Here is a 54,967-nt window from a genome sequence, read left to right on the forward strand (position 1 = left end):
CTTTGCAGCTCACCCATGCGCGTGGGCGAGGCAACGCCCTCCTCCATGATGAAGCGCACCGCGTTGGCGTGCCACTGCGTGTCCCAGCCCTGCACGATGTTTTCCATCTTGTGCGGAACGTTGTCCTGCAGCTCCAGCATCTTCGCGATGAGCATCCACGCGCCCGCCGTCACACCGGCAGCTGGGAGCACCCACGACGGATCCAGGATGCTTCTCCGCCGCCAATCTCCGGGCCACAAAGCACGCAGCCACGTTTCGGCGCCGTCACGCTTGGCTTTCCGCGCGAACATGAAACGCCACACGCCGGCGAGCACCAGCACGAGCACAAGGAAGAAGATGAACGACGGCCACCCGAAACGGATCCCCAGCGCGCCCAGCAGCCAGCTACCGAACCCGATCAGCCCGAAGGTTGCCGGCAAACTCGCCGCAGCCGCCGCTGGCAGCTTCGCTCCCGCAACCCAGGCCACGATGAGTCCAGGCAGAGTGAACACCGCAATGACGAGCCAAACAGCTCCGACTACATCCATGCGGCCCTACTTTCTTCCCTGTTCCATCAGAGCAGTCTATTCCACATCCTTCGCTTTACGACGATCCCTAGTCACCAACACCCTCTCCCCCAGATGAGCGGCCTCTGGGTAGTCCACGCGAATGAGGGTAAGCCCGTTCGCCGGCGCTAGTTTGACCAATGGATCCCTCTCATGTGCGGCGAGCAACGTCTTTGCCCACGAGACATCACGAGCACCTGAGCCGACGTCCAAACACGTAGCGACGAGGGCCCGAACCATGTGCCAGCAAAACGCATCAGCGGTGATCGTGGCTTCGTAGAGCTCCGGTTCCTCCGGCGTGGAGACATCCGCCCACGTGAAAGAGTGAATGTCGCGGATCGTGGTGGCGTGAGGCCGGGGCTTGCAGAACGCCGCATAGTCATTCAGCCCGACCAAGGCCGTTGCCGTCTCCTGCACGGCGTGAAGGTCAATCTTCTTGCTCCACGCCGCGGTGTCCGTGCGCCTGAGCGGGTTCGGACCAGCAGTATTGGTGGTCACCCGGTAGCGGTAGGTGCGCGTCAGCGCAGAGAAACGGGCATCGAAATCTCGTGGTGCCTCGGTGACAGCGGTGACCCGGAGGTCCGGTTCCAGCAGCCGAGCGAGGCGGCGGGTGAGCTTCTCCGGCTCCCCGACGATCGACCGCTGGTCGAGCGCGTGTTTGGGCACATCCGCGTGCGCGACCTGGCCTATAGCATGCACCCCGGCATCCGTGCGCCCCGCAACGGTGAGCTCCACGGGATGACGCAAGATGAGGCTGAGCGCATCTTCCAGTTCCCCCTGCACCGTCCGTACTGGGGTCTCCTCCCCCGGGGCAGCCGCCTGGCGGGCCCAGCCGTGGAACCGAGTGCCGTCATACGCGATGTCGAGGCGGAGGCGGACAATGCCCGCTTGCTCTTCATCTAAACCAGGGTTGGATGCTTGATGTTTCATCGGGGCTTACCGTACCAATCTGCGGTCTAACCCCGATATGACAACACCGCCCGAAAGCGAACCTTCGGGCGGTGCGATGTATATGCGAGGAGCTCGTCCTGCGCTCGGGTTTCATACTACATCTTGGGGGATGCAATCTATCTGCTAGAAGCTCTTCTGGAACGGCGATTTCGAACTTACCTCAATGCGGCGCAGCGGTTGGGGGGCGCGGGGGTTCCAGAACTACGGCTTGGGACTAGAAGAGCGCTACTCAAATAAACCTTAAAAAAGAAAACCGCCCGTCGAGAAGGCATCTCCTCAACAGGCGGTTTTCACGAACGGGCCTATAGCCCTACATGACGGGCTTACTTGTCGCCCTCAGCCTCAGCTTCTTCCTCGACGACCTCGGTCGCGTCAGCCTGAGTCTCAACCTCGTTAATGTTCACAACAGTCTCTTCGCTCTCCGGAGCGACGACAGTGGTCGTGTTCTCAGACTCAGCTGCGGCGGTAGCGTCAGCCTCGGTAGCCTCGTTGACCTCGGTCACCTCAGCCTCAGCCGGTGCGGCTGCATCCTGGCCAGCGGCTGCTTCCTGGGCAGCCTTCTCGCGGGACGCTGCTGCGCGGGTAGCGCGGGTCGCCTCAGCAGAGACAGTCTCCTCGAGAACGAGGGAGATCTGGGACATTGGGGCGTTGTCGCCCTTGCGGTTCTCCAGCTTGATGGTGCGGGTGTAACCACCGGGGCGGTTCTCGAACCTCGGAGCAAGCTCGTTGAACAGGTACGTAACGACGTCCTTGTTCGGGATCTCGGCAGCCACGGCGCGACGGTCGTTGACCGTGCCGGACTTTGCCTTGGTGATCAGCTTCTCCGCGTACGGGCGCAGAACCTTCGCCTTGGCGTCGGTGGTGGTGATGGCGCCGTGCTCGAACAGCTGGCTAGCCAGGTTGGCCAGAATGTGCTTCTGGTGCCCAGCCGAGCCGCCGAGACGCGGGCCCTTCTTCGGGGTAGGCATTGTTGTACTCCTCGTGGATTAAAAAGTGTGTGCGCGTGCGGCGCTCAGTTCTTTACTCAGCGTCGTCCAAGCCGCCGTCAACGTAATCGCCGGTTTCCGCGTCGTAGCCCTCAATCTGGGTCGGATCGAAGTCTTCCGGAGCATCCTTGAGCGTCAGGCCCAGGGAAGCCAGCTTGATCTTGACCTCGTTGATGGACTTCTGGCCGAAGTTACGGATATCCAGCAGGTCGGACTCGGTGCATTCAGCGAGCTCACCGACAGTGTGGATCTCCTGGCGCTTCAGGCAGTTGTAGGAGCGGACGGAGAAGTTCAGGTCTTCGATCGGCATGTTGTATGCAGCGATGTACTCGGTCTCCTGCGGAGACGGGCCGATCTCGATGCCCTCGGCGGCAGTGTTCAGCTCGCGTGCGAGACCGAACAACTCGACCAGGGTGGAGCCAGCGGACGCCAGGGCGTCGCGGGCGCTCATGGAGTTCTTGGTCTCCACGTCGATGATCAGCTTGTCAAAGTCAGTGCGCTGCTCAACACGGGTTGCCTCAACCTTGTAGGACACCTTCAGCACAGGCGAGTAGATCTGGTCGACCGGGATACGGCCGATCTCGCCGCCGGAGTTGGTCATCGCCGGGACGTAACCGCGGCCACGCTCGACAACGAGCTCCATGTCCAGGCGTGCGCTCTCGTTCAGAGAAGCGATGTGCAGGTCCGGGTTGTGCACGGTGACGTCGGCAGGCAGATCAATATCTGCGGCGGTGACGTCGGCCGGGCCCTGTGCGGACAGGTACATGACCACCGGTTCATCGGAATCGGAGGACAGCACCAGGTTCTTGATGTTGAGGATGATCTCAGAGACGTTCTCTTTGACGCCGTTGATCGTGGTGAACTCGTGGAGCACACCCTCGATCTTGATGGACGTCACTGCAGCGCCCGGGATGGACGACAGCAGCGTACGGCGCAGAGAGTTACCGAGGGTGTAGCCGAAACCGGGCTCGAGCGGTTCGATGACGAACTTCGAACGGTTGGTGTCGATGTATTCCTCGGTGAGTTGAGGACGCTGTGAGATGAGCATGAACTTCTCCTTTTTCGGCGACCGCTATATGACGCCGGTAGGGGGTTACTTCGAGTAAAGCTCGACGATGAGCTGCTCTTGCAGCGGAACGTCAATCTGAGCGCGCTCGGGCAGCTGGTGCACGAGGATGCGCAGGGTCTCCGGAACGACCTGCAGCCAGGCCGGGACAACGGAGTCGACCAGGTTGTCCTGGGCGTCTTCGAACCAGAGCATGTTACGGGACTTTTCGCGGACGTCGATGATGTCGTACTGGGTCACCTGGTAGGACGGCACATTGGTCTTCACACCGTTGACGGTGAAGTGGCCGTGGGAAACCAGCTGACGTGCCTGGCGGCGGGTGCGCGCCAGACCAGCACGGTACACAACGTTGTCCAGACGGGATTCCAGGAGCACCAGCAGGTTGTCGCCGGTCTTGCCCGGGAGGCGGTTAGCCTCCTCGTAGTAGCGGCGGAATTGCTTCTCCATGACACCGTAGGTGAAGCGTGCCTTCTGCTTCTCCTGCAGCTGGAGCAGGTACTCGGACTCCTTGATGCGGGCGCGGCCAGCCTGCCCCGGAGGGTAGGGGCGACGCTCGAAGGACATGTCGCCGCCGACGAGGTCGACGCGGAGGCGACGGGACTTACGGGTAGCAGGGCCGGTGTAACGAGCCATGTGTAGTTACCTCTTTTCCTTTCAGCCTGTTAAACGCGACGACGCTTCGGCGGACGGCAGCCGTTGAACGGCTGCGGCGTCACGTCGGAGATCGAGGACACCTCCAGGCCGGCGGCCTGGATGGAACGGATTGCGGTCTCGCGGCCGGAGCCCGGGCCCTTGACGAAAACGTCGACCTTCTTCATGCCGTGGTCCATTGCCTTGCGGGCCGCGGACTCTGCGGCCATCTGTGCGGCGAACGGCGTGGACTTACGGGAGCCCTTGAAACCGACGTGGCCGGAGGAGGCCCAGGAGATGACAGCACCGTTCGGGTCCGTGATGGACACGATGGTGTTGTTGAAGGTGGACTTGATGTACGCGTGGCCTGCGGCCACATTCTTCTTGGCTACGCGGCGACCAGAGCGACGCGTAGTGGAACGAGTCTTCGGAGGCATGTATTACTTCTTCTTTCCTGCGATGGTCTTCTTCGGTCCCTTGCGGGTACGCGCGTTGGTCTTGGTGCGCTGGCCACGGACGGGAAGTCCACGGCGGTGGCGCAGGCCCTGGTAGGAGCCAATCTCAATCTTGCGGCGGATGTCAGCCTGAACTTCGCGGCGGAGGTCACCCTCAACCTTCCACGAGTTCTCAATGACATCACGAAGAGCTGCGACCTGATCGTCGGTCAGGTTGTCGGTGCGCAGGTCGGGAGAAATGCCGGTCTTTTCGAGCAGTTCCTTGGAACGGGCAGGCCCGATTCCGTAAATGTAGGTCAGTGCGACCTCCATGCGCTTGTTGCGCGGAAGGTCCACACCAGCGAGACGTGCCATGTTGGACGTGCCTTTCAGGTTGTTTCGGTGGTTTTCTCCCTATTCGTCCACGTCAGTCGACGCTTGGGTCCGGTCCGGCCGGACACTTGGGTCGTGGTTCACGCGGCTCCAGCCACCGCAGCCGGAGGTGAGAAAACATGCCCACCTTGGGGCATGCCGTGAATAAGGAGGCTTCTCGTTTTACTTGTAGCGGTAGGTGATGCGCCCGCGTTCCAGGTCGTAGGGAGACAGCTCCACAACGACACGGTCCTCGGGGAGGATGCGGATGTAGTGCTGGCGCATCTTGCCGCTGATGTGGGCGAGAACTTCGTGCCCGTTGTCCAGTTCGACACGGAACATTGCGTTCTTCAAGGGCTCGATAATGCGGCCCTCGACCTCGATTGCGCCTTCTTTAGCCATACACTCCGCTTTCCTGGTGACAGTGAAAATATGCTGGTCACCTGACGTTTCGACCATTACTACATAGTGCGGTGGCAATCATGCCCCACACCATCGCACAACTTTAGCCTTCTACCTGCATAAAAGCAAAATCCCCAACCGTATGGTTGGGGAGCAAGCTCGTGGGTGCGGGTACGCGTTTAGAAAACGTGGACCTGGTCACCGATCTGCAGGGAGTTGAAGTATTGCTCCGCGTCCTGGCGGTGCATTCGGACACAACCATGGGACTTGATGGACGGGTCGCCCTGGTGGAACGCGATGCCGTTGAAAGTGAAGTAGGTAGCAAACGGCATCGGGGCGTTGTTGAACTCCCAAGAGATTTCGTCCTTGACCTTGCGGTTGACGTAGAAGAATCCCTTCGGAGTCTCATGGCCCGGCTTGCCGGAGCCCATGCGGACCGGACCGTAGCTGACCTTACCGCCGCGCTGCAGCCACGTGCGCTGGTTCTTCAGGTCAACGCACGCGCGTGCCGACGGCGCACACCCACCCGGCTGCGGAGCCGGGGCCGGGCGCGGCGCCGGAGCCGGCTTCGGTGCGGGAGCCGGGGCAGGTTTTGGCTTCGGGGTCTTCTCGGCGATCAGCCCCGGGGCGATGGCATCGACGAGGCGGTCAATGCCGTCGTGAAGCTTCTTTTCCTGTGCCCTGTTGCCACCGGAGACTGTGGTGGCCGCGCTACGCAACGCATTGCGAGTGTCCCACACCGCGTTGCGGGCATCACGGTTGATCTGCATGGCTGCTGCCTGGAGAGCCGTTTCCGCATTCTGCAGGAACGGAGAGCTGGACACGTTGACCTGCGGGAGGGCGGGCTGAGCCTGCGCCGGAACGGGAGCCGCGACTAGAGCAGCCGTTACACCTACACCGGCCACGAGAGCCCGCACGGAACGGAAAGTTGGTTTGTGCATGCGGAAAGTATAACCCGAAACTATTAGTTGGGTGAAGTGCTGCGCACAATTGCTTGTCCGAGAACCGCAGAAAAGCTGTGAATAGCTTGGTCAGCTACCACTGAAACTCGAAAATCGGCTTACCGCCACGTTCTTCAGGTGTTGTCGGGAGGCTAGGCTCAGGCTGAGTCGTCTCTGTCGTCTCTGGGAGTTCTTTCGCCTGCTCCTCGAGCAAGCCCGGTGCGATCCTCCCGACAATGTTGTCGATCGCCCCGTGCAGCAGCCCCTCTACCGCAGGGTTGCCGGAGGCAATGGCGGAAGCCTGATCACGCGCAAACTCTCGAGCAGCCCCCAAGATTTCAACGGCATCGAGGTTGCTGGAAGAACCTTCGCGGCCGATCGATGCGCTTATCTGGGCCCCAGAGCTCTGAGCTGACGCGGCATCCGCCTCGGCAACGGCGGGTGCCGCAGACACGGCTACGGCAGTACTGACAGCAATGACGAAAGTGCGATGTTTACGGGAAGAAGTGAACATGCTAAAAGCTTAACGCCTAGACATACTAAACGCATACATAAACGCGAAATTGTATTCACGTTGAATAACTTTGCTGGTTCTACCCTGTCCGCGGCGTCAAAATTCGCGGTCCGTTTTCAGTCGCAGCGACAGTGTGCTCCCAGTGAGCAGCCGGTGAGCCATCAGCGGTAACGACCGTCCAGTCATCCTCCAGGACGACCGAATCGGTCTCACCCCCCAGAATGAGCATCGGTTCAATCGCCAGCACCGACCCTGCCTGAATCAGCGGGCCACGGCCAGGCCGGCCTTCATTCTCCAGGTACGGGTCTTCGTGCATCGCGCGGCCAATACCGTGGCCGCCGTAACCGGCGAGAATTCCCAATTCAACACCGAATGCCTGTTCAGCGCGACGGGTGGCTTGCTCGAGCGCGTGGGAGACGTCGGTAAGCCTGTTACCCGGCACCATCGCCTGCAGGCCTTCTTCAAGTACCTGCTCGGTTGCGCGATTGAGCTTATCGACGTCCGCAGACAGCTCCCCCACCCCGAAGCTCCACGCCGAGTCACCGACCCAGCCGTCGAATGTCGCGCCGCAGTCAATGGATACTAGATCGCCGTCAGCCAGAACGATGTTCTTCCCCGGGATGCCGTGGACGACGACATCGTTCACGGACGCGCAGATCGATCCAGGAAAACCGTTGTATCCCTTGAACGTCGGAATGGCACCGTGGTCGCGGATGACCTGCTCCGCCACAGTGTCTAGATCCAGCGTGGTAGAGCCTGCGACTGCCGCCTTGCGCACTTCTTGCAGCGCGATGCCGACGATCTTGCCGGCCTCCTCCATCGCATCGAGCTCACCCGGCGTTTTCGCCGGGATCGCCCGCTTCCGGCCGAACAGCATTTACTGGCCCAGACGCTCCATAGTGCGGGCGTTGACCTCTTCAACCTCACCGTCCGCATCAATGTTGATCAAGGCGTCACCGTAGTGATCGATCAGCGGAGAGGTCTCATCGCGGTAGACCTGCAGACGGGTGCGAATGGTCTCCTCGTTGTCATCGGCGCGCCCGCGGGCGAGCATGCGCTCAACGACAACATCCTCGTCCACCTGGTAATTGATCACACCGTCGAGCTTTTGGCCCTGACGGTCAAGTAGCTCCGCGAGGATCTCGGCTTGCTCGACGGTGCGCGGGAAGCCGTCGAGAAGCCATCCGTTTTCCGCGTCCTGCTCGGCCAAACGTTCTTCGACCATGCGCGCGGTGACCTCAGTGGGCACCAGCTTGCCCGCATCGATGTACTCCTTCGCCTCCACGCCAAGCGGAGTGCCTTCGCCGATGTTCGCGCGGAACAGATCGCCCGTGGAGATGTGGGGGATGTTCAGCTTCTCGGAGAGAATTGCTGCTTGGGTACCTTTGCCGGCACCGGGAGGGCCAAGGAGAACGAGACGCATTATTTCAACAGTCCTTCGTAGTTGGATTGCAGTAGCTGGGATTCAATTTGCTTCACCGTGGTCAGTGCCACGGACACCATAATCAGGATAGCCGTACCACCGAACGCGGACATGCCCATGTTGCCGCTACCGCCGACACCCAGATCCAAAGCGATGTTCGGAAGAATGGCGATCAGGCCGAGGTAGATGGCGCCAACGAAGAGCAGACGGTTCATCACAAATGCCAGGTACTCCGCAGTCGGGCGGCCCGGACGAATGCCCGGGATGAAGCCGCCGTACTTCTTCATGTTGTCGGCCTGCTCGTTCGGGTCATACTGGATAGACACGTAGAAGTAGGCGAAGAAGATGATCAGGGTGAAGTAGATCAGGATGTACTGCCAGGATCCCGGGTTCTGCAACCACGCCATAACGTTGGACATCCACCAGTTGTCCGGCGGAACCGGCTTGTCGGAGTTGACAATCTGGGTGATCAGAACCGGGACATACATCAGCGAGGAGGCGAAGATCACCGGGATCACACCGGCCTGGTTGACCTTCAGCGGCAGGTAGGTGGAAGTGCCACCGTACTGGCGGCGGCCCACCATGCGCTTTGCGTACTGCACCGGAATACGACGCTGGCCCTGCTCGATGAACACGATGCCGACCACGAGAAGAATCACAGCCGCGACAACCACCGCGAACACGACCGGTCCGGATTGGCTGTAGATGGACGCACCGTCCGTGGGAAGGCGGGTGGCGATACCAGCGAAGATGAGCAGCGACATACCGTTGCCCACACCCTTTTCAGTGATGATCTCACCGAGCCACATGATCAGGATCGCACCGGAGGTCATCACAATGACCATCATGATCAGCGTCCAAATGGTGCGATCCTCCACCAGCACCGGAACGCCGCTACCCAAGAGCTGCTCACGGTCCGCAAGCGCCACGATGCCGGCAGACTGCAACAGTGCGAGCGCCACCGTGAGGTAACGCGTGTACTGCGTCATCTTGGTCTGGCCGGCCTGGCCTTCCTTCTTCAGCTCCTCGAAGCGCGGAATGACCACTGTCAGCAGCTGGGTGATGATCGACGACGTAATGTACGGCATAATGCCGATGGCGAAGATGGATAGCTGCAGCAGCGCGCCCCCCGAGAACAAGCTGATCACGGAGAAGATGTTCGACTCGCCGCTCTCCGTCAGAGCGGAGAGACGCTCCGCGATGATCGCGTAGTCGACTCCCGGGGTGGGGATCTGCGCACCGATGCGGTACAGAACAATCAGCGCAATGGTGATCAGGATCTTCTTGCGTAGATCGGCGTCCTTGAACGCTTGAACAATGGCTGACACGTGGCCTCCTGGCTTCTCTGGCCGTGGCAGCACCAGAGAAGATTGCGGACAGTTACGTACGGTTCGCACCCGGCACACACCGGGGCATATTTGACTCGTCCACCCTAGCAGGTGCGCCGGACAAACCATGAAACGGCAACTAGTACAAGGCGTTTTCCGTGGGCTTCTCGCCGCGACCGTGGCACTCCCCTGCCTGCGAACCATGCGATAAGACCCCGGCGCCACAATGACCCCGCGGCATGAAAAATCCCCGCGAGGGCGGAAATGAATCCGTCATCGCGGGGATGGACGTGGAGCTTTTGAGGGTTTAGTTCTCCTCGTCAGCCTCGTCTGCTGCCGGCCTTGTCATGGAGGCCGTGCCCGTCAACGGGTCAGACTCCTTGACGCCCTGAGCGTCGGCGGCATCAGCCGCGGCGTCCGTCTGGACAGCCGTGGCGCGGGACACTGCCTCGGTGGTGGTGCCACCAGCGGCGGTGATCTTCTCCGACGCGGACTTGGAGAACTTCTCGGCGGTGATGTTCAGCTTGACGCTGATCTCACCGTCACCGAGCACCTTCACCGGTTGGTTCTTGCGAACCAGGCCAGCGTCAGCAATGTCAGCGGTGGTGATGGTGCCGCCCTCCGGGAAGGCCTTTGCCAGGTCGGAAACGTTGACAACCTGGTAGATGACCTTGTTCGGGTTCTTGAAGCCCTTCAGCTTCGGCAGGCGCATGTGAAGCGGCATCTGGCCACCTTCGAATGCTGCCGACACCTGCTTGCGGGCCTTGGTGCCCTTGGTACCGCGGCCAGCGGTCTTACCCTTGGACGCCTCACCGCGGCCGACGCGGGTCTTCGCCTTGTTTGCACCCTCAGCCGGGCGCAGATCATGGAGCTTGATTACTTCAGCCATGTTTACTCCCCTGCTACTTCTTCGACGGTGACCAGGTGGCGCACCTTGAGGATCATGCCGCGAGTAGCGTCATTGTCCTTCTTGACCACGGAGTGGCCAATCTTGCGCAGACCCAGAGCCTCAATGTTCTTGCGGGTCGTCGGCTTCTCACCGACGAGACCGTGGTTCAAAGTGATCTTCAGTGCCATGGTGGGTTACGCCTCCTGTCCTGCGCGTGCACGCAGCATACGGGCCGGAGCGACCTCCTCGATGGACTTGCCGCGGCGTGCAGCAACTTCCTCGGGGCGGACGAGTTCCTTCAGGCCGGCAACGGTGGCCTGAACCACGTTGAGGGCGTTGTCGGAACCGAGGGACTTGGCCAGGATGTCCTGGACACCAGCGCACTCGAGCACCGGGCGGGCAGCGCCGCCGGCGATGACACCGGTACCGGGAGCTGCCGGGCGGAGCATCACGATGCCCGCTGCGGCCTCGCCCTGGACCGGGTGAGGGATGGTGCCGCCGATCATCGGGACGCGGAAGAAGTTCTTGCGAGCCTCTTCAGCACCCTTCTGAATTGCGGCCGGAACTTCCTTGGCCTTGCCGTAGCCGACACCGACCATGCCCTGGCCGTCGCCGACGACCACGAGTGCGGTGAAGGACATGTTGCGGCCACCCTTAACGGTCTTGGCCACACGGTTGATGGTCACGACGCGCTCGATGTACTTGTCGCGCTCGTCGTCGCGGCCACCGCGATCGTTGCGGCGGTCGTCACGGCGGCCGCGGCCACCGCGGTCGCCTCGGTCATTACGGTCACCGCGGCCGTTACGGTCGCCGCGACCGCGGTTGTCGTTGTTGTCCGTTGCAGCGTTGTCTGCTGCAGCGTTCTGGTTCTGGTCCTCGGCGGATGCTCCGCCTTCACGCTGTTCACGCTCGGCCATTACGCGATCCTTCCGTTGATGTTTGCGAGCTTTGCTGCGGTGATCATTAGAACTTCAAACCACCTTCGCGGGCTGCGTCTGCAAGCGCTGCGACGCGGCCGTGGTACTTGTAACCGGCGCGGTCGAAAACGACCTCGTCGATGCCAGCTGCCTTGGCACGCTCGGCGATCAGCTCGCCGACCTTCGCTGCCTTGGCCTTCTTGTCGCCCTCAACGCCGCGCACGTCCTCTTCCATGGAGGAAGCGGAGACCAGGGTGTGGCCTGCCAGGTCGTCGATGACCTGGACGTGCATGTGGCGGGAGCTGCGGTGCACGACGAGACGCGGGGTCTCCGGGGTGCCACGCAGGGTCTTGCGGATGCGGTTGTGGCGGCGGACGCGTGCTTCGCGGCGGCGGGTAGCAATGTCCCGGCCGACCGGGGTGCGCTTCTGAGTGTTTGCTTCAGTGCTCATTGTTTACTTACCCGTCTTTCCGACCTTGCGGCGAATCTGCTCACCCTCGTAGCGGATGCCCTTACCCTTGTACGGGTCATCCTTACGGAGGCGGCGGATGTTCGCGGCAATCTGGCCAACCTGCTGCTTGTTGATGCCTTCGATGGAGAACTTGGTGTTGCCGTCGACAGCGAAGGTGACGCCTTCCGGTGCCTGAATCAGAATCGGGTGCGAGTAGCCGAGGGAGAACTCAAGGTCCTTGCCCTTCTGCTGCACGCGGTAACCGACGCCGAAGATCTCCATGTTGATCTTGTAGCCCTCGGTCACGCCGACAACGCAGTTGTTGATCAGCGAGCGGGACAGACCGTGGAGGGAGCGGTTGGTGCGGTGGTCGTCCGGACGGGAGACCACGATCTGGTTGTCTTCAACAGCAGCGGTGATCGGCTCCGGAACGTCCACGGACAGGGTGCCCTTCGGGCCCTTGACCTCGACGTGCTGGCCGTCGATCTTGGTTTCGACGCCGCTGGGGATAGCGATGGGTGCGTTACCTACACGAGACATGTTTTAACAAACCTCCCTTACCAGACGTAGGCGAGGACTTCCCCACCTACACCCTTCTCCTGGGCCTGGCGGTCCGTCAGCAGACCCTGGGACGTGGAGATGATGGCCACGCCCAGGCCGCCGAGAACCTGCGGCAGGTCGCCGGACTTCGCGTAGACGCGCAGACCAGGCTTGGACACACGGCGCAGGCCAGCGATGGAAGACTCGCGGGACGGGCCGTACTTCAGGTCGAGGGACAGGGTCTTGCCGACCTTTTCTTCCTCAACCGTGTAGTCAGCGATGTAGCCCTCCTGCTTGAGGATCTCCGCGATGTTGACCTTCAACTTCGAGGAGGGCATGGACACGGTCTCGTGGTGCGCGTTGTTAGCGTTGCGCACGCGAGACAGCATGTCCGCAATAGGATCTGTCATGGTCATGGTTGACCGTTTACCTTTCTCGTTGCGGTTCCCGTGACCCACCTGCGTTATCCGCGTGTTTTGTCGGGGGCTACTACAGCTACTTGGGGGCGCTCCTTGCCGCTTAGTAACGGAAGGTGCTCGCCGCCACCCTTCATACGGTCCGCATTATGGCGGGGGGCCTGCAACAATGTCGGATTGTCACGTTCAAAAACGGCTCTGAGGCGCATTCGTGCGTCGCGCTCAGGTCCGTCGGTCAACCATACAGGTCAGCGCCTGAAAAGCACAAATCGCTTATTCGATGAGGATGCGCTGGCCCGCTACACCGAAGAGTACCGCGACCTTCTCTCTTGGGGCATCAAGCCGTTGGTCACTCTCCACCACTTCGGCCAGCCACTGTGGCCTGCATTATCGGAGCAGTCCTGGCGCTAACCATTCGCTCCTCCCGCTAACCGGCCGCGGCCGTGATGAGTTAGCTTTCCCACACAGCACGCCGGAGCTGGGAAGACTAGGCTCGGAAATATGACCGAGTCATCCGAGACACCTAGGAAGCAACTCAGGGGCGACGCGATGCGCTCGCTGCTGCCCATGGTGAAATACACCTCGCAAAATGTGCCGGAAGACTACCGCCACCTCGTCTCATTGCGTGCCTCGGTCTTGAATGATTGCCGCGCGTGCATCGCCACCCACCGCCGCGACGCACGCAAAGACGGCTGGTCCGAGGAGCACATCCTCGAAGCAGAGCGGTGGACCAACAACATCGATGCGTTCAGTGAGGACAAGCAACTGGTCCTTTCGCTTACCGACGCGATAACCCACATCGACGGCGACGAATCGGTTCCGGATGACCTGTGGGATGCTGCCGTCGAAAAGCTCGGTGAAGAAGAGACACTAAACCTGCTGGTCAGCATTGTGGCCATCAACTCTTTCAACCGAGTCAGCATCGCTACCCGCACAGATCCGAAACGGATCGAAGGAACCACTGAGTTTGACCTGTCCCGTGACTAACCACCCCGAAGGAGCACCCATGACCCACCCGCACGAAAACCGCGAGATCACCAACAGCCCGACTGCCGGAAACAAAGTCGTCCTCATCGGCGCCGGTGACGTCGGCATCGCCTACGCATACGCGCTGGTCAACCAGGGCCTGTGCGACCACCTGGCCATCATCGACCTCAACGAGGAAAAGACGTGGGGCCACGTCCAGGACCTCAACCACGCCGTTCCGTGGTCCGGGCACAACACCCGCGTGACCGTGGGCACCTACGAGGACTGCCGCGACGCTGCGCTCGTGGTCAACTGCGCCGGTGTCGCTCAGCGCGACGGTGAAACCCGCCTCGACCTTGTGGCACGCAACCTGAAGATTTTCGAATCCATCGTCGGCGAGGTCATGAAGCATGGCTTCAACGGCATCTTCCTCGTGGCTACCAACCCTGTCGATGTTCTGGCCTACGCCACCTGGAAGTTCTCCGGCCTGCCGTCGCGCCAGGTGATCGGCTCCGGCACCATCCTGGACACCGCCCGTTACCGTCACTCTCTCGGTGAGTACTTCGGGATTTCCTCCAACTCCGTCCACGCCTACGTCATCGGCGAGCACGGCGACACCGAACTGCCCGTCATCTCCGCTGGCTCCGCGGCAGGTGTCTCCCTGCGCGAGCGCCTGCGCCGCCTGGCTGAGGAAGACGACAATGCCTCCAACGAGATGGACACCATCTTCGAGGAGACTCGCGACGCCGCCTACAACATCATCCGCGCCAAGGGTTCCACCAGCTTCGGTATCGGTGGCGGCCTCGCTCGCATCACCAAGGCGGTCTTCCACAACGAGGACGTAGTTCTGCCGGTCAGCGTCCTGCTCGAAGGTGAGTACGGTGAGAACGACATCTACATCGGCACCCCCGCCGTGATCAACCGCACCGGCATCCGCGATGTTGTGGAACTGCACCTCGACGAGACCGAAACCCAGCAGTTCCAGCACTCCGCTAACACTCTGCGCGACGTCATGAACAGCTCTGGGCTGACCTCGTAAGCGTTTTCCCCGCATGAGCGAACCCGCACGCACCTTCGATGTGGTCGTTGAGCTGTTCAGCTATGTTTTCATGGTGATCGGCAACCTCCACATCGAAGAGGACGCGGAGCTCGATTTCTCCCGCTATCCAACGGTGGGATTCTGCCCAGGATCAATCTGCATTGGTGGGCCGTCCCCCGAAGACAGTGAAACGATCAAAGCCACCTTCACCATCGCTGACAGCTATAGCGAATGGGATGATGCCTTTGTCACTCACACCATCCACGTCGACGAAGAGGGCATCACGATTGTCGATGCGGTGGAAACGTCCATCGATGGGCCCCAAGACCACGTGGATTACATCTACCGTCTGCCCTGGACAGGCTGGACAACGCTGCAGTTTCGCGCCCCGGACGGGTTCTACACCTACGAAGAGAACCTTAAAACACCGCGTTCAGTTGAGGTCCTCGTCACTCCTGCGCCGGACCACAAGCCTTCCGTCGTGAAGCTATAAGCGGGCGACAGCCAAACCGAAACGAGACGAGACATGGGAAACACCGACCTGATCATCCACAAGCCCAACGCGCCCCTGGCCATGCCTAACCAAGAGATGATCGAGGCTGTTGTGGCCGCGTCCGACGGACCACTTGCCGCAGACAAACAATTGGAACAGCTGCGCGATCAAGTCCTGGAGCAGAACCGTGACCTGATTGACCACGGACGCCTCTACCCAGATGGCACCGGACTTCGAGGCGACCGCTGCCTCGTTGTGGACGTGCACGACGTGGTGGTCAGCTTGGTGGCCCACCGCCTGTCACAGATCGCCGCGGACATGGGGTTGGTCGTCGTCTTCGAGTTAGGCGACCTTGTGTTGGCCTACGGCGACGACACTCCAGACATGTTCATCCGCACATACAACTGGGACATTGCCTGGGCTTCTCCTCGTGCATTGTCTCAGTGGTTGACCAGCGTGACCAATGAAATGATCTACTTCCACGACCATGGGCGCGAGGACGTGGACTTCCTCATCGTCGGAGAAACGCATGACGGCGATCAGTACATCCAGACCATGTACCAGCCCGCCGAGGGGGCGTACCTAGTGGAAGTCCGCGACGGTGGCCCCGACGCCCACTACCGGGCAATGATCGCCAGCTACGACGAGACCCTTGCAGCCTTCGAGACGTGGATGGCCACGCGCGAACGCCTACCGCAGGTTGACTGGACACTTATCGACATGTAGCCAGAAGCATCGTGCTCACGCGTCTGTGTGGCGAACTTCCTTGCCGTCGGGCGGGATCGGTGACCTGCTCACCCCCGCCAAGGTCAGACTCCCCCACCCCGGAGTTGCGCGCTCGGCCCATTGCGGAGCGGTCCGATCGTGGGGATGGCCAAGATGAGGAAAAGCAATAACCACGCCCCGAGCATGCCAAGCGACATCATCTTAAACGGCCACTCGACAACCGGTGGTCCATTGAGAGCAGTCGCGGTTGCGAAGGCACAGACCACGCCACCCACAACCACTGGGACAGCTGCGACCAATGTCGCTGCAAGCGACATCGCGAAACTCTCCGCCCCGATCAGCGCGATCACCTGCCGCGGAGACATTCCGGCAGATTGTAGGAGAGCAACTTCATGCCCGCGTCCGCGCGCGGACAGTGCGACAACGGCGGCGCTGGTAGCGAACATCGACACAATCACAACGGCGATAATGATCCAAGTATCGGTCATGTTGGTTTCCGCCCCCGGTTCGAGAATCTGGACGACTGCTCCAACCGAACCCAATGCGCACAACAGCAGCCCGACGCCGCCAAGACCTGCAGCCAACGGCGCGATTGTGGTCACGTTCATGCGCGACCGTGCTGCTGCTGCACGGGTACCCAGTGCCGAAACGACCAGGTCAGTAACATCAAAAACTTTGTGCAGAACTCGAAAGAGGAATCCCACTATCTCTGGGCACATCAGGTAAACGCCGATCAAGGCGCTGGCACCTGCGTTGAAGGCGAGGTTGATGATTGGGGCTAGCCCCGCAGAAGCGAGCTGCTGGTCCAGTTTCGAGGCCGCGACGAGCGCTACAGCAATCAGGAGAAAGAACGAACCGCTGACGATCCGCAGCACCGACGATGTGGATTTGTGGTCCGGTTGCTGGACCGTACGCAATGCGACACCGGGTTGGATGCGGGACGCCCGGTACGCAGGCACCACACCACCCACGATGGCCGTAGCGACACTGATGATGACGACCACGAGCGGAGCCCACAGCGCGACAGTGAACCGCGGCATGTCTACGGCTGGGGACACCGCGCCATCGAATGCAGGGAGCACCCAGAAACCTAAAAATGTTGAGGCGATCGCCCCCATCATGGCTCCGCAGAAACTCACGATCAGCAAAATGTACAGCGTGGACAGAAACACTGCGCGCGGTGATGCCCCAAGCAAAAGCCACAGCGCGTGGGTATGCCGGGAAGCGTGAACGCTTGCTTTCCCCACAACTGTCAGAGCGACCCACGACACCAACGCGATCACGACGTAAATGGTGATGGAAAGGATTTGATACTCGGCTAGTGGGGCGCCTGCGGCAGCCACCGCGTCACGGAACTGCGGGGTCATAGTCCAGGCGTACTGGTGCACGCACAGCCCAATCATCGTGGAGATCACGCCGACCACGGCCATGGCTGGCGTCCATTCACGCCATCCGTCGGCAAACATCTTCAGAACATAGCGCTGCATCTGGTTACTCCCCGAGGCTCGAGATGATAGTCAGTAGCTCCTGGCTGGTCGTCCTCCCAACTGCCCCGGCCACCTGACCGTCGTGCATGACAATGACGTTGTCTGCCATTGCCGCAGCCTCCAGATCGTGGGTGACCATGACGATCATCTGCCCCTCGTCCGCCATGCGTCGGAGGGTGTTCAGCACGATTCCAGTGCTCTGCGAATCCAACGCGCCTGTCGGCTCATCCGCGAACACGATGTCTGGCCGTCGCGCTAGCGCCCGGCACAGCGCGGTCCTTTGTTGCTCGCCGCCGGACAACGTCCGGGCCGGCGCGTCGCGCCGCGCGCCTAGATGGAATGCCTCTATCAAGCCGTTGACTACGCGGCGGGGAACGTTCTCCCGGTTCAGGCGAAAAGGAAGCGTGATGTTCTCTTCAACGGAGAGAAAGGGAACGAGATTGTACTGCTGGAAGACGAACCCGATGCTCGTACGCAGCATCCGGGCCCGGTCGCTCGCGGACTGGCGGTAAATGTCCTGCCCGTTAATACTGACAAAGCCTGACGATGGTTCGTCGAGACCGCTCAGGCACATCAGCAACGACGATTTTCCGGATCCCGAGTGCCCAACTATCGCGGTGAGGCCGCCGCCATGCAGTTCAAGATTGCATCCGCGCAGTATTTCAGTAGTTGTCGGCCCCGATTGAACATCTCGTCGAACGTCGCTGGCGGTGAGTGTCGCGGTCATCAAAGTCTCCCTGGCAAGTACACATCTGTCGTGCGGGGCACATCCCCTATCAAGAGTCCACCGGTGTTCTCATCGAACCGGCATACAGACTCAGCCATTCTTACTGAAACGTGCCCTGCCCGGTAGTGATCGGGTTGAGATCTTACTCCACATTCGATGTGAGTTCCGTGCATGCCGGGCATGACGCGGGAGAGCACAGCTTGCCCCACTTTGCTCGCACAGGCACCGTGGAAGCACGTGTTAGCGCACGGCAAGCAGGTGCATCAGCGTCGACTGGGAATCGTTGAAGTTGTCGTCAGTGACGACCACCATCGAGCGGCCACCGTTCGCAGCCGCGTTCTTCGGCCCCCAGGCGAGGCCCTCGACGTTGTCGGGGTGGGGCTTTTGGTTGTCAAAGTCGAAAACGAGGGTCTTGGACGCGGTCTTCTCCAAGCCGGTGAGTGCTTCGGTGCCCAGCACATCATCCGCGCCCTCAAGGTCCAGCGTGTAGATCTGCGCCATGTTCGTCTTGGTGGCTTCGTTGAATCCGCGCTCGAGCATGAACAGGTTGCCGTTGTCGTCGGCAAGCAAAGACGTCACCCCGCGGCCCGGGCTCACACGAACTGCGTGCTCTTTGACGGCTTTACCGGAGTTCAGATCGTACACCGTGATGCGGGCAAGGGAGCTGTGGGTCTCAGAGTTCTCCGGTCCATCTTGAGCGAGAGCATCCTCGTTAATGGTGATCATCGTCTTCCCATCAGCGAGAACCGCCATCGCCTCTGGACCCTTGTTGTTGTACACACCCTTTGTTCCCTTTTCATCGGGAGCGTGGTGCGCTGGAGCGTCGATGCGCCGGACTTCCTTCCCATCCGGCGTGGACTCAATGATCTGTGGGGCGATGAACGTGCCCTTGTCGGCTGAGCCTTCGGTGGTCCACAGGTAGTTTCCGTTCGGCAGCAAGCGGATTTCCTCGGGGTCGAGGTAATCGGAATACTCGCTCCCGTCCGCCTGCGTGAACCTGACCTCTCCGTCTTGCGTGAAGGTCTTTCCACCATCAGTCGTCTTGAAGTAGTACGCGCGAATCGGACCGTGCTCCTTCTTGTCGTCCGAGATAGCAATGTAGCGGTCCTGGTCGACGAGCTCGATGCCGCTGAGCCCGCCGATTGCCTTCTCATTGTTCCCTTCGCTGAAGTCGAAGCGATTCAGGTACTCAGCGTGAGGCTTCTCATCCCCCGGTTTGCGGGAAGAACCACCGGGTGCAGACCCGCCCTTCTGCCCCGCTGCCGCATTGATGATTGCCTGCACGATGAACGCACTCAGCCCACCGAGGGCCGCAGCGATTCCGGCGACAGCGAGCAGCGCCGCTGGCATAGGCACTTTCACGCCATTAATAGCGACGTCCTGCTGTGGCAGGGCGCCGATCTCCAGCGGTGCGGGTGCCGCTTCAGCGGGCTGGACAGTTGCGGTAGTTAAAGACAGGGCGGTGGCGGCTGCGATAACCGCACGGGCTGGACGACGGGACATGCGAGCGCTCCTCGGGCAGACGGCAGAGTTGGCAGAACCAGCCCCCACCCTAATTCGAGATGCCGGCCACGGCACGGGGAACAGCTGCCCGCATGACAAAATCCCCGTGACCACGGTGTGAAACCGGGGCCACGGGGGCGTCGACAAGCGAATGCGTTATGCGCTTACGGGCGCTGCATCTTGCCGTCCTTGTCCTTGAACGGGAAGCCGAAGTGGCGCAGCAGCGCACGGCCTTCCTCGTCGTTGATCGCGGAGGTCACCACGGTGATGTCCATACCGCGCGGACGGTCAACCTTGTCCACGTCGATCTCGTAGAACATGGTCTGCTCGGCGAGGCCGAAGGTGTAGTTGCCGTTGCCGTCGAACTGGGTGTCCGACAGGCCGCGGAAGTCACGAATACGCGGGAGAGCAACCGTCAGCAGACGGTCGAGGAACTCCCACATGCGGTCGCCGCGCAGGGTGACCTTCGCACCGATCGGCATGCCTTCACGCAGCTTGAAGTTAGCGATGGACTTCTTCGCGCGACGCAGCTGCGGCTTCTGGCCGGTGATCGCGGTGAGATCCTCGAGCGCACCGTTGATCATCTTCGAGTCGCGGGCAGCGTCGCCCACACCCATGTTCACGACGATTTTGGTGATGCCCGGGATCTGCATGACGTTGTCGTAACCGAACTGGTCAGCGAGCTTGCCGCGGATCTCGTCCTGGTAACGCGTCTTCAGGCGTGGAGTGTAGTTCTGAATCTCAGTCATTAGATGTCCTCCCCGTTCGACTTGGCCACGCGGACCTTCTTGCCGTCCTCGTCGAAGCGGTAGCCAACGCGGGTCGGGGCGCCCTCGGAGTCAAGGATCATCACGTTGGACACGTGGATCGGAGCCTCCTGGGTGACAATGCCGCCGGACTCAGCGCCGCGCTCGTTGTACGAGTTAGCAACGTGCTTCTTCACACGGTTCACGCCCTCGACCAGGACACGCTCACGCTTCGGGTATGCCTCAATGACGCGGCCCTGAGCGCCCTTGTCCTTACCGGCGATGACCTGGACCATATCGCCCTTCTTGATCTTCAACTAGATCACCTCCGGTGCGAGAGAAACGATCTTCATGAACTTCTTGTCGCGCAGCTCACGAGCAACCGGGCCGAAGATGCGGGTACCGCGCGGCTCGGTGTCGTTCTTGATCAGAACAGCTGCGTTCTCGTCGAACGAGATGTAGGAGCCGTCCGGGCGACGGGTCTCCTTCTTGGCGCGCACGACGACGGCGCGGACAATCTCGCCCTCTTTCACGTTGCCGCCGGGGGCGGCTTCCTTCACGGTGGCGACAATCGTGTCGCCGATACCGGCGAAGCGTCGAACAGAACCGCCGAGGACACGGACGCACAGAATCTCACGTGCACCAGTGTTGTCGGCGACCTTCAGACGCGATTCCTGCTGAATCACTTTTGGTCTCCTGACCTGGATCAATGTGCGCCAGATTTCCGTCCTGAACGCACGTGGTCAATTGCTTTTTGCGCCTTCGCTTATCGACGGACCTCGTCCACTACAACGAGGCCGAAGGGTCTCGGCCATTCCGCTCGGAAACGCGCGTCGTGGCCGACCAGCTCCAGGCAACTGATGTATTAAAGCACGTCAACAGGTGTTGGACCAAATCATCCCAGCATGGTTAGGCTGTCGCTGCCTACGCCCCGCAAGAAGGGGGCCGAGATCACACTAAGACGTTGATCAAACCGCAGCTCAAACGTATTAAATACCGCTAATGTTGAGGGCATGAACTTCCACAAAACAGCACCAGGCATCATCGGCAGAAAACTGGACCTGTTCTCCACTGAACCGTCCCGGTTCGCAGTACGCGCGATCATGGCTGGCGTCTACCTCGGAATCATGACGTCCTTCGCCGCGGCGACCGGAACGATCATGGAAAGCTACGCCCCGGGCTGGGGCGGCTATGTCTTCGCGGCCATCTTCGCAACGACGCTGTACATCATCATCGTCTTGCAAGGCGAGCTCGCCACCGGCGACATGATGTTCATGACCTACGGGGCGGTGACCAAGCACGTGTCCGTCCTACGCGGGTTGGCGCTGATCCTGTTCGTCACACTCTTCAACTTGGTCGGTGCCGTGGTGGTGTGTTGGCTGATCTCCCATACGGTGTTCATGGGCAACATCGACCCCGAAACCCGCCTGCTGCACACCGTGCTGGAAAACAAACTCGCGAAGCCCACAGGGGGTTTGTTCGTCGAGGCGATTCTGGCGAACATGGTGGTCAACATCGCGTTCATGATGTCCACGCAGGCTGGCCAAGATTTCTCCGCCAAATTGCTCGGCATCATCGTGGTCATTCCGGCGTTCGCCGCGATGAGCTACGAGCACTCGATCGCGAACTTCGTGATGGTCCAACTCGGCGGCTTCGTTTACGGGCCCGAGACGATCGACGGGTTCACCATTGCCAATATTCTGCGCAACTGGTCCGTGGTGTGGCTGGGCAACATGGTGGGCGGCGGCCTGATTATGGGCGGCGTATACGGCTGGCTGAATCTGACCAAGACTGAGTACAAGGATTAACTTTTTGCAACAATGGGCTGGTGACTAGCCCCCAAACCACCACCCCGCCGAGCGACCCGTTAAGCGCGGTCAAGCAGCTGCGCGACTCGTTGGCCGCGACCACGCTGCCCGCCGACGCCGCCGATGAAGCCCGCGCGGTGGTCAACCAGCTCGACGACTACATACTCCCCCGCCTGGCCAACCTCGACGCGCCGCTATTGGCCGTGATCGGCGGGTCCACCGGATCCGGCAAGTCCACGTTGGTCAACGCCTTGTTGCAGGAGCATGTGTCGAACCCTGGGGTCATCCGCCCCACCACCCGACAGCCGGTGTTGGTGGCTAATCCGGGCGACGCAGAATGGTTCAACTCGCCGCAGGTCCTGCCCGGCCTTGCTCGTTCCCACGGCGCGGGCAACGAGCAGTCCACGACGCTGCGAGTGGTGGAAACACCCAGCATTCCTGAGGGTCTTTCGCTTCTCGATGCCCCGGATTTCGACTCCACCGATGACCGCAACCGCGCCCTTGCCAGCCAGCTGCTCGCCGCAGCGGACTTGTGGATCTTCGTCACCACCCCCGCGCGCTACGCCGATCAGCTGGTGTGGAACTTTCTGCATGACGCCGCCGGTCGCGGCATCGAAGTCGTGGTCGTGCTCAACCGCCTCGACGAGGCAGCCGCAGCCACGGTCCCGGCCGATCTGCGGCGCATGATGAACGAGGCCGGCCTGGAACGCGCCACCGTCTTCGAAGTGCCGTACGTGAAGGACTTGCAGGAGGAGTTCCTCCCGACTGAGATGGTGGCGCCGCTCCGGGACTACCTGACCTCATTGGCGGACGATTCTGCTGCCCGGCGCGAGGTGGCCGGCAAGACCGTGGCAGGTGCGGCCAACGGCGCCCTTGCTCGCGTGGATGAGTTGGTGGCTACGCGCCAGCGCAGCGAAGAATTCGCGAACCACATCGACGAGTCGATCTTGGAGCTGTACCGCTCAGCGCACCACCACATCATTGATGCCACGTCCGACGGAAAGATGCTGCGCACCGAGGTCATGGACCGCTGGCAGGACGTGGTAGGCACCTCGGACGTGTTCCGCGGTGTCGAGCGCTGGTTCAGCCAGGCGGTGGACAAGGTGGGCAGCTTCTTCAGCGGCGAGCCCGCTCCCCTGCGGGAAGTGGAGACGGAGCTGGAGTCGGGTTTGCACGCCGTGATCGTGGATGCGGCGGACTCGGCGGCGTCTCGGGCGTGGGCGCATGTGGGGGCGGTGGCACCGGAGCGTCGTCACGCAGCTGATCCCTCCTTGGCCCGCGCCAGCCAGGACATCGACGACAAGGCCGCCCAGCTCATCCGCGAATGGCAGGGGGCGATGCTGACGCGCATTCAGGACACCGCGGGCGAGAAACGCCAGCGTGCCCGCGTGATGTCGCTGGGGCTCAACGTGCTCACCGTCGCGCTCATGTTGGTGGTGTTCTCCACCACGGCCGGACTGACCGGCGCTGAGATCGGCATCGCGGGAGGTTCCGCAGTGCTAGGCCAGAAGTTGCTGGAGACGGTGTTCGGTGAGGACACGGTCCGCCGCATGGCTGCCGACGCGCGCGAAGACCTCAACCAGCGTCTCGATGTGCTGCTGCGAGGCGAACGCGAGCGCTACTACGCCATCACTGACCCGCTGCTTGAGGGAACCTCTGCCGAATCCCTCCGTACCGCCGCTGCTGAGGCGCGTGTGTCGATCGACGAGCGTTTCCCCGGCATCCTCACCCCGGCCCCCACTGAGCAGGTTCCCGCCGCCCATGTCCCCGAGGATGTGCGGGAAAGCTACGAGCACGGCACCCTGCGCGGCTTATTCGACCAGCTGCGCGGCTCGTTTGGCACGCAATCGTCTGACGCTGAAGCTCACCGAACGGAGGGCGAGGGATAGTGGCGCTTTTCAAACGCACAACTCCGCTCGGCGACCGGCTCGCCGCGTTGGAGGAAGCTGCCTCCATCGGCGCGCCCTACTTGCCTGCCGACGAGATCCAGCGCTTCCAAGCGGTCGCGCGCGCGGGAGCGGAACGCCGCGCCCTGTCTGCTGACCACACCGTCGTAGGATTCTTTGGCGCGACCGGCTCCGGCAAGACGTCTCTGTTCAATGCGGTCGTAGGCGAGGACTTAGGCAAGGCAGCTGCGCGCCGCCCGACCACATCCTCGCCTCTCGCGGCGATTTGGGAGCCGGAAGGGTCCGAAGCGCTGCTGGACTGGCTTGGGGTGGAAGACCGCCGGAGCCGCGAAGGTGAGTTCGCTCCCGGCGCCGGCCCACTCATCTTGTTGGACCTGCCTGACTTCGACTCGGTGGAAGCCTCCAACCGTGCGATCGCGGAACGCCTTGCCGGCCAAGTCGACGTGCTGGTTTGGGTCACCGACCCCGAGAAGTACGCCGACAGCGTGATCCACGACCAGTTCATCCGCCCCCACGCCGGCCACGCCGAGGTCACCCTCGCCGTATTGAACAAAGCTGACCTGCTGCATGCGGACGATGTGCCCACGGTTGCCGGGAACTTCGAGAATTTGCTTCTCGACGACGGCCTTTCCCGCATCTCCGTCATCCCCACCTCCACCCGCACCGGTGAGGGCATTGAGGCGCTGCGGGGCTCCATTTCCAAGGTTGCCCGCGCGCACACTGCTCAGGCCGCCCGCATCGAAGCTGACATTCGGGCGGTGACGGAGGACTATGCGCCGGCAAGTGGGGTGGGTGGCGTCGAAAAGCACGCGAAGCGTGCCCTTGACGCGACCTTGTCTCAAGCGGCCGGGGCGGAGCGCATCGCCTCGACCACTGCCGCCGCCTACCGCAAGCGGCTGCATGAGCGCACCGGGTGGTTGTTGACCAGCTGGATCACCAGGTTCCGCCCCGATCCTCTGCGCCGGCTCGGCCTGCGGGAGGAGTCCGATGACGTCGGCGTGCACCGCACCTCGATGCCGGAGCTGGATGCATCCGGCAAAGCGGTGGCGAACAAAGGTCTGCGTGACTATTCCGCAGCCGCCGCTGCCGGCCTGCCCCACGCGTGGTCAGCGGCGGTGGCGGACCGCACCGAGGAGATTTCCCAGTCTCTGCCGGGTGAACTGGACCGTGCCGTGGCGCGCACCCGCCTCCCCGCAGAACCGTCCCGCGGATGGTTCCTGCTCACGGTGATTCAGTGGCTGGCGCTCATCGCCGCGCTGGCTGGAGTGGTTTGGTATCTGCTCGTGGCATTCGTGCCGGGCGCGCTGATGCCGCTGCTTGGCGACGATCTCGTCCCCACCGTCGAAGGCTGGCCAGTGCCCACGCTGCTCATCATGGCTGGGCTTCTGACGGGACTCATCATCGGTCTAGTCACCACCGTCTTCGGTGGGGTGATCGGCTCCGGGGTGAAGCGCCGCACCCGGAACGCGGTGCGCAGAGAGGTAGCGGAGATCTCTCAAACAGCCGTGGTGGAGCCACTGGAGAGCATACGCGCCGATTACGACAATTTCGTCGGTACGGTGACGAGCGCTGTGAGGTAGAAGCGGCGGCCGCGCTTGGCCTCGGATGCAGAACCTTGAGCAGAGCAGAGTGCTGCAATGACCCCGAGGCCGTTGCGAAGGGTAGCCGTACCAATGGGGGCACCATCCAGCCCGGAATACTACTGGCGGTTTTCCGGAATACTGCTGATCTAAACTCGCAGGTCAAAAACGTTCGTTAATGCTTATATGCCTGAGCAGTATTCCAGCGTCCAAAGGGGGCGAGCCGCCCCCCAGGAATCCGCAACAGTCCGAAGCCGCGGCTCTTCAGCCGCGAGACCTGGCCTTGATACACGTCGAAGTCAGGCCTTCAATTGTTTGAAGACCCCCTGACGGACGCAAGCCTCACGTATGATCGAGGGATAAGACACGGGGTGCCCAGCCCCCGATGAGGCCGGGCTGAGATTACACCCGTTGAACCTGATCGAACTCGAATTCGCGGAGGAATTGTCTGATGGCCGAACGCACGCCCAGCGCTATCCCTAACATCCTGTCCATTGCCGGAACGGACCCGACGGGCGGTGCGGGCATCCAGGCCGATCTGAAGTCAATTGCCGCTGCGGGCGGCTACGGCATGTGCGTGGTCACCTCGCTGGTGGCGCAGAACACCCACGGTGTGCGCGATATTCACACCCCGCCGCAGGAGTTTCTCAAGGCACAGCTCGACGCGGTCTTCGACGACGTCCAGGTCGACGCGGTGAAGATCGGCATGCTGGGTGACGCCACGACCACGAAGACGGTCTCCGACTACCTCACGGAGCACCCGGTGCCCATCGTCGTGGTGGACCCGGTGATGGTGGCCACCAGCGGTGACCGCCTGCTGACTGAGGATGCGGAGGAGGCGCTGCGGCAGTTCGTGAAGGAGCACGCCACCGTGGTCACGCCCAACATTCCGGAGCTGGCTGTGCTGGCGGGCACGCAGCCTGCGGACACGCTCGAGGAAGCCATGGAGCAGGGCCGGGCCTACGCAGACGCCAGCGGCGTGAAAGTCGTGGTCAAGGGCGGCCACCTGCGCGAAGGCATGGCCTCAAACGCGCTAGTTTCTCCCGATGGTGACACCGAGGTCGCTGAGGTCCCGCGCGTGGACACGAAGAACACGCACGGCACGGGCTGCTCCCTGTCGTCGGCCTTCGCCACGCGCATGGCTATCGACCCAGCCACGGCGCTCGCGTGGACGTCGAGCTGGCTGCATGAGGCGATCGCGCACGCGGACGACCTCAACGTTGGCACCGGCCACGGACCCATCGACCACTCCCATCGCGCGCGCCGTCTCGCAACGGCAGGCTCCGCGCAGCCCTGGAAGCTTAGCGACGATTGGACCGCCCCGAACACCACCTCCTCCCCCATCCTCGAACCCAAGATCGAGGCTGCCGGCCCCTTCACCCGGGACCTCTGGGAGAAAGCAGCAGCAAAGGTGTGGCCGGAAACCCTGGACTCTCCGTTCATCCGCGCTCTGCGCGACGGCACGCTGCCGCAGGAGCAGTTCTCCTTCTATTTGGTTCAGGATGCCTACTACTTGCGGGAGTACTCGCGGGCGCTGGCGTCGTTAAGCGTGAAAGCTCCCGACGCCGAGGACCAGGTGTGGTGGGCCCAGTCCGCGACTGTCGCCATCGAGGCGGAATCCGATCTGCACCGCAGCTGGATCTCCGCGCACGAGGTCGCAGCGGACACTCCCCCGTCTCCGGTGACGCTGGGGTACGTGAACATGCTCACGTCTACCGCGGCGCTGGCGGACTACGCCATCGGCGCCGCCGCGGTGCTCCCGTGCTTCTGGCTCTACGCCGAAGTGGGCATGCACCTTGCAGAGAACAACCACGATGCCCACCCCTACAACGCATGGCTGTCCATGTACGGCGGCGACGACTTCGTAGACGGTGTGCGCATGGCACTGCAGAGCGTGGAGAAGGCTCTGTCGAACGCGTCCGAGGAGCAGCGCGCGAAGGCTACCGAAGCCTTCATGTACGCCTGCTATTACGAGCGGGAGTTCTTCGACCAGGCAACGCGCACCCAATGATCACGGTCTACGGCGAGGCGCTGGTGGACCTGGTACCCGCCGGCACGCTTCCACTTGCGCCTTTGCGGCCAGCGCTCGGCGGCGGTCCGTTCAATGTCGCGCGCGCTCTCGGCCGCATGGGATCCACTGTCTCGTTCCAATCGCGGTTATCTAGCGATAGTTTCGGCCGCGAGCTGCGGGCCTCGCTTATCGACGCCCACGTCGCCCTCCCCCACTGCCCCACCGGGCCCGAGCCCACCACATTGGCGGTGGCATCCATCGGTGACGACGGATCGGCAAGCTACCAGTTCTACACCGAGGGCACAGCCGACCGCCAGGCAGAACCAGTGCCGGCGCCAGAGGGCTTTACCGTGTTCGGCAGCCTTTCGCTGGCACTTGAGCCGGCCGCATCGCGCTACGCTGCCGCCGCCCGCACGAGTGTGGAGGCCGGTGCCGTCGTTTGCCTCGATCCGAATATCCGCCCTGCCACTGCAACAGAAAAACACCGCGCGTTCCTGCGGGGCATGCTGAAGCTGTCCGAGGACGAGGTTGGATTCCTCGGTGATACATCCAACGTCCCCGTCGTGGTGACCACGTCCTCGAACGGCATTCACGTGCGCGCTCCGTTTGGCCAGTGCTCCGTCGCACAGCACGACGTCCACGTTGTAGACACCATTGGCGCCGGTGACACCGTGATGGCCGCGCTGGTGCACCAGTTCGACCGGCGTGGTTTGGGCTGCGACGACCTGCTGAATTTGAACGACAGCGAGTGGCGGGAAATCCTCAATTTCGCCGCTTTCGCCGCATCGATCACGGTGTCCCGAGCAGGCGCAGACACACCCTACGCGCGCGAACTCGAGCACCTCATTCAATGATGTAGCCGATGCACTAAACAGCAAGAAACCCGCCGATTGAAATCGGCGGGTTTCTTCGCGAAGAGAGAGGACTAGCGAGCCTTCTCCACAATGTCCAGGAGGCGGAAGTGCTTGTCCTTGGACAGCGGACGGGTCTCAATGATGTGGACGAGATCGCCCACGCCAGCCTCGTTGTTCTCGTCGTGAGCCTTCACGCGCTTGGTAGTACGGACAATCTTGCCGTACAGGGCGTGGGACTTACGGTCCTCGACCTCGACGACGATGGTCTTGTCCATCTTGTCGGACACGACGTAGCCACGGCGGCGCTTCTGCAGCCCCTTCTCCTTCGGCTGGGTCTCAGTGTGCTTCGGGCCCTTGCCGGTGGCGGTTCCAGTTGCTTCAGTCATTTACTTACGCTCCTTCACCAGGGACAGTGGACAGGCCCAGCTCGCGCTCGCGCAGCACCGTGTAGATGCGGGCGATGTCGCGCTTGACCGTCGAGATCCGGCGGTTGTTGGTCAGCTGACCGGTAGCGTTCTGGAAGCGCAGGTTGAACAGCTCTTCCTTAGCAGCGGACAGGCGGTCCTTAAGCTCAGCCTCGGTGAGCTCGCGGAACTCGTGTGCGGGGGTACCAGTAGCCATTAGTACAGGTCCTCCTTCGAGATAACGCGGGTCTTGCAGGGCAGCTTCGCACCGGCGCGGCGCAGAGCTTCCTGAGCGACCTGCTCGTTCGGGTAAGACATTTCGAACAGGATGCGGCCAGGCTTGACGTTGGCCACCCACTTCTCCACCGGGCCCTTACCGGAACCCATACGCACACCGAGCGGCTTCTGGGTCAGGGGGCGGTCCGGGAAGATGTTGATCCAAACCTTACCGCCGCGCTTGACGTGGCGGTTGATGGCGATACGTGCGGACTCGATCTGGCGGTTGGTGATGTACGCCGGCTCGAGAGCCTGCAGGCCGTAGTCGCCGAAGTTGATGGTGTTGCCGCCCTTGGACACGCCCGAACGGTTCGGGCGGTGCTGGCGACGGTACTTGACGCGCTTCGGGATAAGCATGAACTTAACCCTCCTTCTTCTGCTCAGCGCGCTGGCGGCGCTGGCCGCCACGGCGCGGACGACGGTCGCGGTCGCCACGGCCACCGCGCTCGTTCTTCGGTGCGTTGAGTTCGGACTCGCGGACACCGCCGACGACGTCACCCTTGTAGATCCAGACCTTGACACCGATGATGCCGAAGGTGGTCTCTGCCTCGGCGAGACCGTAGTCGATCTCGGCGCGCAGGGTGTGCAGCGGGACGCGGCCCTCGTGGTAGCGCTCGACGCGGGACATCTCAGCGCCGCCGAGACGGCCGGAGCACTGAATCTTGATGCCCTTGACCTGCGGCTGACGCATCGCGGACTGGATGGCCTTACGCATGGCGCGGCGGAATGCAACACGGTTGACCAGCTGCTCAGCCACGGACTGGGCGACCAGAGCGGCGTTGGCGTCGACGTTCTTGACCTCGAGGATGTTCAGGGCGACCATCTTGCCGGTGAGCTTTTCCAGCTCGCGGCGGATGCGGTCAGCCTCTGCACCGCGGCGGCCGATCACGATACCCGGGCGGGCGGTGTGAATGTCGACACGGACGCGGTCGCGGGTGCGCTCGATGACAATGTCAGCGATGCCTGCGCGCTGCAGATTCTTGTTCAGGAACTCGCGGATCTTGATGTCTTCAGCGACATAGTCTGCGTAGTTGTTGTCGGCGTACCAGTGGGACTTCCAGTCAGCGGTGATGCCCAGCCGGAGGCCGTGCGGGTGAATTTTCTGACCCATGTGAGTTTAAGCCTCCTTCTGGCTCTCAACTACCACGGTGATGTGGCAGGTGCGCTTGCGGATCTGGAATGCGCGGCCCTGGGCGCGCGGCTGGTAGCGGCGCATGGTCGGGCCTTCGTTGGCGTATGCCTCGGAAATGACCAGCGTGCGCGGGTCAAGACCGAAGTTGTTCTCAGCGTTGGCAGCTGCAGACGCGACGACCTTGGCCACCTGGGTGGACACGGACTGCGGCGCGTACTTCAGGATTGCCAGGGCCTCGGACACGGACTTGCCGCGGACGAGGTCGAGGACGCGGTTCGCCTTCATCTGCGAAGTGCGAACGTACTTGGCGGTAGCGCGTGCGGAGGTGATGGTGTCACTCATTGCTTATCGACGCCCCTTCTCTTCCTTGACGTGACCCTTGAAGGTCTTCGTCGGTGCGAATTCACCGAGCTTGTGGCCGACCATGGACTCGTCGATGAACACCGGCACGTGCTTGCGGCCGTCGTGGACGGCGAAGGTGTGCCCGATGAAGTCGGGGAGAATGGTCGAGCGGCGGGACCAGGTCTTGATGACCTGCTTGGTTCCGGCCTCGTTCTGAGCATCCACCTTGTTGAGGAGGTGCTCGTCAACGAACGGGCCTTTCTTTAGGCTGCGTGGCATGTGAAGTTACCTCCTCTTAGCGCTTCTTGTTCGGGCGACGACGGCGCACGATCATGTTGTTGGAATAACGGTTCGGGTTGCGGGTACGGCCTTCCTGCTGGCCCCACGGGGAAACCGGGTGGCGGCCACCGGAGGTCTTACCCTCACCACCACCGTGCGGGTGGTCGACCGGGTTCATGACAACACCGCGGACAGTGGGCCTCCAGCCCTTCCAGCGCATACGGCCGGCCTTACCCCAGCGGATGTTGATCTGGTCAGCGTTGCCAACCTCGCCGACGGTCGCGCGGCAGCGGATGTCCACGCGGCGGATCTCGGAAGACGGCATACGCAAAACGGCGTAGGTGCCTTCCTTACCCAGCAGCTGGATGGACGTGCCTGCGGAACGGGCCAGCTTGGCGCCGGCGCCCGGCTTGAGCTCCACAGCGTGGATGGTCGTACCGGTCGGGATGTTGCGCAGCGGCAGGTTGTTGCCCACCTTGATGTCGGCGTTGGCGCCAGCCTCTACCGTGGTGCCCTGGGTCAGGCCCTTCGGTGCGATGATGTAGCGCTTCTCGCCGTCTGCGTAGTGCAACAGAGCGATGTTGGCGGTGCGGTTCGGGTCGTACTCGATGTGAGCGACCTTTGCCGGGATGCCGTCCTTGTCGGAGCGGCGGAAGTCAATAACGCGGTACTGGCGCTTGTGGCCGCCGCCACGGTGGCGGGTAGTGATGTGGCCGTGAGTGTTGCGGCCACCCTTCTTCGGGAGCGGGCGCAGCAGGGACTTCTCCGGGGTGGAACGAGTGATGTCCTCGAACTCGGAAACGGAGCTGTTGCGGCGACCCGGGGTTGTCGGCTTGTACTTACGAATAGCCATAGTAGTTCCTTTTCGATCTAACTCTTTTCGTTAGCGCTGGCTGCCGCTAGGCAGTCGCGCCTCCGAAAATGTCGATGGAGTCGCTGCCCTCGCGGAGGGTGACGTAGGCGCGCTTGGTGTCCTTCCGCTTGCCCCAACCGGTGCGGGAACGCTTGCGCTTGCCCTCGCGGTTGACGGTGTTCACGGAATCGACCTTCACGCCGAAGATTTCCTCCACGGCAATCTTGATCTGGGTCTTGTTGGCTTCCGGAGCGACGTAGAACGTGTAGGTGTTCTGCTCCATCAGGCCGTAGGTCTTCTCGGAGAGGACCGGGGCGATGATGATGTCGCGCGGGTTGGCGATCTTAGCCATTAGTTCTTTGCCTCCTCTGCGGCACCAACAGCGTTTGCGCGGCCCACGAAGTCGTGGAGAGCTTCCACGGAGAAGACCACGTCGTCTGCGTTGAGCACGTCGTAGGTGTTCAGCTGACCCGGCTCAAGGATGGTCACGCCCGGCAGGTTCCGTGCGGAAAGACGGGAGTTGACATCCTCACGGCCGATGACGAGCAGAACCGACTTGCGGTCGGTGAGGCGCTCGACGAAGGCGCGGGCGGACTTGGTCGACGGGGTCTGACCCGGAACGAGCTCTTCGACCACGTGAATGCGGTCGTTCTGAGCACGGTTGGTCAGGGCGCCGGCAAGAGCTGCCTTGATCATCTTCTTCGGGGTGCGCTGCGAGTAGTCACGCGGCACCGGGCCGTGAACCGTGCCACCGCCGGTGTAGTGCGGTGCGCGGATGGAGCCCTGGCGTGCGCGGCCGGTGCCCTTCTGGCGGAACGGCTTGCGGCCACCGCCGCGGACCTCGCCGCGGGTCTTGGTCTTGTGGGTGCCCTGGCGTGCAGCGGCGAGCTGCGCGTTGACCACCTGGTGCATCAGGGGCACGGAAGCTTCACGGTCGAACAGCTCGGCCGGGAGCTCGACAGTGCCCTTGGTTGCTCCGTCAGCGGTGTGGACATCAAGTGTCAGGTTCGTCATGCGTGAGCACCGCCCTTCACTGCGGTCTTGACGGTGACCAGGCTGCCCTTAGCGCCGGGAATGGCGCCCTTGATCAGCAGCAGGTTGGAGTCGCCGTCGATACGTTGAATCTTCAGGTTCTGGGTAGTCACACGGTTGCTGCCCATGCGGCCTGCCATGCGCTTGCCCTTGAACACGCGGCCCGGGGTGGCGCAGCCACCGATGGAGCCGACGCGGCGGTGCGCAGCCTGGTTACCGTGAGCGGCACCCTGGCCTGCGAAGCCGTGGCGCTTCATGGCACCTGCGTAGCCCTTGCCCTTGGTGGTGCCGGCAACGTCGACGAAGGTATCGCCGTCGAAGATGTTGACGGTCACTTCCTGGCCAAGTTCGTAGGCAGAGGTGTCGTCCATGCGGATCTCAGCCACGTGGCGGCGCGGGTTCTGGCCGGCCTTCTGGTAGTGGCCTGCCTGCGGCTTCTTCGCCTTACGGGGATCAATGTCGCCGTAAGCGATCTGGATGGCGGAGTAGCCATCGGTTTCTTCAGTGCGGATCTGGGTGACAACGCACGGCCCAGCCTCGACGACGGTCACCGGGATAACACGGTTCTCCTCGTCGAAGATCTGGGTCATACCGAGCTTGCGGCCCAGAATGCCCTTGATCTCGTTAGTCATGTGTCAGTTCTCCCTACTGGATGTTCACGTCGACGCTGGCAGGAAGGTCGATGCGCATGAGGGCATCCACCGTCTTCGGCGTCGGGTCGAGGATGTCGATGAGGCGCTTGTGAGTGCGCATCTCAAAATGCTCGCGCGAGTCCTTGTACTTGTGGGGAGAACGAATAACGGCGTACACGTTCTTTTCGGTAGGCAACGGCACCGGTCCAACGACGCGGGCACCCGTGCGGGTGACCGTCTCAACGATCTTCTTCGCAGATGCGTCAATCGCTTCGTGGTCGTAGGCCTTGAGCCGGATGCGGATCTTCTGTCCCGCCACGTAAACCTCTTCCTCGCTTCCCCACGTTCACTCTCTCGCTTCGCTCGATGTGAACAAAGTGAATTGAGAGCGAAGAGGTGAGGACTAGCTTGCTTCTTTTCTCTATAACGTTGTCCGGTTCAGGGCCCGGCTGACAACGCCAGTGTCTTTCAAACGAATTGACTGCCATGACAATCGGCGGAAGATGCATGGCGTGAAAACAACGCGCTTGTCAGTGCTTCCGCTGAGCAAGAAAGCTCAGTGTCAGGCTTGGAAGGAGGTGGGCAGATCGCTTATCGACGATCAGCGCCCCGTGGCCTTCGTGTACTGCCGCTGTTTATTTGCCATGCCCCTTCTCCGGTCCCCGGTCTCGAGAGTGCCTCGTGGTGGCCTGTGCTCGATCGCAGGTCCTTCGTCGATAAGCAATGCTGGCTTACCGTGCAAAAGGTGTCATGTTCGCCTTACCAGCGACGCCGTGTTGAAGACGCCGTGTTAAAGCAACCCGAGTATTTAAACACACAGCTCAAACCGAAAGCAAATAGGAGGACTTGGTCTCGAAACGGTACCGATCTTCTTCTCGCATTGCCGAGGTACGCAGGCGAGCCTAGTATGGCGAGTGACGCATAAGCGCAACTAACCCAACTTTCCCGGAAGGACCATGATGGACACCAACAACCAGAACCCGACCTCCGCTGACGTTCCCGCAACCGCCGAGACCGGCGGCTCCACCACCCCTGAAGCAGCAGCTCAACCGCGCAACGAGGCGCTCGAGACCGAGCACGGTTCTACCGTCATCGACGACAACGTTGTGGGCAAGATCGCCGGCATCGCTGCCCGCGAGGTCTCCGGTGTGCACAACCTGGGCGGCGGCGCGGCCCGCATGTGGGGCGCAGTCCGTGAGTCCCTGACCGCTTCCACCAATGTCCAGCAGGGCGTGAACGTTGTGGTGGAGAACGGCCACGCTGACGTCGCCGTTGCCATCATCGCCGAGTACGGAGTTGCCATCCACGAGCTGGCTAACGCTATCCGCGAGAACGTCACCATCGCCGTGACCCGCATGACCGGCCTGATCGTCGACCGCGTCGACGTCACCGTCCACGATGTCAACCTGCCGGAGCAGAACACCGAGGAAGAGGCCGTCCGCAACGAGCCGACCTACCCGGCTAACGGTCAGGTCCTGGAACAGTAATGGCTTCGTTCTCCGTCACCCGCGACACCGCCGAGCAAATCTGCGGTGCCGCGACATCCGTGAAAGGCGTGGCGGGGTTGACCAGCGGCCGCATGGGCAGGGCTTTCCTGCGGGTGCCGGGCGCAATGATTGAGGGCATCGAGCTGATCGGGCCCTCGCACATTGCCATCCACGTCATCTACGACCTGTCCTCCCGCCGCGAGATTCCGCACATCGTCGCCGACATTCAGAGCGCCGTCGCACAGACCCCCGCCATTGCGAGCATGGGCGCGCCGCGTATTGATGTCGTCGTGGCGGACGCCGTGCGCAGACCCCAGACGGCTACGCAAAACTAAGAGTATGGGACACAGAAATGAACATTTTCTCCAATAAGACCGTCCTAGGCGCACTGATCGGTGTTGTGCTGGCGTTCGCGCTCATCTTGGGCGGGTGGCTCGGCTTCTTCTTCACCGCGCTCTTCGGCGCCATCGGTGGTGTCGTCGGCGCCCAGCTCGAAGGCCGCATTGACCTCGCCGAGCTGGTGAGCACAACCTCGGGCCGGGGTCGCGGCTAATGGATCCAGATTCCTACCGCATCAGCGAGAAGGCCGTTGGTCGCGTCGCCGAAGCGGCTGTGCTGACGGTTCCAGGCACCTGCGCGATCGACGCAAAACTGGCCGGCCTTGCCGGTCGTAGTTTTCCGCGCGTGGATGCCCATATTGACCGTCCCTCCGGCGCTGTCGCACTCGACGTAGAGATGGTGACCACCTACCCCGCCCCGGTCGGCGCGATTACCGACGAAGTCCGGCAGACGGTGGGCACCCATGTGGAAACGCTCACCGGTCTGACGGTCACGCGCATCAACATTGCCGTGGCGGATGCGGAAGTGTCCTCCCAACGGCGCGTGACGCGCACCGACTTGGCACACCACCCCGTCGGCATTGTGCCGGCCCCGGTGGAGACCACCCCATCGACTGTCACCTCACCCGTGGTCAAGCCGCAGGCCGAGCTGACCCCAATCGTTGTGGACGACTCCACGTACGACCAGATCGCTCACGTGAGCACGCCGCCGGCACCGACCGTGCAGCACGTGTCCGCCCCGCCAGCGCCAAGCGTTCGCGGGGTGCCACAGCCGCCGATTCGCCCGCTCGATCCGGTGCTCACTCCCCCGCCGCTACCGTTGGCGGGTATTCAGCTGCCGCAGCCGCCGGCGCCACGCTCCCCCGTTGCGCCGGCACCGGCCCCGCTGCGCAGCATCACCGTCACGCAGTTCGCACCCCAGCGGCCGATCACGGTTACCCGCGCATTCCCGCGCAAGCCGGTGATCATTCCGCCGACGGAGCCGCTGCGCCAGATCACCGTTACCGCTCCGGCGCGAATCGCACCGGTGTCCCTGCCGGCACGCCGACCGCTCGACCCGATCTATGCACCGAAGCCCCAGCACGTTGAGGTCCTCCGGCCGGAGCCGCAACCGCTGCGACGCGTGGGTGTGGACAATCCCAAGCAGATCCTCGTGCCGCAGGCGCCTAAGCCGCAAGCGTTGACACCGATCACCGTCAGCCCGGACAACCTCGAGGAGGAAAGCGATGGCTGAGATCCACGACATCACTGATTTGGCGCAGCCGCAGGTTCCCCAACCTCAGGCGCCGCCAGCTCAGGGGCCCGATCACGTCGCCCCGCAACCCGGCGGTGAACCGCGCGGCAACCCGGTTGTGCGCTGGCTGACCGTCCTGCTCGGCCTGCTCCTGCTCGGCTTAGCGGGCGTGATCGGCCGCGACCTGTGGTACCGCTACCAGGAAAACGACCCGCAGAACTCGTGGATCCGCCCGGTCTTCGAGTGGCTCGGTGGCGCGGCGGTGAACCCGGTGGGAATCACCGTCGGCATCATCGTGGCGCTGGTGGGCCTGTGGCTGCTCATCACTGCGCTGATGCCGCGTCCACGGACGCACGTGCAGGTCGCTTCACCGTCCTCCATCTGGGTTCGCCCGGTGGACGTGGCCCGCAAGGCGACCGCATCTGCACGGTCCGAACTCGGCCGTTCGAGCATTTCCTCCAAGGCGACCCGCAAGAAGCTCATCGTGGACGTAGAGGATGACGGTTCCGGCCACCTCGACCAGCGTCTGGCAGCAACCCTGACCGAGCAGGTCCAAAGGCTCAATCCGCCGCCGCACGTCAAGGTCAACATCCACCAACCCGAACCGGTGAGGGAGCTGCAATGACACGGACACTCGCGTTCTTCGACCGCCTGATCATCTTCCTGCTGGGGCTGCTTCTGCTCCTTGGCGGGTTGATCCCCGCGGCGCTGTACTGGAACATTCCGTACGTTTCGGACTTTGTCCGCGACATCAACCGCTCCATGATTGCCGATGTGCCAGGAATGAATTGGTACACCGGCGCGCTCATCGCCGTCATGGTCGCCTCCATCATCCTGGGGCTGTGGATGATCCTGTCGAACATTCGCAGCCGCGGGTTCAACAACCGCGCCATCGCCCCCGCCAATCCGGCGTTGGGTGAGACCCGCGTCAATGTCGCCCGCCTCGCTCAGGCTGCGTGCAACTACGCCGAATCCACTGAGCCGATCACCAAGGCGACCCAGAACGTGTCCTACGTGGGACAGCGCCCAACCGCGACGTTCACCATCACAGCGAACCCCGAGTTCGACTTCGAGACGATCGTCGCCCACGTCGAGCAGCTCGACAAGGACTTCCGGGACGCTGTGGACACCATGGACATCGACACGGTGTTCAAGCTTCACCTCGACAAGGTCGCGGCAAACTAGCTCTCTAAGAGCACGATCCGCTCCACCCGACCCAAGACCTGGTCCTCTCCCCCGCCTACCGGGGAGACGACCAGGTCTTCGCCTATCTCGCACCGCACAACGCGCTCCCACGCCAGCGTAGTTTTCTCAACTGCCCGCCCCTCGACGCGCCATGTGTGGAGGCGATGACTGATCAGTACGCGGGCACCGTCGATAAGCACAAGCCACACAGCGTTGCCCACTTCCGCGAGCTCGAGCCCCTCCAGCTCTGGCGCGTCCCCCAGCGCTTCAATTCGCGTGACGACGCCTAAGCGGTGCTCAACCCCCTCCCCATCCCTGACCACCAGCAACCGGCCGGGACCCGTCGCCCGGACAGACTCATACGCCCACATGCTCGGCTGCCGGTCGCGGTCCTGTACCGACCTAACGACGACGTGGGACGGGGTGAGCGTGACGCTATGGTCGGGCGATGCGGTCTCAACGAGGAAAGAATGCGCTGCGCGACCGTTCTCATCGCGGGGGACGTCTGCTGGATGAATGGCGCGCTCGGCACGGAGAGCCTCAATCAACTCCTCGTCGGAGGTGCCCCACCCCACCCCGCGGTTAGACAGCACACCGAGAAGCGTGGCCAGCGACAACTCAGGCTGCCCCTCCCACGTCAGGCGCAGCTCATCCAAAACAGTGGGGATCCGGGTCGGGTCAGGCATGTCGGACGGGCTCACGCAACTGAATCTACACTCGCCCGGGTGAAGGCACGAAAAAACCGCTGCCCCGGGATGAACCCGGAAACAGCGGTTAGATCAGAGCGCTAGCGCTCGATCGCGAGTGATTACTCGACGATCTTGGTGACACGGCCAGCGCCGACGGTGCGGGAGCCCTCGCGGATAGCGAAGCGCAGTCCCTCGTCCATAGCGACCGGCTGGATCAGCTCGACGGACATCTCAACGTTGTCGCCCGGCATGACCATCTCGGTGCCCTCCGGCAGCTTCACAACACCGGTCACGTCGGTGGTACGGAAGTAGAACTGCGGACGGTAGTTGTCGAAGAACGGGGTGTGGCGGCCGCCCTCGTCCTTGGACAGGACGTAGACGGAACCCTCGAACTTGGTGTGCGGGGTGTAGGCGCCCGGTGCGATGACGACCTGGCCACGCTCAACGTCCTCACGCTTGAGACCACGCAACAGCAGAGCAGCGTTGTCGCCAGCCTCAGCGGTGTCGAGAAGCTTGTTGAACATCTCGATGGAGGTAACGGTGGTCTTCTGGGACTTCTCACGGATGCCGATGATCTCAACCTCGTCGTTGAGGTTCAGGACACCACGCTCAACACGGCCGGTAACAACGGTACCGCGGCCGGAAATGGTGAAGATGTCCTCGACCGGCATCAGGAACGGGCGGTCGGTCTCGCGCTCCGGGTCCGGGATGGAGTCATCGCAAGCCTGCATGAGGTCGACGATGGACTGAACCCACTTCTCGTCGCCTTCAAGAGCCTTCAGAGCGGAGATCTGGACGATCGGAGCTTCTTCGTCGTACTCCTGCTCAGCCAGCAGCTCGCGGACCTCCATCTCGACGAGCTCGATGATTTCCTCATCGTCAACCATGTCGCACTTGTTCAGAGCAACGAGGATGTACGGAACGCCAACCTGGCGAGCGAGCAGCACGTGCTCACGGGTCTGCGGCATCGGGCCGTCGGTAGCAGCAACCACGAGGATCGCGCCGTCCATCTGAGCAGCACCGGTAATCATGTTCTTGATGTAGTCGGCGTGGCCCGGGGCGTCAACGTGTGCGTAGTGACGCTTCGGGGTGTTGTACTCAACGTGGGAAATGTTGATGGTAATACCACGCTCGCGCTCCTCCGGAGCCTTATCGATGGCAGCGTAGTCGAATGCCTGGTTCTCCTCCGGGTACTGGCTAGCCAGAACCGTGGTGATAGCAGCAGTGGTGGTGGTCTTGCCGTGGTCGACGTGACCGATGGTGCCGATGTTTACGTGCGGCTTGCTGCGCTCAAACTTAGCCTTAGACACTGATTGTCCTCCTGGACGATCGTGTGATTGTGAATCTCACAATCACGTGGTTGTTCATTTGCAAATGTGCCAGTTACATGATCCTAGATTTGTTAATGCCGTTTTTCAAACCACAGGCCGGGGCTTGTCTAGGGCTCCAACCACTGCGGTAGGCAGTTGATCTGTGGTAACGGCCGGCTCAGTGAAACGTCGTCAAGCGATGCTCCGCTCAGCTCGGCCGCTACCGCCCCTCCCTCCTGGCACAGAAGGGAGGGTTAGCTGGGCTTAAGCCCGGCCGTTGCGCTCGTCGATGATGTCCTGAGCGATGTTGGACGGAACCTCACCGTAGGAGTCGAACACCATGGTGAAGTTCGCACGGCCAGCGGTGGAGGAACGGAGGTCACCGATGTAACCGAACATTTCGGACAGGGGCACCTTCGCCTTGACAACCTTGGCGCCGGAACGGTCTTCCATGGCGTACACCTGGCCGCGGCGGGAGCTGATGTCGCCGTTGACGGTACCCATGTACTCCTCGGGGGTGACAACCTCGACAGCCATAAGCGGCTCGAGCAGCACCGGCTTCGCCTTCGCGACAGCTTCCTTCAGGGCCTGGGAACCAGCGAGCTTGAACGCCATCTCAGAGGAGTCGACCTCGTGGTAAGCGCCGTCCTCGAGCGTGGCCTTGATGTTCACGAGCGGGTAGCCAGCAAGGTAGCCGTACTGCATCGCATCCTGGATACCAGCGTCAACCGACGGGATGTACTCCTTCGGCACGCGGCCACCGGTGACGGCGTTTTCGAAGGTGTAGGTCGGGGACTGGCCCTCTTCGAGCTCGTCTGCCTCCGGAGCGTACGGCTCGATGGAGATGATGACCTTCGCGAACTGACCGGAACCACCAGTCTGCTTCTTGTGCGTGTAGTCGAGGTGCTCAACCGGCTTGCGGATGGTCTCGCGGTACGCAACCTGCGGGGAACCGATGTTCGCTTCGACCTTGAACTCGCGCTTCATACGGTCAACCAGGACGTCGAGGTGGAGCTCGCCCATGCCGCCGATGACGGTCTGGCCGGACTCCTCGTCGAGCTGCACGGTGAAGGTCGGATCCTCCTCCGCGAGCTTCTGGATAGCGGTACCCAGCTTCTCCTGGTCAGCCTTGGTCTTCGGCTCAATAGCGACTTGGATCACCGGGTCCGGGAAGTCCATGGACTCCAGGATGATCGGGTGGTCCGGGTTGCACAGGGTGTCACCCGTGGTGGTTTCCTTCAGACCGATGAACGCGTAGATGTTGCCGGCATCAGCGTGCTCGACCGGGTTCTCCTTGTTCGCGTGCATCTGGAAGAGCTTGCCCACGCGCTCCTTCTTGGACTTCGTGGAGTTGAGCATCTGCTCACCCGGGATGGCCTGGCCGGAGTACACGCGCACGTAGGTCAGCTTGCCGAAGAACGGGTGAACGGCAATCTTGAACGCCAGAGCGGAGAACGGTTCCTCGACAGACGGCTTACGCGTCATCTTCTCTTCACCGTCGACAGAGGTGCCCTGGACCTCGCCAATGTCCAGCGGGTTCGGCAGGTAGTCAACAATAGCATCGAGCAGCGGCTGCACACCCTTGTTGCGGTACGCGGTACCGCAGAAAACCGGGTAAATCTCGGAGTTGACGGTCATCTTGCGGATGGCGCCCTTGATCTCCTCAACAGTGAGCTCCTCGCCGCCGAAGTACTTCTCCATGAGTTCCTCGTCGGACTCAGCGACAGCCTCGAGCAGCTGCTCGCGGTACTCCTCAGCCTTGTCCTGAAGGTCAGCCGGGATCTCCTCGATGGTCGGCTCCGCACCGGTCTCGACCTTGCCGCGCCAGGTGATGGCCTTCATGTCGATGAGGTCAACGACACCATCGAAATCGTCCTCAGCGCCGATCGGCAGCTGCATGACCAACGGCTTAGCGCCCAGGCGGTCAATGATGGTCTGGACGGTGTGGTAGAAGTCCGCACCGAGCTTGTCCATCTTGTTCACAAAGCAGATACGCGGCACGTCGTACTTAGCGGCCTGACGCCAAACCTGCTCGGACTGCGGTTCCACACCCTCTTTACCGTCGAACACTGCAACAGCACCGTCGAGAACACGCAGGGAGCGCTCAACCTCAACGGTGAAGTCAACGTGGCCCGGGGTGTCGATGATGTTGATCTGGTTGGTGTTCCAGAAGCAAGTAACAGCAGCGGAGGTAATGGTGATACCGCGCTCCTTCTCCTGCTCCATCCAGTCCGTGGTCGCGCCACCGTCGTGCGTCTCACCGACGCGACGGTTAATACCCGTGTAGAACAGGATGCGCTCGGTCGTGGTCGTCTTACCGGCATCGATGTGGGCCATGATGCCGATGTTGCGGACCTTAGCTAGGTCCTTAAGCACTTCTTGTGCCACGTTGTATACCCCAACTTGTCGTCTTGTTGCGGCCGCTTCCACCCGCACCTGCGGGAAAAGCGACAGCGATTTGAATGTTTTCCTTTGTCGATTCTGCCACTAAATCGCGATTATGGCAGGCCGAGACACTAAATGCGCCCCTGGCAACCGGAGCTGTAGCGACAATTACCAGCGGTAGTGAGCAAAGGCGCGGTTAGCCTCAGCCATCTTGTGCGTGTCTTCGCGGCGCTTCACGGATGCACCAAGACCGTTGGACGCATCCAGGATCTCGTTAGCCAGACGCTCGGTCATGGTGTTCTCACGGCGCTGCCGGGTGAAGGTGACCATCCAGCGCAGAGCCAGAGTGGTCGAACGGCCCGGGCGGACCTCAACCGGCACCTGGTAGGTAGCGCCACCAACACGGCGGGAGCGAACCTCCAGATCCGGACGGATGTTGCCCAGAGCCTTCTCGAGAGTGCCAACCGGGTCAGTACCGGTCTTCTCGCGGCACATCTCCAGCGCACCGTAGACGATGCGCTGCGCGGTGGACTTCTTGCCGTCCTTGAGGATCTTGTTGATCAGCTGGGTGACCAGCTCAGAATCGTAAACCGGGTCCTTGACTACGGGACGCTTCGGTGCTTGCTGCTTACGCATTGATTACTGTCCCTTCTTCGCGCCATAACGGGAGCGAGCCTGCTTGCGGTCCTTGACACCCTGGGTATCCAGAGCACCACGGATGATCTTGTAGCGGACACCCGGAAGGTCCTTCACACGACCACCGCGCACGAGCACCATGGAGTGCTCCTGCAGGTTGTGGCCCTCACCCGGGATGTAAGCGGAAACCTCGATGCCGGAGGTCAGGCGCACACGCGCGACCTTACGCAGAGCAGAGTTCGGCTTCTTTGGAGTAGTGGTGTACACGCGGGTGCACACACCGCGGCGCTGCGGGGAACCCTTCAGGGCAGCCGTAGCGACCTTGGCTTTCTTGTCGTGGCGGCCCTTGCGGACCAGCTGCTGAATAGTAGGCATACCAACACTTTCTTGTCGTCGTCTGGTGTCTCAAGTCTCCACCGTCCGGCATCGCGCCCGAACACGCAAAAATGGGGGCTCTTCTTCGGGGCCCTTCCGCGTGTGCGAACATCGCGCCGTCCGAGGAGAACGGGGAGTTCTTTTCCATTTCCGCGACGCGATAAACGCGCAGCGGCGGAATCGGGTTCAAAAGTACAGGGTACGGGCGGCGGAAAGCAAATCGCTTCCCCGCTCTCAAGGTGACGGGCACGCTTCGCCGCTTAGAACTAAGTAGCTTTGGGGGCATGTCGACCGATTCTGCAGACAATGTGCCCCGTAAGCGCGTTTCACACGCACGCCGCCAAGAGATCGCCGATGTCCTCGCCGCGGCCTTTGCCGACGGCCAACTGAACACCACGGAGTTCGACGAGCGCACGGCGGTAGCCTGGCGCGCCACCTACGCCGACCAGCTCGACGAGCTCACTGTCGACCTCTCCCCTGTCCAGCAACTCCCGGACACAGCAGGCTGGTCCTCTGCCGCACATCAGCCGCGATCCAAGGCTCTCGACTTTGTCACTGGCGAGCCCGGCGGCACGTCCAGCTCCATTGCCGTCATGGGTGGCGTGGAGCGCTCCGGAGACTGGCTGATCAACAGCAACCACTTCTCACTCGGACTCATGGGTGAAACCGAGCTAAACCTGCTCCAAGCTCGCTTGGCCTCCGATCACATTCGAATTAGTGCCAATGCGATCATGGGCGGGATCACCATCGTCGTCCCGGAAGACGTGCGGGTGAAGTCCGAAGGTTTCGCCCTGATGGGCGGGTTCGGGGTTACCGACCACCCCAGCGTCACTATCGCTCAGCGGGATCTGCCTGACGACGCCCCCACCATCACCATCGCCGGCATCGCCCTCATGGGTGGCGTGGACATCATCCGGGCGGCAAGGAGCGCGAAGATGTAGAGCTCACAGCCCTGCGGAAAAGTTGACAAACTGGATTCCCACCTAGAACCGTCTACGCTGGTCACAGCGTTCTTGGCCGGTAGATCGACATCGGGTTTGTCAACTTTTCCGCAACCGCCCTCCCAACGAGCCCTGAACACAGCGAAAGGCCCGGCCTCCCACGCGGAGAGACCGGGCCTTCACGCTTAAGCGCGACGGGCTACCTACTGGTAGGTGTCGTAGCCGCCCATGCCGTACTCGTCGAGCGGCACGGACGCACCGGTGAACTCACCGTAACCTTCGTCGCCGTAGATGGCATCGCCGAAGGTCGGGATCGAGTAGGCGGCGGAACGTGCAGCCTCAGTCGGCTTGACGGAGATGTTGCGGTAGCGGGAAATACCCGTACCGGCCGGGATCAGCTTACCGATGATCACGTTCTCCTTGAGGCCGATGAGCTTATCGGAGCGCTTGTTGATAGCGGCGTCGGTAAGCACGCGGGTCGTCTCCTGGAAGGAGGCGGCGGACAGCCAGGACTCCGTGGCCAGCGAGGCCTTGGTGATACCCATGATCTCGCTGCGCAGCTCTGCCGGCTCGCCACCCTCGGCGACAGCCTGACCGTTGATCTGGCGTGCCTCGGACAGGTCCACCAGGGTGCCCGGGAGGAACTCGGTGGAGCCTGCGTCGATGACGGTGCCGCGGCGCAGCATCTGGCGGATGATGATCTCGATGTGCTTGTCGTGGATCGACACACCCTGTGTGCGGTACACAGCCTGCACCTCGTCGATGAGGTGCTTTTCGACGCCGCGGCGTCCCAGCACCTCAAGCACGTCGTGCGGATCAGCCGCACCGCGCAGGAGGCGGTCGCCGACCTTGACCGTGTCGCCGTCGCGAAGCGAACGCTCGATCATGGCCTCCGGGTTGGACTCCATCGGGCGACGCACCTGGGCCAGACCCTGGCGCTTGGACAGCTTCTCGTAGACCACGTCATCGGAGCCGTCCTCCGGGTGGATGGTCAGGGTCCAGAAGTTGCCCTCGTCCTCCAGCGAGATCTCGCCGGCGACAGACGCGATCGGGGCGCGGTTCTTCGGAACGCGGGCCTCGAACAGCTCCTGGACACGCGGCAGACCACCGGTAATGTCGCCACCGACACCACCCTGGTGGAAGGTACGCATGGTCAGCTGGGTACCCGGCTCACCAATGGACTGGGCGGCGACGATGCCGACGGCCTCGCCGATGTCGACGAGCTTGCCCGTCGCCATGGACTTGCCGTAGCACTTCGCGCAGACACCGGTCGGGGTCTGGCAGGTCAGCACGGAGCGGACCTTGACGGACTCGATGCCGGCGTCGACGAGAGCGTCGATACGCTCTTCGGACAGGTCGGAGCCTGCCTCGAGGAGGACCTTGCCGTCGGCGTCGGTCGCGTCGGACGCCAGCACGCGGCCGGAGACCGAGGTCTCGACCAGGTCGTGGCGGTTGAAGCGGCCCGTGCCTGCAGCCTCGGCGACCGGAACCTTGACACCCTGGTGGGTGCCGCAGTCCTCTTCGCGGACGATGACGTCCTGAGCGACGTCAACAAGACGACGGGTGAGGTAACCGGAGTCAGCGGTACGCAGAGCGGTATCAGCCAGGCCCTTACGGGAACCGTGGGAGTTGTTGAAGTACTCCATCACGCTCAAGCCCTCGCGGAAGGAGGTCTTGATCGGACGGGTGATGTACTCACCACGGGAGTTCACGACCATGCCCTTCATACCGGCCAAGGTCCAAATCTGGCGCATGTTACCGGCAGCACCGGACTTCACGATCATCGGAATCGGGTTGTCGTCTGGGTACAGAGCCTCGACAGCCTTACCGACCTTGTCGGTGGCGTCCTGCCACAGCTCAACCAGGCGGTCGTAGCGGTCCTTCTCGGTCAGCGCACCCTTCTCGAAGTACTTGCGCTCAATGGCCTCCGCCTCACGCTCGTACTCGTCAAGGATCTCCGTCTTGTTCGGCAGAACCAGAACGTCAGACATGGTGATGGTGATGCCCGAGCGGGTCGCCCAGTAGAAACCAGCGTCCTTGAGCTTGTCCATCGTCTGCGCGACGGTGATCATCGGGTACTTCTCCACCATCGCCTGGATGATGTCACCCAGCAGCACCTTGTCCTTGCCGCCCTTACGCACCATGGCGCCTTCCTGGTACGGGAAGTTGAAAGGGAGCATCTCGTTGAACATGATGCGGCCCAAGGTGGTGTCAGCCAACCAGGACTGACCCTTCTCCCAGCCATCGGGGAACTGCTCCGCCTCAATCTCTGCGGTCGGGCGCAGGTGATCGATGCGGACCTTGATCGGGGCCTGCAGGCCCAGAACGCCACGGTCATAGGCCATGATGGCCTCACGGTGAGAGGAGTACACACCGCGTGCCGGACCGTTCTCGTCGGCCGGAGCGTACGCGCCCTCGCCACCGATCTCGCCCTCGCCCTTGACCATGGTCAGGAAGTACAGGCCGGTCACCATATCCAGGCGCGGCATAGCCAACGGCTTACCGGATGCCGGGGACAGGATGTTGTTGGAGGACAGCATGAGGATGCGTGCCTCTGCCTGTGCCTCCGCGGACAGCGGAAGGTGGACAGCCATCTGGTCGCCGTCGAAGTCGGCGTTGAAGGCCTCACACGCCAGCGGGTGCAGCTGGATCGCTTTACCCTCAACCAGGACCGGCTCGAAGGCCTGAATACCCAGGCGGTGCAGCGTCGGTGCGCGGTTGAGCAGCACCGGGTGCTCCGCAATAGCCTCTTCCAGAACGTCCCACACCTCAGGGCGCTGGCGCTCCACCATGCGCTTCGCGGACTTGATGTTCTGCGCGTAGTCGTTGTCCACTAGGCGCTTCATCACGAACGGCTTGAACAGCTCGAGAGCCATCAGCTTCGGCAGACCGCACTCGTGCATCTTCAGCTGCGGACCCACGATAATCACGGAACGACCGGAGTAGTCCACGCGCTTACCCAGCAGGTTCTGGCGGAAGCGGCCCTGCTTACCCTTGAGCAGGTCGGACAGGGACTTCAGCGGACGGTTACCCGGGCCAGTGACCGGACGGCCACGGCGGCCGTTGTCGAACAGTGCGTCGACGGACTCCTGCAGCATGCGCTTCTCGTTGTTCACGATGATCTCGGGGGCACCGAGGTCAATCATGCGCTTGAGACGGTTGTTGCGGTTGATCACGCGACGGTACAGGTCATTCAGGTCGGAGGTGGCAAAACGGCCACCGTCAAGCTGAACCATCGGGCGCAGCTCCGGCGGGATCACCGGGATCGCGTCGAGGATCATGCCGGCCGGGTCGTTGCCGGAGCGCTGGAACGCGGCGACAACCTTTAGGCGCTTGAGAGCACGGACCTTCTTCTGGCCCTTGCCCTCAGCGATGATGTGGCGCAGCTCCTCGGACTCAGCGTCCAGGTCGAAGTTGCGGATCAGGGTCTGAATCGCCTCAGCGCCCATGCCGCCGGTGAAGTAGTCCTCGTAGCGGTCAACGAGCTCTTCGTAGAGGTTCTCGTCGATGATCATCTGCTTCGGAGCGAGCTTGATGAAGGTGTTCCAGATCTCGTCCAGGTGCTCGATCTCGCGCTCGCCAGCCTCGCGCATGTGCTGCATTTCCTTGTCAGCGGCGTTCTGCACCTTCTTGCGGGCAGACGCAGCAGCACCGGAAGCTTCCAGCTCAGCGAGGTCTTCCTCGAGTTTCTGAGCACGGTCGGCGATCTCAGCCTCGGTGTCCTGCTCGATTTCCTTCTTCTCCAGGATCATCTCCGCCTCGAGGGTGGACATGTCGTTGTGACGCGCCTCCTCGTCGACGGACGTGATGATGTTGGCGGCGAAGTAAATAATGCGCTCAAGGTCCTTCGGCGCCAGGTCCAGCAGGTAACCCAGGCGGGAAGGCACACCCTTGAAGTACCAGATGTGGGTGACGGGAGCAGCCAGCTCAATGTGGCCCATGCGCTCACGGCGGACCTTGGACTTGGTCACCTCAACACCGCAGCGCTCACAAATGATGCCCTTGTAGCGGACACGCTTGTACTTACCGCAAGAGCACTCCCAGTCGCGGGTCGGGCCGAAGATGCGCTCGCAGAACAGACCGTCCTTCTCCGGCTTGAGGGTGCGGTAGTTAATGGTCTCCGGCTTCTTGACTTCGCCGTGGGACCAACGGCGGATGTCTTCGGCGGTGGCCAGGCCGATGCGGAGCTCGTCGAAGAGGTTTACGTCAAACACGTAAATGTTCCTTTTCTTCTAGGTTTTATGAGTTCAAGTTCGTATCTGTGGGAGCGGGCGGCGCCTTTCGCTTATCGACGCCCGCCCCCGCCTAGCACTTATGCCGTGTCAGCCGCGGAACCCTCGTCACGGGACAAGTTAATGCCCAACGAGGATCCAGCCTGGTCGTACTCGTCATCATCGCCGGACAGCTCCATCGGGGTGCCGTCGGTGGAGAGGACCTCCACGTTCAGGCACAGCGACTGCAGCTCCTTGAGCAACACCTTGAACGACTCCGGGATTCCCGGATCGGGGATGTTGTCGCCCTTGACGATGGCTTCGTAGACCTTGACACGTCCGACCACGTCGTCCGACTTGATCGTCAGCAGCTCCTGCAGGGTGTAGGCGGCGCCGTATGCCTGCATCGCCCACACCTCCATCTCGCCGAAGCGCTGGCCACCGAACTGAGCCTTACCACCCAGCGGCTGCTGGGTAATCATGGAGTACGGGCCGGTGGAGCGGGCGTGAATCTTCTCGTCCACTAGGTGGTGCAGCTTGAGCATGTACATGTAGCCGACGGAGATCGGGTACTTGAATGGTTCGCCGGAGCGTCCGTCGAAAAGCACCGTCTTGCCGTCGCCATCGACCATGACGTCGCCGTCGCGGTTCGGCTTGGTGTTGGCCAGAAGACCTGCGATCTCGTCGTTCGTCGCGCCGTCGAAGACCGGGGTGGCGGTCAGGGACTCGGGAGGAACGTCGTACAGCTGCTCAGGCAGAGTCTCCAGGAGCTTCGCGTTCGCCGGGTCATCCGGGTTGACGGTCCAGCCAGCGTGAGCCAGCCAGCCCAAGTGAACCTCGAGCACCTGACCGATGTTCATACGACGCGGCACACCGTGGGTGTTCAGGATGATGTCCACTGGGGTGCCGTCAGCCATGAACGGCATGTCCTCCTCAGGCAGGATCTTGCCCACGACACCCTTGTTGCCGTGGCGGCCGGCCATCTTGTCGCCGTCCTGGATCTTGCGCTTCTGCGCGACGTAGACGCGGATCATCTCATTGACACCCGGCGACAGATCGTCGTCGTCCTCGCGGGAGAAGCGGCGGACAGCGATGACCTTGCCGGTCTCACCGTGCGGCACCTTCAGGGAGGTATCGCGCACCTCGCGGGCCTTCTCACCGAAGATGGCGCGCAGCAGTCGCTCTTCCGGAGTCAGCTCGGTCTCACCCTTCGGGGTGACCTTACCCACCAGGATGTCGCCGTCGCGCACGTCCGCACCGATGCGAATGATGCCGCGCTCGTCGAGGTCCTTGAGCACGTCCTCGGACACGTTCGGGATCTCGCGGGTGATCTCTTCCGCACCTAACTTGGTGTCGCGGGCGTCGATCTCGTGCTCCTCGATGTGCACGGAGGTGAGCACGTCCTGCTCCACCACGCGCTGGTTGAGGATGATTGCGTCCTCGTAGTTATGGCCTTCCCACGGCATGAATGCGACGAGCAGGTTGGTGCCCAGCGCCATTTCACCGTTCTTGGTGCCCGGGCCATCAGCGATGACCTGGCCAGCCTCAACGCGGTCGCCTGCAGAGACGATCGGGGTCTGGTTGTAGCAGGTGCCCTGGTTGGTGCGCTCAAAGGTGCGCAGCAGGTAGGACTCGCGCTGGCCCTCATCGTCCATGACGGTGATCACGTCGCCGGTCACATCTTCAACGACACCGGCGTTGTTCGCAATGACGATGTCGCCAGCGTCGTACGCCGCACGCATCTCCGTACCGGTGGCCACGTATGCAGCCTCAGAGCGCAGCAGCGGCACAGCCTGCTTCTGCATGTTCGCACCCATGAGAGCACGGTTCGCATCGTCGTGCTCCAGGAACGGAATCATCGCCGTCGCGACTGAAACCATCTGGCGCGGGGAGATGTCCACGTAGTCGACGTCTTTCGGACCGACGACACCGATGTCGCCGTCCTTGAGGCGCACCTCAATACGGTCCGCGGTGATGTTGCGGTCAGCGTCGTGGGCCGTAGCGGCCTCAGCGATGGCGAAACGGTCCTCTTCGTCGGCGGTGAGGTAGTCGATCTCGTCAGTGATTTGACCGTCGACGACCTTCTGGTACGGCGTCTCGATGAAGCCGAACGGGTTCACGCGAGCGTAGGACGCCAGCGCACCGATCAGACCAATGTTCGGACCTTCCGGAGTCTCGATCGGGCACATGCGGCCGTAGTGCGACGGGTGCACGTCGCGGACCTCAATGCCGGCGCGCTCACGGGACAGACCGCCCGGGCCCAGCGCGGACAGGCGACGCTTGTGGGTCAGACCGGACAGAGAGTTGTTCTGGTCCATGAACTGCGACAGCTGGGAGGTGCCGAAGAACTCGCGGATCGCGGCGGAAACCGGACGCACGTTGATCAGGGACGTCGGAGTAATGGACTCCGCGTCCTGGGTGGTCATGCGCTCACGAACCACACGCTCCATGCGGGACAGGCCGACACGGACCTGGTTCTGCACCAGTTCGCCCACGGTGCGCAGGCGACGGTTGCCGAAGTGGTCGATGTCGTCGGTGTTAATCGGGATGATCACGCCCTCCGGGGAGGTCATCTCGCGCTCGCCGGCGTGCAGGCGCACCAAGTACTCGAGGGTGGTGGCAATGTCCTCTTCAGTCAGAGTCATCTCACCGTCGTGGTCGCCGCCCAGACCGAGCTTGCGGTTGACCTTGTAGCGGCCGACGCGAGCCAAGTCGTAGCGCTTCGCACGGAAGAACGCGTTCTCCAGCAGGGACTGCGCCAGATCGCGCGTCGGCTGCTCACCCGGGCGCTGCTTGCGGTAAATCTCCAGCAGAGCCTCATCGGTGTTGGCCACGCCGTCGTTCTCCAGCGTGGTCATCATGATCTCGGAAAAGCCGAAACGTTCCTTGATCTGCTCCGTGGTCCAACCCAGGGCCTTGAGCAGCACAGTCACCGGCTGACGACGCTTACGGTCAATGCGCACACCGACGGTGTCGCGCTTGTCCACGTCGAATTCCAGCCATGCGCCGCGGGAAGGAATGACCTTCACGGAGTGCAGCGGACGCTCGGTGGACTTGTCGATTGTCTCGTCGAAGTACACACCCGGGGAACGCACCAGCTGCGAGACAATGACACGCTCGGTGCCGTTGACAATGAACGTGCCCTTGTCTGTCATCAGCGGGAAATCGCCGATGAAGACGGTCTGGGACTTGATCTCCTGGGTGTCGTTGTTAATGAACTCCGCCGTCACGTACAGGGGTGCGGAGTAGTTGATGTCCTTATCTTTGCACTCGTCGATCGTGTACTTGATGTCCTCAAAGTACGGATCGGACAAAGACAGGCTCATGTTTCCCGAGTAGTCCTGAATCGGGGAAATCTCCTCGAGGATGTCCTCGAGGCCGGAGGTAATGCGGGCATCCGAGCCACGCTCCTCCGCCTGGCGCTCACGCCACTCAGGCGTGCCGACGAGCCAGGCGAAAGACTCCGATTGAACGTCAAGAAGACCAGGCAGCGCGATTGGCTCCGCGATTTTCGCGAAGGAATAACGCTCCGGGGCTCCGGGGATTGCGGCCACTGACTTGGTCTGGGGCGAGACTGCCAAGATGGGTCCTTCCAGCACCTCACGCGGGGCACGTGCATCGGCGCTTATGCTCGTGGACACCCGCTGGATAAATAGCGTTTCATTTAGTGGAAGCCCCGTCCCCCTAAAATGCACAAAGTCACCTTGTCAAACCCATTTTTCTAAAACATGGATCCAAGGTTTCATTCACGCACCGGCGACGGCTTCCAGCGCAAGGAGACAGCTTATACCCCCGATGACTGTTTGTAAAGCAGTCTTGCATAATGCTCCGTCGAAGCGCGATCGCTTGTCGTGGAACTCTACCACCTCACTGCTTGCGGAGCGCAACCCTGGAGGGGTGATTCGGCGCGTGTCAGGATGTGACCTGCGCAGACCTTCCCCGGCCCGGGCGCAGCGCTCCAATCAAACCGCCGATTGCTAGCAGTGATCCCAGCCCGATCGTGCCCCATGTCACCCAGCGGGAGACAGACTGAGTCACGGTGGTCAGCTGGCCCGCCATCTGCTCCACGTCGGCCGGATCCATTACGGCGTCGTACGCGACGATGTCTTGGGCACGGCGGCCGGTGTGGTCGGCATAGTAGTCGTCCACACGCTCATTGATGCCCACGACAACACCGGTGATCTGATCGACAGTGAACTCACGCGTCGCATCGTGGTGGCGGAACACCTGGCGCTGCCCGCCGTCGGGCGCTGGCAACGTCTTGGTGTTCGCCGCGTCCGCATACAGCTTTGCGACGTTGACCGCCTCGACCCGCTGCTCAAACACATAGACAGAACGGCCGGCGACTTCACGCTCCTCTTTGAATGTGGCCGGTACCGTCGTGCGCAGCGACGGCTCAAAGACGGCATAATCCGTTTGCTCGACGTCGAGGGGGAACTTCAGCCACACGCCGTCGACAGGGACCTCCGCGTCCGGCATGGCCATCACCGTGCTCAGATTCGCCGTGGTCACGAACGCCCCAGACTTACGGTCCATCTCGTACGACCACGTCGATGCGGTGATCAGGTTGTCAAAGTCCGAGTCTTTATCGCCGCGGAGCAGAGAATCGCCGATCCGCAGTCCCGTGCGCTCCTCTGTCGCCGGGTTCTGCACGGTCATGTGCAGCTGGCGGGTAACGGGGACCTCAACAACCTTGCCGTCCTCACCGGCATCAGGGTCGAATACCCGGCCGTGCGGGTCGTGCATTGCCCAGGTGGTGTGTTCCAGGTTGAGCGGGAAACGGGCATCCCCCAAAAGAAACCGTGGAGCCACCAGTCCCGCGACAATGAGCGCGATGCCGACCCCGACAATAAGGGCGGACAAAATGCGGGACTTGGGAAGCATGCGTGCCACTTTACAATCCCATCACCCCAGCCCCTATCCCCGCCACGGCAGGACGCGGGGGCAGAAAACGTCGAAAAGCAAAAAGCCCCTGCACACAGGCAGGGGCAAGATGCGTGAAACGCTTACTTGAGGGAGACCTTAGCGCCAGCCTCTTCCAGCTTAGCCTTAGCAGCCTCAGCGTCATCCTTGTTAGCGCCCTCGAGGATGGCCTTCGGAGCACCCTCAACCATCTCCTTGGCGTCCTTCAGACCCAGACCGGAGACGATCTCGCGGACAGCCTTAATAACGCCGATCTTCTTGTCGCCAGCGTCCTCGAGAACGACGTCGAACTCGTCCTTCTCCTCCTCAGCCGGAGCGTCGCCAGCAGCGCCCGGAGCGCCAGCTGCTGCAACTGCAACCGGAGCGGCAGCGGTCACGTCGAAGACCTCCTCGAATTCCTTCAGGAACTCGGAGAGCTCGATAAGGGTCATTTCCTTGAACTGCTCGATGAGCTCGTCCTTGGTGAGCTTAGCCATTGTGGCTTCCTTTCTGTTGTGGCCTTACACAAGGCCGTAAGAGTGTGTTTTGGTCGTTCGGGACGCACCGCTGTTAAGCGGCTTCGTCCTGCTTGTCCTGCAGTGCGGCAACAAGTCGTGCCGTCTTGGAGGCCGGAGCCTGGAACAGGCCAGCAGCCTTCGCCAAAGAGCCCTGGAAAGCGCCAGCAAGCTTGGCCAGAGTGGTCTCGCGGTTGTCCATCTCTGCGACAGCAGCCACCTGGGATGCGTCGAGAGCGTTACCGTCCATGTAGCCGCCCTTGACAATGAACAGGTCATTGTCCTTAGCGAACTTCTTCATGGTCTTCGCGGCATCCACAGTCGCGTCACCCTTGATGAAGGCGACAGCGGTGGGGCCGGTCAGGTAATCGTCGAGACCCTCAATACCGTGCTCATTAGCAGCGATCTTGACGAGGGTGTTCTTGGCGACGTGCAGTTCAACATCAAATCCGAGCTCACCGCGCAGCTGCTGCAGCTGGCTCACGGTCAGACCGCGGTACTCGGTGAGGAAAACAGCGGACGAGCCTTCGAACTTCTCCTTCAGTTCAGCCAGCTCAGCTGTGTTCTTCGGGTTTGCCATGACACACGCCTCCTTCCAATTACTTCATGTTGTATCCGCCCGGAGCATTTCGCTTATCGACGCCACGTGGCAGCCACCACGCGACCGGCGCAAAACAAAATGCCCCGTGCAGAAGCACGAGGCAATGCGCTTTTCAAGCGCTATACAAGCCACGTTTCTCCTGCGTGGGTCACTCCATGGGTGGAGTCTTCGATCCTTCTAGGCTTTCGCCTTCGGGATGACCGACGGTCTTCGGTGAAACTTGAGCGCGGGAAGACTTCCCGTTCAAACTTCGTTGGTGAACCTTAGTGCAGGGTGGCGCGGGAAACCAAATCGCGCAATCACTGCTTCTTGTTCTTGGCAGGGTCTTCCAGCCCGAGAAGTTCGAACGCGAACGGTTCAATCTCCGTGGACGAATCGGCAGCCACGAAAGACGCACGCTGTTTACCCGTGTCGAGCAGCAGCATGGACGAGAACCCGAACGTTCCGCCGTTATGCCAGTACAGCTCAGTGCCTTTGATATTCGGGCAGGTGAAGCGGAACTTGTCGCGCTCGAGCACATATGCGGCGTATTTCGCCATATCGCAGGTGGTGGACC

The 54,967-nt window shown here is 62.0% G+C and carries 62 protein-coding genes, 1 pseudogene and 1 riboswitch (2 of these 64 cut by a window edge); of the genes and pseudogenes, 16 read left to right on the forward strand and 47 right to left on the reverse strand.

Annotation, left to right across the window (positions count from 1 at the left end):
* The 19 genes and pseudogenes from KBX07_RS03355 to rpsH form a co-directional block, all read right to left on the reverse strand.
* Positions 1 to 527, reverse strand: the 5' end (the start) of a protein-coding gene (locus KBX07_RS03355) for a DUF6541 family protein (RefSeq protein WP_255994429.1). Its footprint begins 1,711 nt before the window's first position; only the first 527 of its 2,238 coding nucleotides appear in the window; the start codon lies at positions 525 to 527; its stop codon lies off the left edge, out of view.
* 36 nt (positions 528 to 563) lie between these two features.
* The gene (gene truA / locus KBX07_RS03360) at positions 564 to 1,475 is read right to left on the reverse strand and encodes a tRNA pseudouridine(38-40) synthase TruA (RefSeq protein ID WP_256023013.1); all 912 of its coding nucleotides are present in this window, start codon (positions 1,473 to 1,475) and stop codon (positions 564 to 566) included.
* A gap of 344 nt (positions 1,476 to 1,819) precedes the next feature.
* Positions 1,820 to 2,464 carry a 50S ribosomal protein L17 gene (gene rplQ / locus KBX07_RS03365; protein WP_255994427.1) on the reverse strand — a complete coding sequence of 215 codons (645 nt, stop codon included), beginning with the start codon at positions 2,462 to 2,464 and terminating at the stop codon, positions 1,820 to 1,822.
* Positions 2,465 to 2,516: 52 nt separating this feature from the next.
* A complete protein-coding gene (locus KBX07_RS03370) occupies positions 2,517 to 3,530 on the reverse strand; it encodes a DNA-directed RNA polymerase subunit alpha (RefSeq protein ID WP_255994426.1) in 1,014 nt (337 codons plus the stop codon).
* Between the two features lie 45 nt (positions 3,531 to 3,575).
* Positions 3,576 to 4,181, reverse strand: a complete 606-nt coding sequence (gene rpsD / locus KBX07_RS03375) for a 30S ribosomal protein S4 (protein ID WP_005286633.1) — start codon at positions 4,179 to 4,181, stop codon at positions 3,576 to 3,578.
* A 29-nt stretch (positions 4,182 to 4,210) separates the two neighbouring features.
* Entirely contained in the window at positions 4,211 to 4,615 is a 405-nt protein-coding gene (gene rpsK / locus KBX07_RS03380; RefSeq protein ID WP_040423422.1) for a 30S ribosomal protein S11, read from the reverse strand.
* 3 nt (positions 4,616 to 4,618) lie between these two features.
* Positions 4,619 to 4,987 (reverse strand): 30S ribosomal protein S13, encoded by a 369-nt coding sequence (rpsM, locus tag KBX07_RS03385; protein WP_005286639.1) that lies wholly within the window; start codon positions 4,985 to 4,987, stop codon positions 4,619 to 4,621.
* A gap of 180 nt (positions 4,988 to 5,167) precedes the next feature.
* A complete protein-coding gene (gene infA, locus KBX07_RS03390; protein WP_040423423.1) occupies positions 5,168 to 5,386 on the reverse strand; it encodes a translation initiation factor IF-1 in 219 nt (72 codons plus the stop codon).
* 179 nt (positions 5,387 to 5,565) lie between these two features.
* Positions 5,566 to 6,327, reverse strand: a complete 762-nt coding sequence (locus KBX07_RS03395) for a L,D-transpeptidase (protein ID WP_256023015.1) — start codon at positions 6,325 to 6,327, stop codon at positions 5,566 to 5,568.
* Positions 6,328 to 6,421: 94 nt separating this feature from the next.
* The gene (locus KBX07_RS03400) at positions 6,422 to 6,841 is read right to left on the reverse strand and encodes a hypothetical protein (protein ID WP_256023016.1); all 420 of its coding nucleotides are present in this window, start codon (positions 6,839 to 6,841) and stop codon (positions 6,422 to 6,424) included.
* Positions 6,842 to 6,920: 79 nt separating this feature from the next.
* Positions 6,921 to 7,718, reverse strand: coding sequence for a type I methionyl aminopeptidase (map, locus tag KBX07_RS03405; protein WP_005286650.1), 798 nt, complete (start codon positions 7,716 to 7,718; stop codon positions 6,921 to 6,923).
* Entirely contained in the window at positions 7,719 to 8,264 is a 546-nt protein-coding gene (locus KBX07_RS03410) for an adenylate kinase (RefSeq protein WP_005286653.1), read from the reverse strand.
* On the reverse strand, positions 8,264 to 9,592 hold the full coding sequence (secY, locus tag KBX07_RS03415) for a preprotein translocase subunit SecY (RefSeq protein WP_256023018.1): 1,329 nt from the start codon (positions 9,590 to 9,592) through the stop codon (positions 8,264 to 8,266). Before secY ends, KBX07_RS03410 begins: the two co-directional genes overlap by 1 nt.
* 445 nt (positions 9,593 to 10,037) lie before the next feature.
* A pseudogene (gene rplO, locus KBX07_RS03420) lies at positions 10,038 to 10,481 on the reverse strand (50S ribosomal protein L15); the annotation flags it as partial.
* Between the two features lie 2 nt (positions 10,482 to 10,483).
* Positions 10,484 to 10,669 carry a 50S ribosomal protein L30 gene (rpmD, locus tag KBX07_RS03425; protein ID WP_005286661.1) on the reverse strand — a complete coding sequence of 62 codons (186 nt, stop codon included), beginning with the start codon at positions 10,667 to 10,669 and terminating at the stop codon, positions 10,484 to 10,486.
* A 6-nt stretch (positions 10,670 to 10,675) separates the two neighbouring features.
* Complete coding sequence (gene rpsE, locus KBX07_RS03430; RefSeq protein WP_005286663.1) at positions 10,676 to 11,398, reverse strand: 30S ribosomal protein S5; 723 nt, start codon at positions 11,396 to 11,398, stop codon at positions 10,676 to 10,678.
* A gap of 46 nt (positions 11,399 to 11,444) precedes the next feature.
* Positions 11,445 to 11,849: a 50S ribosomal protein L18 gene (gene rplR, locus KBX07_RS03435; protein WP_005286666.1), complete on the reverse strand. Its 405-nt coding sequence runs from the start codon at positions 11,847 to 11,849 to the stop codon at positions 11,445 to 11,447.
* Positions 11,850 to 11,852: 3 nt separating this feature from the next.
* Positions 11,853 to 12,389, reverse strand: coding sequence for a 50S ribosomal protein L6 (rplF, locus tag KBX07_RS03440; RefSeq protein WP_255994423.1), 537 nt, complete (start codon positions 12,387 to 12,389; stop codon positions 11,853 to 11,855).
* Between the two features lie 17 nt (positions 12,390 to 12,406).
* Positions 12,407 to 12,805, reverse strand: a complete 399-nt coding sequence (rpsH, locus tag KBX07_RS03445; protein WP_005286671.1) for a 30S ribosomal protein S8 — start codon at positions 12,803 to 12,805, stop codon at positions 12,407 to 12,409.
* A gap of 501 nt (positions 12,806 to 13,306) precedes the next feature.
* Between rpsH and KBX07_RS03450 the strand changes: the two genes are divergently transcribed.
* Genes KBX07_RS03450 through KBX07_RS03465 form a run of 4 tightly spaced genes read left to right on the forward strand, consistent with a single transcriptional unit; the run spans position 13,307 to position 16,029 of the window.
* Positions 13,307 to 13,792 carry a carboxymuconolactone decarboxylase family protein gene (locus tag KBX07_RS03450; protein WP_256023020.1) on the forward strand — a complete coding sequence of 162 codons (486 nt, stop codon included), beginning with the start codon at positions 13,307 to 13,309 and terminating at the stop codon, positions 13,790 to 13,792.
* 19 nt (positions 13,793 to 13,811) lie between these two features.
* Positions 13,812 to 14,810 (forward strand): L-lactate dehydrogenase, encoded by a 999-nt coding sequence (locus KBX07_RS03455; RefSeq protein ID WP_256023022.1) that lies wholly within the window; start codon positions 13,812 to 13,814, stop codon positions 14,808 to 14,810.
* Between the two features lie 13 nt (positions 14,811 to 14,823).
* Positions 14,824 to 15,303 (forward strand): hypothetical protein, encoded by a 480-nt coding sequence (locus tag KBX07_RS03460; RefSeq protein WP_256023023.1) that lies wholly within the window; start codon positions 14,824 to 14,826, stop codon positions 15,301 to 15,303.
* 33 nt (positions 15,304 to 15,336) lie between these two features.
* Positions 15,337 to 16,029, forward strand: coding sequence for a hypothetical protein (locus tag KBX07_RS03465; RefSeq protein ID WP_255994420.1), 693 nt, complete (start codon positions 15,337 to 15,339; stop codon positions 16,027 to 16,029).
* Positions 16,030 to 16,112: 83 nt separating this feature from the next.
* Here KBX07_RS03465 and KBX07_RS03470 read toward each other — a convergent pair whose 3' ends face one another.
* The 6 genes from KBX07_RS03470 to rplN form a co-directional block, all read right to left on the reverse strand.
* Positions 16,113 to 17,516 (reverse strand): FtsX-like permease family protein, encoded by a 1,404-nt coding sequence (locus KBX07_RS03470; protein WP_256023025.1) that lies wholly within the window; start codon positions 17,514 to 17,516, stop codon positions 16,113 to 16,115.
* A 4-nt stretch (positions 17,517 to 17,520) separates the two neighbouring features.
* Complete coding sequence (locus tag KBX07_RS03475) at positions 17,521 to 18,243, reverse strand: ABC transporter ATP-binding protein (RefSeq protein ID WP_255997841.1); 723 nt, start codon at positions 18,241 to 18,243, stop codon at positions 17,521 to 17,523.
* A 240-nt stretch (positions 18,244 to 18,483) separates the two neighbouring features.
* On the reverse strand, positions 18,484 to 19,746 hold the full coding sequence (locus tag KBX07_RS03480) for an esterase-like activity of phytase family protein (protein WP_256023026.1): 1,263 nt from the start codon (positions 19,744 to 19,746) through the stop codon (positions 18,484 to 18,486).
* A 164-nt stretch (positions 19,747 to 19,910) separates the two neighbouring features.
* Entirely contained in the window at positions 19,911 to 20,495 is a 585-nt protein-coding gene (gene rplE / locus KBX07_RS03485; protein WP_256002248.1) for a 50S ribosomal protein L5, read from the reverse strand.
* Positions 20,495 to 20,809, reverse strand: coding sequence for a 50S ribosomal protein L24 (rplX, locus tag KBX07_RS03490; RefSeq protein WP_256023028.1), 315 nt, complete (start codon positions 20,807 to 20,809; stop codon positions 20,495 to 20,497). The genes rplE and rplX overlap by 1 nt, the downstream gene beginning before the upstream one ends.
* Positions 20,810 to 21,178 (reverse strand): 50S ribosomal protein L14, encoded by a 369-nt coding sequence (rplN, locus tag KBX07_RS03495; protein ID WP_040423424.1) that lies wholly within the window; start codon positions 21,176 to 21,178, stop codon positions 20,810 to 20,812.
* A 327-nt stretch (positions 21,179 to 21,505) separates the two neighbouring features.
* Here rplN and KBX07_RS03500 point away from each other — a divergent pair, with 327 nt between their 5' ends.
* From KBX07_RS03500 to KBX07_RS03520, 5 genes are all read left to right on the forward strand, one after another.
* On the forward strand, positions 21,506 to 22,300 hold the full coding sequence (locus KBX07_RS03500; RefSeq protein WP_005286720.1) for a formate/nitrite transporter family protein: 795 nt from the start codon (positions 21,506 to 21,508) through the stop codon (positions 22,298 to 22,300).
* Between the two features lie 20 nt (positions 22,301 to 22,320).
* A complete protein-coding gene (locus KBX07_RS03505) occupies positions 22,321 to 24,189 on the forward strand; it encodes a GTPase domain-containing protein (protein ID WP_256023030.1) in 1,869 nt (622 codons plus the stop codon).
* Positions 24,189 to 25,787 (forward strand): GTPase, encoded by a 1,599-nt coding sequence (locus KBX07_RS03510; RefSeq protein WP_256023031.1) that lies wholly within the window; start codon positions 24,189 to 24,191, stop codon positions 25,785 to 25,787. Before KBX07_RS03505 ends, KBX07_RS03510 begins: the two co-directional genes overlap by 1 nt.
* Positions 25,788 to 26,144: 357 nt before the next feature.
* Positions 26,145 to 26,249: riboswitch (TPP riboswitch) on the forward strand.
* On the forward strand, positions 26,239 to 27,798 hold the full coding sequence (locus KBX07_RS03515) for a bifunctional hydroxymethylpyrimidine kinase/phosphomethylpyrimidine kinase (RefSeq protein ID WP_256023033.1): 1,560 nt from the start codon (positions 26,239 to 26,241) through the stop codon (positions 27,796 to 27,798). (Overlaps the previous riboswitch by 11 nt.)
* Positions 27,795 to 28,652 carry a PfkB family carbohydrate kinase gene (locus KBX07_RS03520; RefSeq protein ID WP_256023035.1) on the forward strand — a complete coding sequence of 286 codons (858 nt, stop codon included), beginning with the start codon at positions 27,795 to 27,797 and terminating at the stop codon, positions 28,650 to 28,652. Before KBX07_RS03515 ends, KBX07_RS03520 begins: the two co-directional genes overlap by 4 nt.
* Before the next feature lie 71 nt (positions 28,653 to 28,723).
* Here KBX07_RS03520 and rpsQ read toward each other — a convergent pair whose 3' ends face one another.
* The 11 genes from rpsQ to rpsJ are packed head-to-tail and all read right to left on the reverse strand — an operon-like array spanning position 28,724 to position 33,921.
* Entirely contained in the window at positions 28,724 to 29,038 is a 315-nt protein-coding gene (rpsQ, locus tag KBX07_RS03525) for a 30S ribosomal protein S17 (protein ID WP_256002239.1), read from the reverse strand.
* A gap of 4 nt (positions 29,039 to 29,042) precedes the next feature.
* Positions 29,043 to 29,273, reverse strand: a complete 231-nt coding sequence (gene rpmC / locus KBX07_RS03530) for a 50S ribosomal protein L29 (protein ID WP_005286736.1) — start codon at positions 29,271 to 29,273, stop codon at positions 29,043 to 29,045.
* A complete protein-coding gene (gene rplP, locus KBX07_RS03535; protein ID WP_005286739.1) occupies positions 29,273 to 29,689 on the reverse strand; it encodes a 50S ribosomal protein L16 in 417 nt (138 codons plus the stop codon). The genes rpmC and rplP overlap by 1 nt, the downstream gene beginning before the upstream one ends.
* A gap of 4 nt (positions 29,690 to 29,693) precedes the next feature.
* Positions 29,694 to 30,443: a 30S ribosomal protein S3 gene (rpsC, locus tag KBX07_RS03540; RefSeq protein WP_005286742.1), complete on the reverse strand. Its 750-nt coding sequence runs from the start codon at positions 30,441 to 30,443 to the stop codon at positions 29,694 to 29,696.
* A 6-nt stretch (positions 30,444 to 30,449) separates the two neighbouring features.
* Positions 30,450 to 30,806 (reverse strand): 50S ribosomal protein L22, encoded by a 357-nt coding sequence (rplV, locus tag KBX07_RS03545; RefSeq protein ID WP_005286744.1) that lies wholly within the window; start codon positions 30,804 to 30,806, stop codon positions 30,450 to 30,452.
* A 3-nt stretch (positions 30,807 to 30,809) separates the two neighbouring features.
* Positions 30,810 to 31,085: a 30S ribosomal protein S19 gene (gene rpsS / locus KBX07_RS03550; protein ID WP_005286746.1), complete on the reverse strand. Its 276-nt coding sequence runs from the start codon at positions 31,083 to 31,085 to the stop codon at positions 30,810 to 30,812.
* 16 nt (positions 31,086 to 31,101) lie between these two features.
* Complete coding sequence (gene rplB / locus KBX07_RS03555; RefSeq protein WP_005286747.1) at positions 31,102 to 31,938, reverse strand: 50S ribosomal protein L2; 837 nt, start codon at positions 31,936 to 31,938, stop codon at positions 31,102 to 31,104.
* A 46-nt stretch (positions 31,939 to 31,984) separates the two neighbouring features.
* A complete protein-coding gene (rplW, locus tag KBX07_RS03560) occupies positions 31,985 to 32,290 on the reverse strand; it encodes a 50S ribosomal protein L23 (RefSeq protein WP_005286752.1) in 306 nt (101 codons plus the stop codon).
* Complete coding sequence (gene rplD, locus KBX07_RS03565; protein WP_005286755.1) at positions 32,290 to 32,952, reverse strand: 50S ribosomal protein L4; 663 nt, start codon at positions 32,950 to 32,952, stop codon at positions 32,290 to 32,292. Before rplD ends, rplW begins: the two co-directional genes overlap by 1 nt.
* Positions 32,949 to 33,602 carry a 50S ribosomal protein L3 gene (gene rplC / locus KBX07_RS03570; RefSeq protein ID WP_005286757.1) on the reverse strand — a complete coding sequence of 218 codons (654 nt, stop codon included), beginning with the start codon at positions 33,600 to 33,602 and terminating at the stop codon, positions 32,949 to 32,951. The genes rplD and rplC overlap by 4 nt, the downstream gene beginning before the upstream one ends.
* Positions 33,603 to 33,615: 13 nt before the next feature.
* Entirely contained in the window at positions 33,616 to 33,921 is a 306-nt protein-coding gene (rpsJ, locus tag KBX07_RS03575) for a 30S ribosomal protein S10 (protein ID WP_003848085.1), read from the reverse strand.
* 637 nt (positions 33,922 to 34,558) lie between these two features.
* Here rpsJ and KBX07_RS03580 point away from each other — a divergent pair.
* The 6 genes from KBX07_RS03580 to KBX07_RS03605 are packed head-to-tail and all read left to right on the forward strand — an operon-like array spanning position 34,559 to position 37,846.
* Positions 34,559 to 35,089, forward strand: coding sequence for an Asp23/Gls24 family envelope stress response protein (locus KBX07_RS03580; RefSeq protein WP_005286763.1), 531 nt, complete (start codon positions 34,559 to 34,561; stop codon positions 35,087 to 35,089).
* Positions 35,089 to 35,424, forward strand: coding sequence for a hypothetical protein (locus KBX07_RS03585; protein ID WP_005286765.1), 336 nt, complete (start codon positions 35,089 to 35,091; stop codon positions 35,422 to 35,424). Before KBX07_RS03580 ends, KBX07_RS03585 begins: the two co-directional genes overlap by 1 nt.
* A 17-nt stretch (positions 35,425 to 35,441) precedes the next feature.
* A complete protein-coding gene (locus KBX07_RS03590) occupies positions 35,442 to 35,642 on the forward strand; it encodes a hypothetical protein (protein WP_005286768.1) in 201 nt (66 codons plus the stop codon).
* Positions 35,642 to 36,661, forward strand: a complete 1,020-nt coding sequence (locus KBX07_RS03595; RefSeq protein WP_255994413.1) for an Asp23/Gls24 family envelope stress response protein — start codon at positions 35,642 to 35,644, stop codon at positions 36,659 to 36,661. Before KBX07_RS03590 ends, KBX07_RS03595 begins: the two co-directional genes overlap by 1 nt.
* Positions 36,654 to 37,286 (forward strand): DUF6286 domain-containing protein, encoded by a 633-nt coding sequence (locus KBX07_RS03600; protein WP_256023037.1) that lies wholly within the window; start codon positions 36,654 to 36,656, stop codon positions 37,284 to 37,286. Before KBX07_RS03595 ends, KBX07_RS03600 begins: the two co-directional genes overlap by 8 nt.
* Entirely contained in the window at positions 37,283 to 37,846 is a 564-nt protein-coding gene (locus KBX07_RS03605) for a hypothetical protein (RefSeq protein ID WP_255994411.1), read from the forward strand. Before KBX07_RS03600 ends, KBX07_RS03605 begins: the two co-directional genes overlap by 4 nt.
* Here the strand turns inward: KBX07_RS03605 and KBX07_RS03610 are convergent.
* The 5 genes from KBX07_RS03610 to rpsL all read right to left on the reverse strand — a co-directional run bounded on the left by KBX07_RS03610 (position 37,843) and on the right by rpsL (position 43,241).
* Complete coding sequence (locus KBX07_RS03610) at positions 37,843 to 38,547, reverse strand: hypothetical protein (protein WP_256023038.1); 705 nt, start codon at positions 38,545 to 38,547, stop codon at positions 37,843 to 37,845. The genes KBX07_RS03605 and KBX07_RS03610 overlap by 4 nt on opposite strands.
* Before the next feature lie 107 nt (positions 38,548 to 38,654).
* Positions 38,655 to 39,845 (reverse strand): elongation factor Tu, encoded by a 1,191-nt coding sequence (tuf, locus tag KBX07_RS03615; RefSeq protein ID WP_005286783.1) that lies wholly within the window; start codon positions 39,843 to 39,845, stop codon positions 38,655 to 38,657.
* Between the two features lie 264 nt (positions 39,846 to 40,109).
* Entirely contained in the window at positions 40,110 to 42,233 is a 2,124-nt protein-coding gene (fusA, locus tag KBX07_RS03620; RefSeq protein ID WP_256002228.1) for an elongation factor G, read from the reverse strand.
* A gap of 165 nt (positions 42,234 to 42,398) precedes the next feature.
* Positions 42,399 to 42,866: a 30S ribosomal protein S7 gene (rpsG, locus tag KBX07_RS03625; protein ID WP_256023040.1), complete on the reverse strand. Its 468-nt coding sequence runs from the start codon at positions 42,864 to 42,866 to the stop codon at positions 42,399 to 42,401.
* 3 nt (positions 42,867 to 42,869) lie between these two features.
* Positions 42,870 to 43,241: a 30S ribosomal protein S12 gene (gene rpsL, locus KBX07_RS03630; protein WP_005286791.1), complete on the reverse strand. Its 372-nt coding sequence runs from the start codon at positions 43,239 to 43,241 to the stop codon at positions 42,870 to 42,872.
* A gap of 284 nt (positions 43,242 to 43,525) precedes the next feature.
* Here rpsL and KBX07_RS03635 point away from each other — a divergent pair, with 284 nt between their 5' ends.
* Positions 43,526 to 44,182, forward strand: coding sequence for a DUF1707 domain-containing protein (locus KBX07_RS03635; RefSeq protein ID WP_255994407.1), 657 nt, complete (start codon positions 43,526 to 43,528; stop codon positions 44,180 to 44,182).
* Between the two features lie 203 nt (positions 44,183 to 44,385).
* On the opposite strand, the gene KBX07_RS03640 is transcribed toward KBX07_RS03635, so the two are convergent.
* From KBX07_RS03640 to KBX07_RS03665, 6 genes are all read right to left on the reverse strand, one after another.
* A complete protein-coding gene (locus tag KBX07_RS03640; protein ID WP_256023041.1) occupies positions 44,386 to 48,396 on the reverse strand; it encodes a DNA-directed RNA polymerase subunit beta' in 4,011 nt (1,336 codons plus the stop codon).
* A gap of 98 nt (positions 48,397 to 48,494) precedes the next feature.
* The gene (locus tag KBX07_RS03645) at positions 48,495 to 51,992 is read right to left on the reverse strand and encodes a DNA-directed RNA polymerase subunit beta (RefSeq protein WP_256023207.1); all 3,498 of its coding nucleotides are present in this window, start codon (positions 51,990 to 51,992) and stop codon (positions 48,495 to 48,497) included.
* A gap of 313 nt (positions 51,993 to 52,305) precedes the next feature.
* A complete protein-coding gene (locus KBX07_RS03650) occupies positions 52,306 to 53,277 on the reverse strand; it encodes a DUF3068 domain-containing protein (protein ID WP_256023043.1) in 972 nt (323 codons plus the stop codon).
* A gap of 122 nt (positions 53,278 to 53,399) precedes the next feature.
* Positions 53,400 to 53,792, reverse strand: coding sequence for a 50S ribosomal protein L7/L12 (gene rplL, locus KBX07_RS03655; protein WP_005286806.1), 393 nt, complete (start codon positions 53,790 to 53,792; stop codon positions 53,400 to 53,402).
* 73 nt (positions 53,793 to 53,865) lie between these two features.
* Positions 53,866 to 54,390 (reverse strand): 50S ribosomal protein L10, encoded by a 525-nt coding sequence (gene rplJ / locus KBX07_RS03660; protein ID WP_005286808.1) that lies wholly within the window; start codon positions 54,388 to 54,390, stop codon positions 53,866 to 53,868.
* A 320-nt stretch (positions 54,391 to 54,710) separates the two neighbouring features.
* Positions 54,711 to 54,967, reverse strand: the end of a protein-coding gene (locus KBX07_RS03665) for a serine hydrolase (protein WP_256023044.1). It continues 715 nt past the right edge of the window; 257 of the gene's 972 nt are visible here — the last part of the coding sequence; its start codon lies off the right edge, out of view — the gene reads right to left on this strand; the stop codon is at positions 54,711 to 54,713.

This window comes from Corynebacterium sp. CCUG 70398 (assembly GCF_024454055.1).
GTDB classification, from domain to species: domain Bacteria; phylum Actinomycetota; class Actinomycetes; order Mycobacteriales; family Mycobacteriaceae; genus Corynebacterium; species Corynebacterium genitalium.

What these genes read in the sequence shown, in the direction of transcription:
- truA (WP_256023013.1), bottom strand. Translation starts at nt 1,475, where the DNA reads ATGAAACATCAAGCATCCAACCCTGGTTTAGATGAAGAGCAAGCGGGC.
- rplQ (WP_255994427.1), bottom strand. Translation starts at nt 2,464, where the DNA reads ATGCCTACCCCGAAGAAGGGCCCGCGTCTCGGCGGCTCGGCTGGGCAC.
- KBX07_RS03370 (WP_255994426.1), bottom strand. Translation starts at nt 3,530, where the DNA reads ATGCTCATCTCACAGCGTCCTCAACTCACCGAGGAATACATCGACACC.
- rpsD (WP_005286633.1), bottom strand. Translation starts at nt 4,181, where the DNA reads ATGGCTCGTTACACCGGCCCTGCTACCCGTAAGTCCCGTCGCCTCCGC.
- rpsK (WP_040423422.1), bottom strand. Translation starts at nt 4,615, where the DNA reads ATGCCTCCGAAGACTCGTTCCACTACGCGTCGCTCTGGTCGCCGCGTA.
- rpsM (WP_005286639.1), bottom strand. Translation starts at nt 4,987, where the DNA reads ATGGCACGTCTCGCTGGTGTGGACCTTCCGCGCAACAAGCGCATGGAG.
- infA (WP_040423423.1), bottom strand. Translation starts at nt 5,386, where the DNA reads ATGGCTAAAGAAGGCGCAATCGAGGTCGAGGGCCGCATTATCGAGCCC.
- KBX07_RS03395 (WP_256023015.1), bottom strand. Translation starts at nt 6,327, where the DNA reads ATGCACAAACCAACTTTCCGTTCCGTGCGGGCTCTCGTGGCCGGTGTA.
- KBX07_RS03400 (WP_256023016.1), bottom strand. Translation starts at nt 6,841, where the DNA reads ATGTTCACTTCTTCCCGTAAACATCGCACTTTCGTCATTGCTGTCAGT.
- map (WP_005286650.1), bottom strand. Translation starts at nt 7,718, where the DNA reads ATGCTGTTCGGCCGGAAGCGGGCGATCCCGGCGAAAACGCCGGGTGAG.
- KBX07_RS03410 (WP_005286653.1), bottom strand. Translation starts at nt 8,264, where the DNA reads ATGCGTCTCGTTCTCCTTGGCCCTCCCGGTGCCGGCAAAGGTACCCAA.
- rpmD (WP_005286661.1), bottom strand. Translation starts at nt 10,669, where the DNA reads ATGGCACTGAAGATCACTTTGAACCACGGTCTCGTCGGTGAGAAGCCG.
- rpsE (WP_005286663.1), bottom strand. Translation starts at nt 11,398, where the DNA reads ATGGCCGAGCGTGAACAGCGTGAAGGCGGAGCATCCGCCGAGGACCAG.
- rplR (WP_005286666.1), bottom strand. Translation starts at nt 11,849, where the DNA reads ATGAGCACTGAAGCAAACACTCAGAAGCGCACCCCGGTCGGCCGGGAC.
- rplF (WP_255994423.1), bottom strand. Translation starts at nt 12,389, where the DNA reads ATGTCTCGTGTAGGTAACGCACCCATCGCTATCCCCAGCGGCGTCGAA.
- rpsH (WP_005286671.1), bottom strand. Translation starts at nt 12,805, where the DNA reads ATGACCATGACAGATCCTATTGCGGACATGCTGTCTCGCGTGCGCAAC.
- KBX07_RS03450 (WP_256023020.1), top strand. Translation starts at nt 13,307, where the DNA reads ATGACCGAGTCATCCGAGACACCTAGGAAGCAACTCAGGGGCGACGCG.
- KBX07_RS03455 (WP_256023022.1), top strand. Translation starts at nt 13,812, where the DNA reads ATGACCCACCCGCACGAAAACCGCGAGATCACCAACAGCCCGACTGCC.
- KBX07_RS03460 (WP_256023023.1), top strand. Translation starts at nt 14,824, where the DNA reads ATGAGCGAACCCGCACGCACCTTCGATGTGGTCGTTGAGCTGTTCAGC.
- KBX07_RS03465 (WP_255994420.1), top strand. Translation starts at nt 15,337, where the DNA reads ATGGGAAACACCGACCTGATCATCCACAAGCCCAACGCGCCCCTGGCC.
- KBX07_RS03470 (WP_256023025.1), bottom strand. Translation starts at nt 17,516, where the DNA reads ATGCAGCGCTATGTTCTGAAGATGTTTGCCGACGGATGGCGTGAATGG.
- KBX07_RS03475 (WP_255997841.1), bottom strand. Translation starts at nt 18,243, where the DNA reads ATGACCGCGACACTCACCGCCAGCGACGTTCGACGAGATGTTCAATCG.
- KBX07_RS03480 (WP_256023026.1), bottom strand. Translation starts at nt 19,746, where the DNA reads ATGTCCCGTCGTCCAGCCCGTGCGGTTATCGCAGCCGCCACCGCCCTG.
- rplE (WP_256002248.1), bottom strand. Translation starts at nt 20,495, where the DNA reads ATGACTGAGATTCAGAACTACACTCCACGCCTGAAGACGCGTTACCAG.
- KBX07_RS03500 (WP_005286720.1), top strand. Translation starts at nt 21,506, where the DNA reads ATGAACTTCCACAAAACAGCACCAGGCATCATCGGCAGAAAACTGGAC.
- KBX07_RS03515 (WP_256023033.1), top strand. Translation starts at nt 26,239, where the DNA reads ATGGCCGAACGCACGCCCAGCGCTATCCCTAACATCCTGTCCATTGCC.
- KBX07_RS03520 (WP_256023035.1), top strand. Translation starts at nt 27,795, where the DNA reads ATGATCACGGTCTACGGCGAGGCGCTGGTGGACCTGGTACCCGCCGGC.
- rpsQ (WP_256002239.1), bottom strand. Translation starts at nt 29,038, where the DNA reads ATGACTGAAGCAACTGGAACCGCCACCGGCAAGGGCCCGAAGCACACT.
- rpmC (WP_005286736.1), bottom strand. Translation starts at nt 29,273, where the DNA reads ATGGCTACTGGTACCCCCGCACACGAGTTCCGCGAGCTCACCGAGGCT.
- rplP (WP_005286739.1), bottom strand. Translation starts at nt 29,689, where the DNA reads ATGCTTATCCCGAAGCGCGTCAAGTACCGTCGCCAGCACCGCCCGAAC.
- rpsC (WP_005286742.1), bottom strand. Translation starts at nt 30,443, where the DNA reads ATGGGTCAGAAAATTCACCCGCACGGCCTCCGGCTGGGCATCACCGCT.
- rplV (WP_005286744.1), bottom strand. Translation starts at nt 30,806, where the DNA reads ATGAGTGACACCATCACCTCCGCACGCGCTACCGCCAAGTACGTTCGC.
- rpsS (WP_005286746.1), bottom strand. Translation starts at nt 31,085, where the DNA reads ATGCCACGCAGCCTAAAGAAAGGCCCGTTCGTTGACGAGCACCTCCTC.
- rplB (WP_005286747.1), bottom strand. Translation starts at nt 31,938, where the DNA reads ATGGCTATTCGTAAGTACAAGCCGACAACCCCGGGTCGCCGCAACAGC.
- rplW (WP_005286752.1), bottom strand. Translation starts at nt 32,290, where the DNA reads ATGGCTAAGATCGCCAACCCGCGCGACATCATCATCGCCCCGGTCCTC.
- rplD (WP_005286755.1), bottom strand. Translation starts at nt 32,952, where the DNA reads ATGACGAACCTGACACTTGATGTCCACACCGCTGACGGAGCAACCAAG.
- rplC (WP_005286757.1), bottom strand. Translation starts at nt 33,602, where the DNA reads ATGACTAACGAGATCAAGGGCATTCTGGGCCGCAAGCTCGGTATGACC.
- KBX07_RS03580 (WP_005286763.1), top strand. Translation starts at nt 34,559, where the DNA reads ATGATGGACACCAACAACCAGAACCCGACCTCCGCTGACGTTCCCGCA.
- KBX07_RS03585 (WP_005286765.1), top strand. Translation starts at nt 35,089, where the DNA reads ATGGCTTCGTTCTCCGTCACCCGCGACACCGCCGAGCAAATCTGCGGT.
- KBX07_RS03590 (WP_005286768.1), top strand. Translation starts at nt 35,442, where the DNA reads ATGAACATTTTCTCCAATAAGACCGTCCTAGGCGCACTGATCGGTGTT.
- KBX07_RS03595 (WP_255994413.1), top strand. Translation starts at nt 35,642, where the DNA reads ATGGATCCAGATTCCTACCGCATCAGCGAGAAGGCCGTTGGTCGCGTC.
- KBX07_RS03600 (WP_256023037.1), top strand. Translation starts at nt 36,654, where the DNA reads ATGGCTGAGATCCACGACATCACTGATTTGGCGCAGCCGCAGGTTCCC.
- KBX07_RS03605 (WP_255994411.1), top strand. Translation starts at nt 37,283, where the DNA reads ATGACACGGACACTCGCGTTCTTCGACCGCCTGATCATCTTCCTGCTG.
- rpsG (WP_256023040.1), bottom strand. Translation starts at nt 42,866, where the DNA reads ATGCGTAAGCAGCAAGCACCGAAGCGTCCCGTAGTCAAGGACCCGGTT.
- rpsL (WP_005286791.1), bottom strand. Translation starts at nt 43,241, where the DNA reads ATGCCTACTATTCAGCAGCTGGTCCGCAAGGGCCGCCACGACAAGAAA.
- KBX07_RS03635 (WP_255994407.1), top strand. Translation starts at nt 43,526, where the DNA reads ATGTCGACCGATTCTGCAGACAATGTGCCCCGTAAGCGCGTTTCACAC.
- KBX07_RS03650 (WP_256023043.1), bottom strand. Translation starts at nt 53,277, where the DNA reads ATGCTTCCCAAGTCCCGCATTTTGTCCGCCCTTATTGTCGGGGTCGGC.
- rplL (WP_005286806.1), bottom strand. Translation starts at nt 53,792, where the DNA reads ATGGCTAAGCTCACCAAGGACGAGCTCATCGAGCAGTTCAAGGAAATG.
- rplJ (WP_005286808.1), bottom strand. Translation starts at nt 54,390, where the DNA reads ATGGCAAACCCGAAGAACACAGCTGAGCTGGCTGAACTGAAGGAGAAG.